The organism is Nucisporomicrobium flavum (assembly GCF_016464385.1).
Classification (GTDB): domain Bacteria; phylum Actinomycetota; class Actinomycetes; order Mycobacteriales; family Micromonosporaceae; genus Actinoplanes; species Actinoplanes flavus_A.
The window spans coordinates 1-50,966 of record NZ_JADMLH010000033.1 but is presented as its reverse complement, the minus strand read 5'-3'; the positions used below and the strand labels follow the sequence as shown (position 1 = coordinate 50,966).

44 protein-coding genes and 1 rRNA gene are annotated in these 50,966 nt (G+C 71.1%); 20 read left to right on the top strand and 25 right to left on the bottom strand.

All coding sequences use genetic code 11. The features are described 5' to 3' along the window. Positions 1–1,055: non-reducing end alpha-L-arabinofuranosidase family hydrolase (locus tag IT780_RS40490; protein WP_199517196.1), on the bottom strand; the 1,055-nt coding region annotated here is incomplete at its 3' end. A gap of 210 nt (positions 1,056–1,265) precedes the next feature. Between IT780_RS40490 and IT780_RS40485 the strand changes: the two genes are divergently transcribed. From IT780_RS40485 to IT780_RS40475, 3 genes are all read left to right on the top strand, one after another. After that, positions 1,266–3,254, top strand: coding sequence for a family 43 glycosylhydrolase (locus IT780_RS40485; RefSeq protein WP_199517195.1), 1,989 nt, complete (start codon positions 1,266–1,268; stop codon positions 3,252–3,254). Positions 3,255–3,310: 56 nt separating this feature from the next. Further along, a complete protein-coding gene (locus tag IT780_RS40480) occupies positions 3,311–4,987 on the top strand; it encodes a family 43 glycosylhydrolase (protein WP_199517205.1) in 1,677 nt (558 codons plus the stop codon). A 120-nt stretch (positions 4,988–5,107) separates the two neighbouring features. Further along, the gene (locus tag IT780_RS40475; protein ID WP_199517203.1) at positions 5,108–6,349 is read left to right on the top strand and encodes a CE1 family esterase; all 1,242 of its coding nucleotides are present in this window, start codon (positions 5,108–5,110) and stop codon (positions 6,347–6,349) included. Positions 6,350–6,395: 46 nt separating this feature from the next. Here the strand turns inward: IT780_RS40475 and IT780_RS40470 are convergent, their stop codons facing one another. The 10 genes from IT780_RS40470 to IT780_RS40425 form a co-directional block, all read right to left on the bottom strand. After that, positions 6,396–6,827, bottom strand: coding sequence for an HIT family protein (locus IT780_RS40470; protein WP_199517194.1), 432 nt, complete (start codon positions 6,825–6,827; stop codon positions 6,396–6,398). Next, positions 6,824–7,669, bottom strand: a complete 846-nt coding sequence (locus tag IT780_RS40465; RefSeq protein ID WP_199517193.1) for an SGNH/GDSL hydrolase family protein — start codon at positions 7,667–7,669, stop codon at positions 6,824–6,826. Before IT780_RS40465 ends, IT780_RS40470 begins: the two co-directional genes overlap by 4 nt. Next, the gene (gtfA, locus tag IT780_RS40460; protein ID WP_199517192.1) at positions 7,666–9,159 is read right to left on the bottom strand and encodes a sucrose phosphorylase; all 1,494 of its coding nucleotides are present in this window, start codon (positions 9,157–9,159) and stop codon (positions 7,666–7,668) included. Before gtfA ends, IT780_RS40465 begins: the two co-directional genes overlap by 4 nt. Positions 9,160–9,162: 3 nt before the next feature. After that, positions 9,163–9,987, bottom strand: coding sequence for a carbohydrate ABC transporter permease (locus IT780_RS40455; RefSeq protein ID WP_199517191.1), 825 nt, complete (start codon positions 9,985–9,987; stop codon positions 9,163–9,165). Continuing rightward, a complete protein-coding gene (locus tag IT780_RS40450; protein ID WP_199517190.1) occupies positions 9,984–10,886 on the bottom strand; it encodes a carbohydrate ABC transporter permease in 903 nt (300 codons plus the stop codon). The genes IT780_RS40455 and IT780_RS40450 overlap by 4 nt, the downstream gene beginning before the upstream one ends. Beyond that, on the bottom strand, positions 10,886–12,241 hold the full coding sequence (locus tag IT780_RS40445; RefSeq protein WP_199517189.1) for an ABC transporter substrate-binding protein: 1,356 nt from the start codon (positions 12,239–12,241) through the stop codon (positions 10,886–10,888). The genes IT780_RS40450 and IT780_RS40445 overlap by 1 nt, the downstream gene beginning before the upstream one ends. Before the next feature lie 27 nt (positions 12,242–12,268). Continuing rightward, on the bottom strand, positions 12,269–13,222 hold the full coding sequence (locus tag IT780_RS40440; RefSeq protein WP_199517188.1) for an alpha/beta hydrolase: 954 nt from the start codon (positions 13,220–13,222) through the stop codon (positions 12,269–12,271). Between the two features lie 123 nt (positions 13,223–13,345). Continuing rightward, on the bottom strand, positions 13,346–14,392 hold the full coding sequence (locus tag IT780_RS40435) for a LacI family DNA-binding transcriptional regulator (protein WP_307831656.1): 1,047 nt from the start codon (positions 14,390–14,392) through the stop codon (positions 13,346–13,348). A 49-nt stretch (positions 14,393–14,441) separates the two neighbouring features. Beyond that, complete coding sequence (locus tag IT780_RS40430; protein ID WP_199517187.1) at positions 14,442–16,076, bottom strand: glycoside hydrolase family 27 protein; 1,635 nt, start codon at positions 16,074–16,076, stop codon at positions 14,442–14,444. A 2-nt stretch (positions 16,077–16,078) separates the two neighbouring features. Continuing rightward, the gene (locus IT780_RS40425; RefSeq protein ID WP_199517186.1) at positions 16,079–17,179 is read right to left on the bottom strand and encodes a ricin-type beta-trefoil lectin domain protein; all 1,101 of its coding nucleotides are present in this window, start codon (positions 17,177–17,179) and stop codon (positions 16,079–16,081) included. A 283-nt stretch (positions 17,180–17,462) separates the two neighbouring features. On the opposite strand from IT780_RS40425, the gene IT780_RS40420 reads away from it, so the two are divergent. Continuing rightward, positions 17,463–19,034, top strand: coding sequence for a sigma-70 family RNA polymerase sigma factor (locus tag IT780_RS40420; protein ID WP_199517185.1), 1,572 nt, complete (start codon positions 17,463–17,465; stop codon positions 19,032–19,034). A 16-nt stretch (positions 19,035–19,050) separates the two neighbouring features. Here the strand turns inward: IT780_RS40420 and IT780_RS40415 are convergent, their stop codons facing one another. Together IT780_RS40415 and IT780_RS40410 are read right to left on the bottom strand one after the other, a co-directional pair. After that, positions 19,051–20,466, bottom strand: coding sequence for an ATP-binding protein (locus IT780_RS40415; protein ID WP_199517184.1), 1,416 nt, complete (start codon positions 20,464–20,466; stop codon positions 19,051–19,053). A gap of 72 nt (positions 20,467–20,538) precedes the next feature. Continuing rightward, the gene (locus IT780_RS40410) at positions 20,539–21,465 is read right to left on the bottom strand and encodes a sulfite exporter TauE/SafE family protein (RefSeq protein WP_199517183.1); all 927 of its coding nucleotides are present in this window, start codon (positions 21,463–21,465) and stop codon (positions 20,539–20,541) included. 543 nt (positions 21,466–22,008) lie between these two features. Between IT780_RS40410 and IT780_RS40405 the strand changes: the two genes are divergently transcribed. Then, complete coding sequence (locus IT780_RS40405; protein WP_199517182.1) at positions 22,009–22,986, top strand: LysR family transcriptional regulator; 978 nt, start codon at positions 22,009–22,011, stop codon at positions 22,984–22,986. Here IT780_RS40405 and arfA read toward each other — a convergent pair. The 5 genes from arfA to IT780_RS40380 all read right to left on the bottom strand — a co-directional run bounded on the left by arfA (position 22,983) and on the right by IT780_RS40380 (position 29,933). Continuing rightward, positions 22,983–24,464: an arabinosylfuranosidase ArfA gene (arfA, locus tag IT780_RS40400; protein ID WP_199517181.1), complete on the bottom strand. Its 1,482-nt coding sequence runs from the start codon at positions 24,462–24,464 to the stop codon at positions 22,983–22,985. The genes IT780_RS40405 and arfA overlap by 4 nt on opposite strands. Before the next feature lie 2 nt (positions 24,465–24,466). Continuing rightward, positions 24,467–25,294: a carbohydrate ABC transporter permease gene (locus IT780_RS40395; RefSeq protein WP_199517180.1), complete on the bottom strand. Its 828-nt coding sequence runs from the start codon at positions 25,292–25,294 to the stop codon at positions 24,467–24,469. A 3-nt stretch (positions 25,295–25,297) separates the two neighbouring features. Then, the gene (locus IT780_RS40390; RefSeq protein WP_199517179.1) at positions 25,298–26,233 is read right to left on the bottom strand and encodes a carbohydrate ABC transporter permease; all 936 of its coding nucleotides are present in this window, start codon (positions 26,231–26,233) and stop codon (positions 25,298–25,300) included. A 15-nt stretch (positions 26,234–26,248) separates the two neighbouring features. Further along, on the bottom strand, positions 26,249–27,553 hold the full coding sequence (locus IT780_RS40385; protein WP_199517178.1) for an extracellular solute-binding protein: 1,305 nt from the start codon (positions 27,551–27,553) through the stop codon (positions 26,249–26,251). A gap of 85 nt (positions 27,554–27,638) precedes the next feature. Then, the gene (locus IT780_RS40380; RefSeq protein WP_199517177.1) at positions 27,639–29,933 is read right to left on the bottom strand and encodes a putative bifunctional diguanylate cyclase/phosphodiesterase; all 2,295 of its coding nucleotides are present in this window, start codon (positions 29,931–29,933) and stop codon (positions 27,639–27,641) included. Positions 29,934–30,040: 107 nt separating this feature from the next. Here IT780_RS40380 and IT780_RS40375 point away from each other — a divergent pair, with 107 nt between their 5' ends. The 4 genes from IT780_RS40375 to IT780_RS40360 all read left to right on the top strand — a co-directional run bounded on the left by IT780_RS40375 (position 30,041) and on the right by IT780_RS40360 (position 33,805). Further along, a complete protein-coding gene (locus tag IT780_RS40375) occupies positions 30,041–30,769 on the top strand; it encodes a histidine phosphatase family protein (RefSeq protein WP_199517176.1) in 729 nt (242 codons plus the stop codon). Continuing rightward, entirely contained in the window at positions 30,753–31,622 is an 870-nt protein-coding gene (locus IT780_RS40370; protein ID WP_199517175.1) for an NAD(P)H-hydrate dehydratase, read from the top strand. Before IT780_RS40375 ends, IT780_RS40370 begins: the two co-directional genes overlap by 17 nt. A 48-nt stretch (positions 31,623–31,670) precedes the next feature. Next, positions 31,671–32,084 carry a CBS domain-containing protein gene (locus IT780_RS40365; RefSeq protein WP_199517174.1) on the top strand — a complete coding sequence of 138 codons (414 nt, stop codon included), beginning with the start codon at positions 31,671–31,673 and terminating at the stop codon, positions 32,082–32,084. A gap of 74 nt (positions 32,085–32,158) precedes the next feature. Then, on the top strand, positions 32,159–33,805 hold the full coding sequence (locus IT780_RS40360; protein ID WP_199517173.1) for an alkaline phosphatase D family protein: 1,647 nt from the start codon (positions 32,159–32,161) through the stop codon (positions 33,803–33,805). Positions 33,806–33,879: 74 nt separating this feature from the next. Here the strand turns inward: IT780_RS40360 and IT780_RS40355 are convergent, their stop codons facing one another. The 5 genes from IT780_RS40355 to IT780_RS40335 form a co-directional block, all read right to left on the bottom strand. Then, positions 33,880–36,978 carry a GH92 family glycosyl hydrolase gene (locus tag IT780_RS40355; RefSeq protein ID WP_199517172.1) on the bottom strand — a complete coding sequence of 1,033 codons (3,099 nt, stop codon included), beginning with the start codon at positions 36,976–36,978 and terminating at the stop codon, positions 33,880–33,882. Positions 36,979–37,061: 83 nt separating this feature from the next. Further along, on the bottom strand, positions 37,062–37,544 hold the full coding sequence (locus IT780_RS40350) for a hypothetical protein (RefSeq protein ID WP_199517171.1): 483 nt from the start codon (positions 37,542–37,544) through the stop codon (positions 37,062–37,064). Between the two features lie 12 nt (positions 37,545–37,556). Beyond that, complete coding sequence (locus tag IT780_RS40345; protein ID WP_199517170.1) at positions 37,557–38,186, bottom strand: DNA-3-methyladenine glycosylase; 630 nt, start codon at positions 38,184–38,186, stop codon at positions 37,557–37,559. 269 nt (positions 38,187–38,455) lie between these two features. Continuing rightward, entirely contained in the window at positions 38,456–39,268 is an 813-nt protein-coding gene (locus tag IT780_RS40340; protein WP_307831654.1) for a CAP domain-containing protein, read from the bottom strand. Between the two features lie 153 nt (positions 39,269–39,421). Further along, positions 39,422–40,132: a hypothetical protein gene (locus IT780_RS40335; RefSeq protein WP_199517169.1), complete on the bottom strand. Its 711-nt coding sequence runs from the start codon at positions 40,130–40,132 to the stop codon at positions 39,422–39,424. A 117-nt stretch (positions 40,133–40,249) separates the two neighbouring features. On the opposite strand from IT780_RS40335, the gene IT780_RS42430 reads away from it, so the two are divergent. From IT780_RS42430 to IT780_RS40320, 3 genes are read left to right on the top strand one after another with little or no spacing between them, the layout of a single operon-like run. Further along, the gene (locus IT780_RS42430; protein WP_199517168.1) at positions 40,250–41,374 is read left to right on the top strand and encodes a sensor histidine kinase; all 1,125 of its coding nucleotides are present in this window, start codon (positions 40,250–40,252) and stop codon (positions 41,372–41,374) included. After that, entirely contained in the window at positions 41,371–42,036 is a 666-nt protein-coding gene (locus tag IT780_RS40325; RefSeq protein WP_199517167.1) for a response regulator, read from the top strand. Before IT780_RS42430 ends, IT780_RS40325 begins: the two co-directional genes overlap by 4 nt. Before the next feature lies 1 nt (position 42,037). Beyond that, the gene (locus IT780_RS40320) at positions 42,038–42,466 is read left to right on the top strand and encodes a GNAT family N-acetyltransferase (protein ID WP_307831653.1); all 429 of its coding nucleotides are present in this window, start codon (positions 42,038–42,040) and stop codon (positions 42,464–42,466) included. A 4-nt stretch (positions 42,467–42,470) separates the two neighbouring features. Here the strand turns inward: IT780_RS40320 and IT780_RS40315 are convergent, their stop codons facing one another. Then, entirely contained in the window at positions 42,471–42,710 is a 240-nt protein-coding gene (locus IT780_RS40315; protein WP_199517166.1) for a hypothetical protein, read from the bottom strand. 490 nt (positions 42,711–43,200) lie between these two features. Between IT780_RS40315 and IT780_RS40310 the strand changes: the two genes are divergently transcribed. The 6 genes from IT780_RS40310 to IT780_RS40285 all read left to right on the top strand — a co-directional run bounded on the left by IT780_RS40310 (position 43,201) and on the right by IT780_RS40285 (position 48,064). After that, positions 43,201–44,055 carry a helix-turn-helix domain-containing protein gene (locus tag IT780_RS40310; RefSeq protein WP_372443924.1) on the top strand — a complete coding sequence of 285 codons (855 nt, stop codon included), beginning with the start codon at positions 43,201–43,203 and terminating at the stop codon, positions 44,053–44,055. Beyond that, positions 44,048–44,239, top strand: coding sequence for a DUF397 domain-containing protein (locus IT780_RS40305; RefSeq protein WP_199517164.1), 192 nt, complete (start codon positions 44,048–44,050; stop codon positions 44,237–44,239). Before IT780_RS40310 ends, IT780_RS40305 begins: the two co-directional genes overlap by 8 nt. Positions 44,240–44,248: 9 nt before the next feature. After that, positions 44,249–45,442, top strand: coding sequence for a hypothetical protein (locus tag IT780_RS40300; RefSeq protein ID WP_307831650.1), 1,194 nt, complete (start codon positions 44,249–44,251; stop codon positions 45,440–45,442). 230 nt (positions 45,443–45,672) lie between these two features. After that, a complete protein-coding gene (locus IT780_RS40295) occupies positions 45,673–46,215 on the top strand; it encodes a type II toxin-antitoxin system PemK/MazF family toxin (protein ID WP_372443923.1) in 543 nt (180 codons plus the stop codon). A gap of 467 nt (positions 46,216–46,682) precedes the next feature. Further along, positions 46,683–47,381, top strand: a complete 699-nt coding sequence (locus IT780_RS40290; protein ID WP_233414333.1) for a hypothetical protein — start codon at positions 46,683–46,685, stop codon at positions 47,379–47,381. A gap of 14 nt (positions 47,382–47,395) precedes the next feature. Then, positions 47,396–48,064 carry an adenylate kinase family protein gene (locus IT780_RS40285; protein ID WP_199517163.1) on the top strand — a complete coding sequence of 223 codons (669 nt, stop codon included), beginning with the start codon at positions 47,396–47,398 and terminating at the stop codon, positions 48,062–48,064. A gap of 23 nt (positions 48,065–48,087) precedes the next feature. Here IT780_RS40285 and IT780_RS40280 read toward each other — a convergent pair whose 3' ends face one another. Then, entirely contained in the window at positions 48,088–48,882 is a 795-nt protein-coding gene (locus tag IT780_RS40280; RefSeq protein ID WP_199517162.1) for a polyphosphate kinase 2 family protein, read from the bottom strand. Between the two features lie 103 nt (positions 48,883–48,985). Between IT780_RS40280 and tyrS the strand changes: the two genes are divergently transcribed. Next, positions 48,986–50,260: a tyrosine--tRNA ligase gene (tyrS, locus tag IT780_RS40275; protein WP_199517161.1), complete on the top strand. Its 1,275-nt coding sequence runs from the start codon at positions 48,986–48,988 to the stop codon at positions 50,258–50,260. Positions 50,261–50,851: 591 nt separating this feature from the next. Beyond that, a 16S ribosomal RNA gene (locus IT780_RS40270) occupies positions 50,852–50,966 on the top strand; the annotation flags it as partial.

The window sequence follows — 50,966 nt, the reverse complement described above, 5'->3', positions numbered from 1 at the left end:
ACCTTGTACACCTGCGGCGCCTCGAACAGGTTGTTCGTGCTGTCACTCATGATCGTGGTGTACGACGACCCGAAGCTGCCCGGGAAGTTCCCGATCGGCATGCTGGCCCGGTAGATCTTGCCGTTGTCCCCGGCGAAGAACAGATACATGTTCTGTCCGTCGCCGATCAGCGTCTGGTCGATCGGGCCGGTCCCCGAACCCGAGATGCTGCCGGTGAACAACGTCTGCGCCGACGACCACCCGTTCGGGTTCGTCGGATCCGTCGACGTCTTGTACGAGAACGCCGTCGGACCCCACTGGTACGCCAGCACCCAGATGCTCTTCGGGGCGAAGTAGAACAACGTCGGCGCGACCGTGCCCTGGCTCATCGCGTTCTGACTGGCCGAGGCCATGTCCGACCAGTTCGTGAACAGGCCGAAGTTCATCGACCCCCAACTCGAACCCGTGTCATGCGTGGTCGCGTACACCAGATGCCGGCCGTTGTACGGCACCGTCGTGAAGTCCTTCAACGACACCCACCCCGACCGCGGCGTCGCCAACGCACCCGTGGAACTCCACCGGTACGACGACGGCAACGTGCACGAACCACTCGGCGGCGGGCTCGTCGGCGGCGAGGTCGGCGGGGTGGTGGGTGTCGTGCCGCCCGTGCAGGTCACCCCGTTCAGGGCGAACGTGGTGGGTACGGGGTTGCTGCCCGTCCAGGAGCCGGTGAAGCCGAACGGCACCGTCCCGTTGGTCGCGATCGAGCCGTTGTAGGCCACGTTCTGCGCCGTCACCGCCGAGCCGCTCTGCGCCACCGAGGCGTTCCACGCCTGGCCCACCGTCTGCCCGGCACCGAACGACCACCGCAGCGCCCAGCTCGTCACGGGGTCGCCGAGGTTCTTGACCGACACGTCGGCGTTGAACCCGCCCTGCCATTGCGACGACACGGCGTAGGTCACCGAGCAGCCCGCCGCGGCGGCCTCCGCCGGCATCGCGACGGCGACGGCCGTGGCCGCCAGCATCGTCACGCCGGTCGATACCAGAACGGGGACAGTCGCTTTCCGTTTGCTCATAGAAATCTCCTGACAGGATGACGGCGTGCGCATTCGGGATGCTACGGGAGCGCTCCCACAGACTCAATGAATGCAATTTCCGGTAAGAGCCGGTGAAAAACCGTTATGCCGGTCGCCCGCAATAGGTCGCGGTATCTATGAGCTTGAATGCCACGAAATCTGCTGGCAACGTGGAAGCGCTCCCACCGTGCCGACCCGAAGGAGATCAGGATGCACCGCGCGCATCCGCGGCTGTGGATCGCCGCGAGCCTCGCCCTGGCGCTCAGCGTCGCCGGGATCTCGGTCGGGTCCAGTGCCCGCGCCGCGGCCGCCTGCCGGGTCACGTACACGGTGACCAACCAGTGGCAGGGCGGCTTCGGCGCCTCCGTGACCATCGACAACCTCGGTGACCCGATCACCGGCTGGCGGCTCGGCTGGGCGTTCACCGCCGGGCAGAGCGTCACCCAGCTGTGGAACGGCTCGGTCACCCAGTCCGGCTCGCAGGTGACCGTGACCAACGCCGAGTACAACGCCTCCCTGCCCACCGGGGGGAACGTGTCCTTCGGGTTCAACGGCGCGTCCCCGTCCGGCAACCCGGCGCCGACCGGCTTCACCCTGAACGGCGTGGCCTGCACCGGCGAGCCCGCCCCGTCGACCCCGCCGTCGAGCCCGCCTCCGTCCAACCCGCCCCCGTCGGACCCGCCGCCGACGGACCCGTCCGCGCCGAGCACGTTCACCAACCCCGTGGTCTGGCAGGACTTCGCGGACGGCGACATCATCCGGGTCGGGGACGTGTACTACTACTCCGCCTCGACCATGCACTACTCGCCGGGCGCGCCGATCCTGCGCTCGTACGACCTGGTCAACTGGGAGTACGCCGGCCACTCGGTGCCGCGGCTGGACTTCGACTCGTCCGCGTACGACCTGAGCGGCGGGCGGGCGTACGTGAAGGGCATCTGGGCCTCGGCCTTCAACTATCGGCCCAGCAACAGCACGTACTACTGGCTCGGGTGCACGGAGTTCAACCGCACGTACGTCTACACCTCGTCGTCGGTCAGCGGTGGCTGGAGCAAGAAGGCCCGCATCAACAACTGCTACTACGACGCCGGCCTGCTGTTCGACAACGACACCCCGTACGTCGCGTACGGCAACGGCACGATCAGCGTGGCCCAGCTCTCGTCCGACCTCACGTCCCAGGTCCGCGCCCAGACGGTGTACCAGACCCCGTCGAGCATCGGCACCCTCGAGGGCTCCCGCATGTACAAGCGGGGCAACTACTACTACATCTGGCTCACCCGGCCGGCCAACGGCCAGTACGTGCTGCGCTCGACCAGCCCGTGGGGACCGTACGAGCAGCGCCAGGTCCTGCTGAACCTGCCCGGCCCGATCAGCGGCGGCGGGGTGCCGCACCAGGGCGGGCTCGTGCAGACCCAGAACGGTGACTGGTGGTACATGGCCTTCACCGACGCGTACCCCGGCGGCCGGATGCCGACGCTCGCGCCCATCACGTGGAGCGGCGACGGCTGGCCCGTCCTGCAGACCGTCAACGGCCGGTGGGGCGCCAGCTACCCGCGCCCGAACCTGCCCTGGCACCCGCTGACGCCGATGACCGGCTCGGACTCGTTCGCCGGCACCACGCTCGGCCAGCAGTACGAGTGGAACCACAACCCGGACACCAGCAAGGTCACGGTCAACAACGGGCTGCGGCTGTCGACCGCCACCGTCACCAACGACCTCTACAACGCCCGGAACACGCTGACCCGCCGCATCCAGGGCCCGTCGTCCACGGCGACCGTGCAGCTGGACTACTCGGCGATGGCCGACGGGGACCGTACCGGCCTGGCCATGCTGCGCGACTCCTCAGCCTGGATCGGCATCCGCAAGGACGGCTCCACCACCCGGGTCTCGATGACCAACGGCCTCACCATGTCGACCAGCGGCTGGACCACCACCGGTACGGGCACCGAACAGGCCGGAGCCACGGTGAGCGGCGGCCGGATCTGGCTGCGGATCAACGCCGACATCCGGCCCGGATCCGGACGCACCGCGCGCTTCTCGTACAGCACCGACGGCACCACGTTCACCACCCTCGGACCGGCGTTCACGCTGAACAACGATTGGCAGTTCTTCATGGGCTACCGCTTCGGCATCTTCAACTACGCGACGCGCAGCCTCGGCGGCGCGGTCACCGTCAACCAGTTCTCGGTGGCCACGCCGTGACGCCGCCCCGGGGACGTCTCGTGACATCGCTGCTCTCCGTGCTCGGCGCGGTCCTCATGATCCTGGCGGCGCCGCTGCCGGTCCGGGCCGACAACCCCATCGTCCAGACCATCTACACCGCGGATCCGGCCCCGCTGGTGCACAACGGCCGGGTCTACCTCTACACCGGACACGACGAGGACAACTCGACGTACTTCACGATGAAGGAGTGGCGGGTCTGGTCGTCCGCCGACATGGTCAACTGGACCGACCACGGTTCACCGCTCGACCTGTCCGACTTCAGCTGGGCCGCCAGCAACGCCTGGGCGGGGCAGGCCGTCGAACGCAACGGCAAGTTCTACTGGTACGTGCCCATGACCACGAAGGCCACCGGCCGGATGGCCATCGGGGTCGCGGTCGCCGACAGCCCCACCGGACCCTTCCGCGACGCGCTCGGGCATCCACTCGTCGAGACCAACGAGATCGACCCGACCGTGTTCATCGACGACGACGGGCAGGCGTACCTCTACTGGGGCAACCCCAACCTCTGGTACGTCCGGCTCAACGCCGACATGATCTCGTACTCCGGCAGCCCGGCGAAGATCGCGCTGACAACCGCCGGCTTCGGCACGCGTACGGGGGACGCCAACCGGCCCACCCTGTTCGAGGAAGGCCCCTGGGTCTACAAACGCAACAACCTCTACTACCTGGTGTACGCCGCGAAGTGCTGCTCGGAGTTCATCGCCTACTCGACGGCGCCGGGGCCGCTCGGACCGTGGACCTACCGGGGCACCGTCATGCCCACCCAGGGCAGCAGCTTCACCAACCATCCGGGCGTCATCGACTTCGCCGGGAACTCGTACTTCTTCTACCACAACGGGGCGCTGCCGGGCGGTGGCGGCTACACCCGCTCGGTCGCCGTGGAGAAGTTCAGCTACCGCTCGGACGGGACGATCCCGACCATCACCATGACGACGGCCGGCGCACCCCAGGTCGGCACGCTCGATCCTTACGTCCGGCAGGAGGCGGAGACGATCGCCTTCGAGTCCGGTGTGGAGACCGAGGCCCTCGGCACGAGCGGACGTGCGGTCAGCTACATCGACAACGGCGACTGGATCAAGGTCAAGGGCGTCGCGTTCGGTACTGGCGCGTCGACGTTCACCGCCCAGGCCGCCTCCGCCACGTCCGGCGGCCGCATCGAGGTACGGCTCGACGGCACGACCGGCACCCTCGCGGGGACCTGCACCGTGCCCGGCACCGGAGGCTGGCAGACGTACACCGGCGTGAGCTGCCCGGTGACCGCCACCGGCACGCACGACCTGTACCTGCGGTTCACCGGTGGCAGCGGCAGCCTGTTCAACCTCGACCGCTGGCAGTTCACCCGCACCGGTACGCCCCCGACCGACCCGCCGCCGACCGACCCGCCGCCGACTGATCCGCCCCCGACCGACCCGCCGCCGACCGCCGGGTGCAGCGCGGCCTTCCGCACCACCAACACCTGGTCCGGCGGCTTCCAGGCGGAGGTCACCGTGACGGCCGGATCCGCGCCGGTGAACGGATGGCGGGTCAGCTGGACGGCCGCCGGGCAGAGCATCTCCCAGGTCTGGAACGGCACGCTCAGCACCAGCGGCTCGACCGTGACCGTCGGCAACGCGTCGTACAACGGCGCCCTGGCGGCGAGTGCGTCCACCACGTTCGGGCTGCTCGCCAACGGCAGCCCGGGCACCCCCTCCCTCACCTGCACCACCACCTGACCGCGATCCCCAGGAGTCACCGTGCTCAGACAACGGACGTCATCCCCATCCTCCGATCGAGTCCGCCGCCTCGCCTCCTCGGTGGGCGCAGCCGTCGCCGCGCTGGCGCTGGGCGCGGCGATGGTGACCGGTGTGCTCGGTGGCACCGCCGCCGCGGCGCCGTCCGCCGCGGCTGCCACGGCCGGCTGTGGCAAGGCACCGACGCTGACCAGCGGCACCCGGACGATCTCGAGCGGCGGGCAGAACCGGACGTACATCCTGCGCGTCCCGGACGGCTACGACCGTAATCGGCCGTACAAGCTGATCTTCGCCTTCCACTGGCTGAACGGGACCGCCCAGGACGTGGCGACCGGCGGGTCGTCCGGCGCGGTGTGGGCGTACTACGGGCAGCAGCAACTGTCGAACAACAGCGCGATCCTCGTCGCGCCGCAGGGCATCGACAACGGGTGGGCGAACACCGGCGGACGGGACCTGGCTCTCGTCGACGCGCTCACCTCGCTGATCGAGAACGACCTCTGTGTCGACACGTCGCAGCTGTTCGCCACCGGCTGGAGCTACGGCGGGGCGATGAGCTACGCCGTCGCCTGCGCCCGCCCGACGGTGTTCCGCGCGGTCGCCGTCATGTCCGGCGCGAACCTGAGCGGATGCTCCGGAGGCACCCAGCCGGTCGCCTACCTCGGCATCCACGGCACGCATGACAGCGTTCTCGACATCTCGCTCGGCCGCCAGCTGCGGGACACCTTCGTCCGCAACAACGGCTGCACGTCGCAGAACCCGCCGGAGCCGGCCCGGGGCAGCCTGAGCCACATCGTGACCGCGTACTCGGGGTGCCGCGCCGGCTACCCGGTGACCTGGGCGGCGTTCGACGGCGATCACACCCCCGAGCCGGTGGACGGGACCACGAGCACCAGCGGTGCCCGTACGTGGACCGGCGGTGAGATCTGGCGGTTCTTCTCGGCGCTGCCCAGCACCAGCACGCCGCCCACCTCGCCGTCGACGCCCCCGTCCTCGCCGTCCACGCCGCCTTCCACGCCGCCGAGCTCGCCGCCGTCCGGCCAGCCCCGCGCCTGCACCGCCACCTTCAAGGTCGTCAACACCTGGCAGGGCGGCTTCCAGGCCGACGCCACGGTGACCAATACGGGTACGGCGGCCACGACCGGCTGGCGGGTCAGCTGGACGCTGCCGTCCGGGCAGACGATCAGCCAGGTGTGGAACGGCACGCTGAGCACCTCGGGCGGTACGGCCACCGTGACCAACGCGTCGTACAACGGCGCGCTGGCACCCGGTGCCGGAACCACCTTCGGCATGCTCGTCAACGGGAACGCGGGGACCACGCCGGCCCTGGCCTGCGCCGCGCAGTAACCCGGCAGCACCCGACCGGCCGGCTACCGCATCGGTGGCCGGCCGGTCAATGCGTGGACGCGATGGCGTCCCTGATCGCCCGCGCGTCGCTGTCGAGCAGCGACCTCTCGCGTTGCGGCGACTCCGCCCTGAAGTCCCAGCCGTCGTCCGCGTAGCGCGGGATGACGTGCAGGTGGAAGTGGAAAACCGTCTGGAAGGCGGCTTCGCCGTCGCAGAGAAACACGTTGATCCCCTCGCACCCCAGGCTCGAGCGTCGCAGTGCCCGGGCCAGATCGTGACCGACGGACCAGACGTGGGAGCTCGTGGCCTTGTCGAGGTCCTCGAGGCCCACCGCGTGCACCCGTGGCACGACGAGAAGATGGCCGCGCGTGACCGGGTTCAGATCCATGAAGGCGACGACCGTCTCGTCCTCGTACGCGATGCTGGCCTCGGCCTGACGCGCCACGACGGCGCAGAAGACGCATCCCCTACGGTTCATCGGTCAGCTCCGAGGTGATGGAGGACGCGCCGCAGGATGAGCTGCTGGCCGGCCGGTGACGGGTGCACGCCATCCTCCTCCAGGACATCGGCTCCGGCCGTCTGCGTGGCCCCGTACAGGTCGACGGCGTCCGGCACGACCTTGCGGACGATGCCCGCCACCTCCGCCACCGCGGTGGCGTCCCATCGCACCGGGCCGTCCCGGAAGTATCCGTCGATGCGGTCCTGGTCCACAACGGACGGCGTCAGCACGGTGATCGGCGTCCTCAGGTCCCGCGTGACGAGCTGGACGAGCGCACGCAGGTTGCGTTCCGTCTCGTGGATCGTCGCCATGCGGTGGCCGCCGCCGGGGCCGTGGGCGCGGGCGTCGTTGGTGCCCAGCATCAGCAGGACCCGGCTCGGCCGGGACGCCTGCACCAGGTCGAAGCGTTCCAGCACGTCCGCGGTGGTGTCGCCGCTGACGCCCAGGTTGACCAGGGTGGGCGCGGGCGCGCCCGCGAGGGCGAACGACGCGGCGAGTACGTCGAACCAGCCGAGGCGGTCCGCGGTGATCGAGTCGCCGACCGCGACGATGCGGTCGTCCGGCCGGAACGGCAGGGCGGCGAGGGCGTCCCGGTAGTCGCTGCCGGTCAGCAACCGCGCCGCTGCCGCCTCCGCCTCGTCACGCAGCGAACGGATCAGGGTGCTGATGCTCTCGGGGCTGGTCGACAGCATGCGGGCCAGCAACTCGGCGTGCAGGTCGTCGCCCACGGGGTAGCGCTGCAGCATCGGCCACGACCGGGTACGGGTGTAGCGCAGGAAATGGCGGCGTTCCGCGTCGGTGAATGGGCGCTCCACGGTCACGCGCGCCACCGGTCGCCGCGGTCCGCGAGCGTCAGCACGTCATCGGTGCCGTCCACTGCGCCCTCCGCCTCCCACGTGAGCCGGTGGGACAGATCCCCGACGTCGACGTGCAGGGCCGCCGACGTGCTGCCGTGCCGCCACCGGAGGGCGATGGTGGTGCCGGAGCACTCGTGCTCGAAGGACCCCTGGAAGGCCGGGTGGTGGGCGCGCAGGCGGATCGCGGCGAGCTGGGCCCGGACGACCGGGCGGCCCAGCTCCTGCTCGGCCTCGCCCGGAGCGTAGTGGTGCCGGTTGACGTCGCGTCCCACTCCCGTACGCCGCAGCAGCTCCACGTCGTTGCGGCCGGCGAGCAGACCGACGTAGTAGATCTGTGGGATGCCGGGCAGGAACAGCTGTATCAGGCGCGCCAGGAGATACCGGCGGTCGTCCCCGCCGAGCGCGTCGTAGAACGTGCAGTTCACCTGGTAAAGGTCCAGGTTGCCGGCGGCCGTCCCGGTGGCGAGCCGGCTGGCGCCGCCGCTCGCGTCGTGCACCGCCTCGACCAGCGCGTGGATCTGGTCCGGGGCCAGCAGCCCGGGCTCGCCCGGCAGGAGCGCACTGGCGCCCACGTCCACGATGCCGATGCCGTCGTGCGTGTCCAGCACGGTGACCAGGTTCGGCGGACGGACGGCCAGCCAGCGCGCCAGCGGCCGGGCGTCACGCGCGTGCAGGGCGTGCAGGACGAGCGGCGGCAGGGCGAAGTCGTAGACCAGGTCGACGGTGGGTGCGAGGTCGAGCTGCTGGCGGTAGTGGCCGTGCATCTCGAGCAGGACCCGGGCGCCGTGCTCGTTCGCGTACGCGCGCAGCCGCCGGATGAAGGCGTGCGTCCTGTCGGTCATGAAACACGTCGTGCCGGCCTGCTTGCCGACGTACCCGACGGCGTCCAGCCGCAGCATCGTGACGCCGGCGCCGGTGAGCCGGTCGATGATGCCCGTCAGGTACTCCCAGGTGCCGGGGTCGCGGACGTCCAGATCCACCTGCTCCGGGGTGAAGGTCGTCCACACCAGCCGGGGCCGTCCACCGAGGATCATCGTCGTGAACGGCAGGCCGGGCCGGGGCCGGTAGATCGCGGCGAGTTCCGCCTCGGTGGCGCCGTCCGGGAAGACCGAGCCCAAGGTCAGGAACATGCCACGGTACGGCGAGTCGTCGCCTCGGGCGATCACGTCCTGGAAGGCCCCGGCGCGGACCGACATGTGGTTGACGATGACGTCGGTCATCACGGTGTGCGTCCGCGCGAGCTCGCCGACGTCCGCCCAGCTGCCGAGCCGCGGGTCGGGTTCGGTGTGGTCCTCCGGGTCGAAGCCGGCGTCCGCGCCGTCGTACGGGCGGAAGAACGGCAGCACGTGGACGCCGCCGAAGACGCCGTCCAGCGGGCCGCGCAGCAGGCCGGTGAGCGCTTGCAGCGATCCGCCGAGCCGGTCGGCGTACGCGATCAGGTGTGGAGCGTCCATGTCTCAGCCCTTGATCGAACCCTGGAGCAGAGCCGCGACGAAGCGGCGCTGGAAGATGAGGAAGACGGCCAGCGTGGGCACCAGGATCAGCAACGCACCGGCGCACAGGAGCGGGATGTCCGTACCCCACTGTCCCTGGAAGGCGCCCAGCGCGCCGGCCATCGTCCGCTTCGCCGGGTCGTCGACCAGCACGATCGCGAGCAGGAAATGGTTCCACGTCCAGAGGAACAGCAGGATCCCCAGCGACGACAGGGCCGGCATGGCCAGCGGTACGTGCACCCGCCAGAACAGCTGCCACGTGCCGGCTCCGTCGATGCGGGCCGCCTCCGAGAGGTCATCCGGCATCGTGACGAAGTGCGCGCGCATCCACACCACGGAGAACGGCATGAACAGGCCGATCAGCGGCAGGATGATCGCCCACCGGCTGTTCAGCAACCCCATGTCGCGGACCTGGTAGTACAGCGGGGTGATGATCCCCTCGAAGGGCAGGGTGAGGCCGAGCAGGAAGACCAGGAAGCCGATCCGGTGGCCCGGGACGCGCAGGTGCCCGAAGGCGAAGCCGGCCATGGTGCCGAACACGAGCGCGGCCGGGACCACGCCCAGCACGATGAGGCTGCTGGAGAGCAGCAACTCGCCCATGCTCGCGGCGCGGAACGCATCGGCGAAGTTGCCCCACTGCGGGTCGTCCGGCCACGACAACCCGGAGGGATAGGTCCCCTTGGGGTGCAGCGCGGTGACGAACAGGCTGACGAACGGTACGACGGTGACCGCCATCAGCAGCCCCAGCAGGAGCCGGCCGGTCCACGCCTCGCGACGGTTGGTGATCATCGCGAGCCGTCCCGGGTGAGGCGCTGCAGGGGCAGGACGCACGCGAGGACGAGCACGACCAGGGCGACCGCGAGGGCCGAGGCCATGCCGATCTCCCGCTCCGAGAAGGCGAGGTAGTAGATCTCCAGGCCGGGCACCATGGTCGCGTTGCCGGGACCGCCCTGGGTGGCGATGTAGACGATGTCGAAGCTGGCCAGCGCGGCGATCACCGTCACGGTGACACACACGCCGATCTCCTGGCGCAGGCTCGGTAGCGTGATCGAGAAGAACTCCCGGACCGGGCCGGCGCCGTCGAGCCGGGCGGCCTCGTACAGCCCCGGGTCGATCTTGCTCATGCCGGCGAGCAGCAGCAGCGTGCACAGCCCGACGAGAACCCAGGCGCCGATGACGCCGACCGCGGGCAGCGCGGTGCCCAGGTCGCCGAGCCACGCGCGGGTCAGGCCACCGAGCCCGACGGCCGACAGCACCTCGTTGACCACGCCGGTCGAGGAGAGCAGCCAGCTCCACATGATGCCGGCGGCGACGAGCGGGATGACCTGGGGCAGGAACAGCACCGTACGGGCCACCGTCGCGAGCCGGCTCTGCGCGATGCCGCGGATGGTGGCCGCGACGAACAGGCCGAGCAGCACCGGGATCAGGCTGAAGAACAGGATCAGCTCGAACGCGTGCAGGATCGACGAGAACAGCTCGGAGTCGGTCAGCAGGCGGCGGTAGTTGTCCAGGCCCACCCACCTCGAGGGTCCGATGCCGTTCCAGTCGTACAGCGAGTACTGGACGGTCAGCGACAGGGGGCGCAGCACGAACGTCGCGTACATGATCACGGCCGGCGCCGCGAACAGCCAGCCCAGCCAGCCGGCTCGGGGGCGGCGCGTACGCCGCCCCGCGATCGGTGCCGGCATCAGTCCTTGACCTGGCTCTCGTAGTCCTTCTGCACGGACTTCAGCAGGCCGTCCGGGGTCTGCTGGCCCGCCACCAGCTTCTGCAGCTGGGGCGTCCAGCTCTTCGCGTAGATCGCGCCGGTGGCATTGGCGATGAAGTCCATCGCGCCGTTGTCCTTGCCGATGGTCGCGCCGGCGGCCAGGGTCGCGGCCGTGACGGTGTTCTCCGCGACGGGCGGCATGTACGCGTCCGACGGGCCCATCGGGTGCGAGCCGCCGACCTTGACGGCGATGTCACGCGCCTGCTGGTTCGTCGCCACCCAGTTGAGGAAGAACGCCGCGCAGTCGGCGTTCTTCGCCTTGCTGCTGATGCCGTACGTCAGCGGCGCCGACATCGCGGCCTGCTTGCCGCCCGCCTGCGCCGACGGCATGAGGAAGAAGCCGACGTTGCCGGCCATCTGCTTGTCGAGGTTCCCCGACTCCCAGTCGCCGTCGAAGATGAACAGGTTCTTGCCGCCGATGAACCGGCTCATCATCGTCGCGTAGTCCTGCGAGTTGATGTCCGACGCGAAGTAGCCCGCCTTGATCCACCTCTCGAGGTGCTGGGCGGCCTGCAGGTTCGCCGGGGTGTCGATGGACGCTCCGGGCTTCTGGAAGATCCAGTCGTTGATCGCGCCGGGCTCGCCGTACGCCGACATCAGGTTCTGCAGCGGGAACGCCAGGCCGCCGGTGGCACCGCCGTTGAACTGGTTGATCGGGGTGAGCCCGGCGTCCTTCGCCTTCTGCAGCACGGCGTCGAGCTCGGCCAGCGAGGTCGGCGGCTTCGTCATGCCGATCTGCGTGGCGAGCTTCTTGTTGTAGAAGATCCCGGTCATGCTGAAGTTGAGGCCCATCGCCCACAGCGGGCCGTCGCCGCGGGCGCCGGTCGGGGAGACCCGCATCTGCTCGAGTTGCGAGGCCGGCCACTTGTCCCAGCCGAACGCCCGGGCGTACCCGTCCAGGTTCTTCAGCACGCCGTCCTTGACGAGTTCGGACACCTGGGGCAGGCGCATCAGGTCCGGCGGGTCGTCGGCCAGCACCCGCGGCGCGTTCTGCGTGATGACCGCGAACTGGTCCTCCCGGATGTCCCACTTGACGTTCGGGAACTGACGGGAGAACTCGTCCGCGAGGTTCTTCGGCAGCGGGAAGCCGGTCTCGAAATACCCTCGGAGCGTGACCGGCTGCGTCCCGCAGGTGGCGGCCGTGACCGGTGCGGCGCTGGCGTTCGCGCCCTCGGAGGGGGTGTCGCTGCCCGGCGCGCTGCAGGCGGCGAGGCCGGCGAACAGGGAGACGGTGAGGGCGGCGCGTAGCGGGCGGCGAATGGATCCGTGAGCCATGTCGGGCCTCCAACGGGGATGGATGGATCAGGCGGGCGTCAGGAAGTGCGCTTGGCGCAGGCCCCGCAGGACGTCGTCCTGCCAGGTGCGGGCCGGCGGCCAGGTGCCGGTCAGGGCGAGCGAACCGTGTACGGCACCGGGATAGCAGTCGTGGACGACCGGTACGCCGGCCGCGCGCAGCCGGTCCGCGTAGCGTTCGCCGTCGCGGCGCAGGGGGTCGAACTGGGCGGTCATGATGCGGGCTGGCGGCAGCCCGGCCAGATCCTCGGCGTACAGCGGTGACGCGAGAGGGTTGCGCGCTTCGTCGGCGGACGGCAGGTAGAGGTCCCGGCAGAGCGCCATCTCGGCGAGCGTGATGCCGAAGCCGTCCCCCAAGCCGGACTCGCGCATCCCGTCGAGGGTCAAATCGAGCGGTGGCACCTCGAGCAGTTGCAGCCGCAGCCGTGGCCCGCCGCGTTTCCGCGCCAGGAGCGCGACGGCTGCGGCGAGGGTGGCGCCCGCCGAGATCCCGCCTACGGAGATGTTCGCGGGATCGCCGCCGAGCTCGGTGGCATGGTCGACGGCCCACCGCAAACCTGCGTAGCAGTCCTCGAGGGGCGTCGGGAAGGCGTGCTCGGGGGACAGCCGGTAGTCCACCGCCACCACCACACAGCCGGCTCCGGCGCACCGGCTGCGGCACGCCGCCTCGTTGACGTGTTCGTCGATGGAACCGAGCCAGAAGCCGCCGCCGTGCAGGAAAACGTGCATCGGCAGGCCGGGCTCGTCGCCCGGGCGGTAGACGCGGATCCTGATCCGGCCGCCGGGTACGGGAATCTCGACGTCGTGCTCCCGGTGGGCCGGGGGCACCGGCCGGCCGAACATCGCGAACAGGCTGTCGGTTCCGGCCCGGATGACCGTCCGCCGCTGCTCGAGCGGAGCGTCCGGATCGCCGGAGTCCGGCTTCGTGGCCAGGAACGTCCGCACTGCCTCGTCCAGTCCCATGGCCACCTCCCGGGCTCGTGTTACAAGCACGAAACCTCATGGCGGGAGGAGTGTCAAGTGTTTCCATTAAAGCACTTTTATTGTGCGTACAGCGGTGCTGAGCAGGGCTTGCTTGGCCGAGGGTCAGGTCGTGGACCGCTCCACGAGGCGCACGTCCAGCACCGTCGTGGACCGCAGATCCGAGCCGTCGATGTGGCCGAGCAGCACGGTGAGGGCCGCGCTGCCGGACTCCTCGAACGGCTGCCGCACCGTGGTCAGATCCGCCGCCGTCGCGGCTTCGCCGTCGTCGAACCCCATGACGGCCACGTCGGCGGGGACCCGCAGGCCCCGGTCGCGGGCGGCGAGGAGCACACCGACGGCGAGCACGTCGTGGTGCGCCATGATCGCGCTCGGCCGGTCGGCGGCGTCGAGGAGCGCCGCAGCCGCCCGCCGTGCCGCGTCCACGGAGTTGTCGCTGGTCGCGACGGCGACCTCGGCACCGGCCTCCGCCATCACCCCCCGAAACCCGGACAACCGCTTGATCGCCTGGGACTCGTAGTCCGAGACCTGTCGCTCGAGCAGATACCCGACGCGGCGGTGCCCGCGGTCGCGCAGGTGCTGGGCGGCCAGGCGGCCGCCCTCGGTGTCGTCGATGACGACGCGGCTGAACAGGGTGCTGTCGGCGTCGACCGCGACGGTCGGCAGGCTCCGCTCGCGCAGCCGCCCGGCGATGGCGTCCTCGATCGGCAGCCCCATCACGATCAGCCCGTCCAGCCGGCCGTGGATGGGCATGCTGGCCAGCACCGGGGACGAAGCCAGCGCCGCCGACTCGTGGTCGAACACCACGACGTCGAGCTCCAGTTCCGTGGCGGCCGACAGGATCCCGGCCAACCGGCGCAGGTACGACCCGTAGGCGGTGAACGGGGCCATGACGCCGATCCGGCCGGTGCCGCGGCGGGCCAGGCTGACCGCCTGCACCTTGGGCACGAACCCGAGATCGTCGGCCGCGGCGAGGACCCGCGCGCGGGTCGCGGGGCTGACCCGGTCGGGCTTGTTCAGGACGTTGGACACCGTCGAGATGCTGACCCCCGCACGGTCCGCGACCTCGTAGATCGTGACTCGGTGCCCCGCCGTCGACATCGCCTCGCTCGGTTCCGGCCGCCGGCCGTTGAAGAGTTTTACGTGAAGCACTCTATCCAGTCGGCGGCCGGACCGTACGGTCCTCCAGCTTGTCAGGTGATCAGACGCGGGACCATCGCTGGTTCGCGGCCGCCGTGCAGGTCCACAGCAGCACGACGGTGCCGTTCGCGGTCAGGTTGTGGTCCACGTCGAGGCACAGCCCGGAGGCTACGCCGCGGATCGTGCCGTCGCTGCCGATTGTCCACTGCTGATTGGTGCCGCCGTTGCAGTCCCACAGCTGGACCTTCGTACCCGGGGCGGCGTTGGCCGGGGTGTCCAGGCACCTGCCGAGGGCCTGGAGGGTCTGGCCGCTCTGGGTCCAGCGCTGGTTGGTGCCGCCGTTGCAGTCCCAGATGACCGGCTGGGTGCCGTTGGTGGTCGCGCTGTTCGGCACGTCGAGGCAGCGCCCGGACGCGGCGCTCACGAGCGTCGTCGTGCTGCTGGTGGGCGGGGTGGTGGTGCCGCCGCCGCTGACCCGGTACACCACCGTGCCGTGTCCCGGTACGGACGCGCTGATGGTGCCGGTGCTCGTGCTGGTCGCGCCGCTCCAGGCGTCGGTCAGGGTGAACGAGCTGCCCGACTTGCCCACGGCCGCCGCGGTGGTCGAGACGGTGGTGGTGCCGCTGCCCTGGTTGAACAGGGCGACCGCGACGTCGCCGTTCGCGAGCCGCTTCGCCAGCACGCGGCGGGTGCCGTCGTTGCTGACCTGGGTCGCCTGCAACCCGAGCGAGTCCTGGTTGATCGCGATGAGGTTCTCGTTCTCGAGGATCGTCCGGGTGGCGGTCGTCATCGACCGGATGTCGTTGCCGGCGATCAGCGGCGAGGCCATCACGGCCCACAGCGCGAAGTGGCTGCGCTGTTCGGTGTCGCTCATACCGCCGCGGCCGACCTCCATCATGTCGGGGTCGTTGAACCCGCCGGGCCGGGCGTACCCGGCCAGCGGCACGGTGACGTTGACGATGTTCTGGATGCCCATCGGGTACCCGTTGGTCTGCCCGGTGTCCCAGGCGTTGGTGATGTCCTCGGTCGTCCGCCACATGTTCGCGACGTCGCCCCAGTTGCGCTGCGGGCCCGTCTTGGCGTGGATGCTGTTGGGATTGATGCTGTAGACGATCGGCCGGCCCGTGGCGGCCAGCGCGTCGCGCATCTTCGCGAACGTCGTGACCTGGTCGTTGATCGACCCGTTGGGGGAGCACCAGTCGTACTTCAGGTAGTCGACGCCCCAGGCAGCGAACTGCCGCGCGTCCTGCGCCTCGTGGCCCTGGCTACCGGTCGCGCCCGGATAGCTGCCGAAGTACTGGGCGCACGTCTTGTTGACGGGCACCTGGTAGATGCCGAACTTCAGCCCCTTGCCGTGCAGGTAGTCACCCAGCGCCTTCATCCCGCTCGGGAACCGGCTCGGGTCGCCCTGCAGGTTCCCGGACCCGTCGCGGTTCGGGTTGAACCAGCAGTCGTCGACCACGACGTACTGGTAGCCGCGGTCGCGCATGCCGGAGCTGACGATCGCGTCCGCCATCTGCCGGATCAGCGTCTCGTTGATGCTGCAGCCGAAGGTGTTCCAGCTGTTCCAGCCCATCGGCGGGGTACGCGCCACGCCGTTGTCCAGCGCCTGCGCGGGGGACGGGGCGAGGACGGCGGTCACGGCGCCGGACAGCAGGAGCAGCCCCGCGGCGAGCGTCGTCTTCAGACGTTTCATGGTCATCTCCTGGTCCAGCGCTGGTTCGCGGAGGCGGTGCAGGACGACAGCACGACGGTGGTGCCGTTGGCCGTGCCGCCGCCTGTGACGTCGAGGCACAGGCCGGACTGCTGGTTGCGGATGGTGCCGTCGGAGTTGATCGTCCAGCGCTGGTTCGTGCCGCTGTGGCAGTCCCACAGCTGCGCCTTGGCGCCGGACGTCGCGCCGGTCGGCGAGTCGAGACACTTGCCGAGCGACCGCAGGGTCTGCCCGTCCACCGTCCAGCGCTGGTTCGCCGCCCCGCTGCAGTCCCAGATGATCGGCTGGACGCCGTTGGTGGTGCTGCTGCCGGGCACGTCGAGGCAGCGCCCGGAGGCCGCGCCGACCAGCGCGGATCCGGTGGTGGTGGCCGGGTCGCCGATCGTGCCCGGTACGGAGCGCAGGGCCGCGTACCAGGCGGCGGCCATCTTGTCGTAGCCGCCCGCGGTGGGGTGGATGCCGTCGATGAGGTCGGCGGTGGTGAGGGCGGCGTGCATGTCGACGAGATGGACGTGCTTGCCGGCGTTGGCCTTGTTCTGCACGATGCCCGGTACTGCGGCGTTGAACGTACGGGCGGCTGACTCCTGGCCCGCGTTGCTGAGCGGGATGATCGTCGCGACGAACACGTCCGCCGAGGGCGCGGCGGCGGTGATGTGGTCGATCAGCGTGGACAGCCGGCCCGGGGCGCCCGAGACGTTGTAGTTCTGCAGGATGTCATTGGTGCCGATGTGCAGCAGGACGGTTCGCGGGTTCGTCGAGCCCAGCCAGCCGCCGATGTTCGCGTCGATCTGGTCGATCCGCCACCCGGGATGGCCCTCGTGGTCGTGATCGCCGAGGGACGCGGGACCGTTGTACTGCGACCCGACGAAGTCGACCCGGTAACCGGCGCCGGCGAGGCGCTGCCAGAGGCCGATGCGGTAGCCGCCGGGAACCTGCGTCCCCTCGGTGATCGAGTCGCCCAGCGGCATCACCCGGACGCCTCCGTTGGACTCCGCGGCGGCGGCGCCGGGGTTCGCCGCCAGGCCGGCGGCGGTGACCATGGCGGCCAGCACGGCTCCGGCGAGCCATCGTTTCCTTCGGTGCATGTCAGCTTCTCCTTCGGGGGGCCGGAAAAGACGGAGCGGCGCCACGTCGCGCTCGAATTGAGAACGGTAACAACACGCATTGTGAGATTGCCAGAATGTTTCAACGCATTCAAGGGCGTCAACGCGTACGGAACGGATTCAGGAATCCCCCCGTTTTCTGTTATGTCGCGTGCCGCCGGACGGTCGTACCGCGAACGGCGCCCCACCGCTTGACGCCGCCCCCGGCGTCGAGCACATTGGACCGGCGCGACACCCCGGTCCGGTGCGACGACGGTGATGTGGGATGAGAGCTGGGGGCACGATCGACACGGGCACGGTGGGCGCGGCCCGCTCCGGTGACCGGCAGGCCATCGAGGAGCTGGTGGCGGTCGGCCTGCCGCTGGTGTACACGGTCGTCCGGCGGGCGCTGGACACCGATGACATCGATGACATCGACGACGTGGTCCAGGACGTCATGGTCCGGGCCCTGCGCGGGCTGCCCGACCTCCGCCGGCCGGAGAGCTTCCGGAGCTGGCTGACCGCGATCGCCGTCCACGAGATCGGCACCCACCTGCAGCGCCGCGACACCGCCGCCCGGCGAAGCGCGCCGCTGGAGGTCATGGCCGGTACGCCCGATCCGGGCGCGGAGGTCGAGAACCTCACCGCGCTGCATCTGGACCTGTCGGCGCAGCGGCAGCAGGTCCGGCACGCGGGCTACTGGCTCGACCCCGAGGACCGGGTGGTGCTGTCGCTGTGGCTGCTGGAGACCGCCGGCGAACTCACCCGCGCCGACCTGGCGGCCGCACTCGGCATCAGCGTCGCGCACGCCGGCGTCCGGGTGCAGCGGATGCGCCAGCAGCTCGACGCCGGCCGGGAGATCGTCGCCGTGCTCGAGAACGGACCGGCCTGCACCGGGCTCGACGCGGTGATCGACCACTGGGACGGCGTCCCCGGCCCGTTGTGGCGCAAGCGGCTCGCCCGGCACATCCGGTCGTGCGAGACCTGCCGGACGTCCGCGGACGCGATGATCCCGGTGGAGCGGCTGCTGCCGGGGCTGGCGCTGTTGCCCGTACCCGCGGGCCTGGCCGCCACCGTCATCGGCAAGAGCGGGGTGGCGGCCACCACGGCGGCGGCGCTGGCCACGACCTCGGCCACCTCGGGCGGTCTCGGCGTCAAGGCCGGCCTCATCGGCCAGCTCGTCCAGGCCGTGACGGCACACCCCATCGCCGCGACGATCGCGGCCGGGGTCGTCGCCGCGGGCGCCGCCGCGACGGTGACGACCCTGCCCGACCCCGCCGCACGCGCCCCCCGGGTGATCGCGGCGCCCTCCGCGGCGCCCTCCCCGACGCCCGCGCCGGCCTCCGCGACGCCGGCAGCACCCCGCCCGCGTCCGTCGTCCGGCCGGCCGGCAGCGGGCCGGCCATCGGCCACCGGTCCCAGCCTGCCGGTCGCCGGACGGTCCCTGTCCCTCGAGTCCGCGGACCGTCCCGGGCTGTTCGTCACGACCACCGGCGACCTCGGCGTCCTCGCCCCGGCCGACGGCGCCACGGCGCGGCACCAGGCCACTTTCACGACGGTCGAAGGCCTGGCGGACCGCACGTGCTTCTCGTTCCGCGCCCGGGACGGCCGCTACCTGCGGCACGCGTCGTGGCGCCTGCGGCTGGACGGCGATCAGGAGACCGACCTGTTCCGCGGCGATGCGACCTTCTGCGCCCGGAGCCGCCCGCAGCAGGGCACGATCGCCCTGGAATCGGCCAACTACCCGGGCTGGTTCCTCCACCGGCGCGGCCTCGAACTGTGGGTGGACCAGCAGAAAGGCAGCGCCGCCTTCCGGGCGGAAACATCCTTCCGCGCGCGGCCGGCGCTGGCTGACTGACCCGGCCGGGGACGCGTCAGCCCCACGCCCGGATGAGCTCGTCCGGCCCGTACGCCGCCGTCAGACCGGATGCGGTCACGCCGCTGCGGCTGAGGGCCAGCAGGGGGACCGGCTCACCGGTGACGGCAGCACGGTGCCGTTGGAGCGCAAGCAGGTCGTGATCGTCGAACGGAGAACGTTCCAGCCACTTGATCGAACCGAGGAACAGCAGTTCCCGGGCCACCGGGGCGCGATCTGCGCCGACGATGTCGATCTCCACGCTGTTGGATCTGGTCCAGTAGGCGCCCACCGCGGGGGCTGACGGCAGCGCGTCGTCGGGCAGCAGCCGCGCAAGGGACTCGCGCAGGAGCGGCTCGATCGCCCGGCCCCGCCAGGTGGCCCAGCCGGCCTTCGCCCGGCCGGCGGTGACGTCACCGCGAAGGCGTTCGATCTCGGGCAGGTAAGGCCTCACGAACGTCAACCAGAAGCGCAGGTACGGATCGGTGACCCGGTACCGGCGCTCCTTGGACGGCACGGTGGAGAGCGGCAGCTCCCCGGCGACCAGCCGCTTTTCGACGAGGACCTCGAGCGCCCGGGTCAGGGTCGTGTGCGAGATGCCGCCGGCGGCGCGTGCGATGTTGGTGAACGTCCGCTCCCCGCTGCCGATCGCGGACAGCACGGCGGCCGCCATCGCGGTTTCCGGGAATTCGGCGGCGAGGGACCGCTCGGCCGACACCAGCAGCGGCGACACCGGATCGGCGAGCTCGCGGTCCAGGAAGGTGCCGAGGTCGCTGCCCGGCTCCCAGGCCGCGCAGATCAGCGGCAGGCCGCCGGTGACCAGGGCGGCGTCGAAGGCGGCCGCCGGGTCGAGGCGCAGCATCAGCCCGACCTCGGCTGGGGAGAGCGGCCCCAGGACCATCTCGGTGCCGCGCTGATGGAACGGGCGCCCGTAGCTGCTCAGCGCCTCCATCATCGACAGATCCGATCCGATGAGGATGAGCAGCACCGGTTTGCGGCTCAGTTCGCGGTCCCACGCGCGTTGCAGTATGCCCTCGAACGCGTCCACCCGCTCGGCCAGGTACGGCACCTCGTCGATGACGACGATGCTCGGCCGGTCGCCGGGAAGGATGCCGGCGAGCTGCCGGAACGCCGCGCTCCAGTTGCCGGGCCGCGCGTCGGTGAACACCTCTCGCTCCGGCAGCGTGGACGCGGCCACCGCCTCGGTGAACGACTCCAGCTCGATGTCGGTCGAGGCGCCGGACGCGGTGAAGAACAACGCAGGATGGGCGGCGCGGTCGACGAAGGCCTCGACGAGGCTCGACTTGCCGATGCGACGTCGGCCGCGCATCAGCAGACAGCGACCGGGGCGATCGTCGGCCGTGTCCCGCTCGACCTTACGCAGGACGCTCAGGAGAGAGTCGAGCTCCCGCTGCCTCCCGACGAATGCGGCCATCGGTCCTCCGCTCGGCCGACAATGGTTACATCAGAGATACTATCGCATCGGATACTATCTCTGATGTGACTATCATCGGCTGGTCAGTGTGACCGGGGTCTCGAGATCGGTCTGGCGCTGGTCAGGAAGGGAGGGGGCCTCGCTTGCCGGGTTGCGGAAGCGGCGGACGAGCGGCAGGGCGACCGCCACCAGGATCGCCAGCCCGGTCACGATGCCGACCGTCGCCGTGGGCACGTCGAGCAGCTTGAGCGAGCTCGCCAGCAGCACGATCACCAGGGCCGTACGGATGACGCCGCCCGGGGCGCGGGACGAGATGCGGGCGCCGATCAGGACGCCGGGGATCGAGCCGACCAGCACCGCCGCGGCCAGGTCGAGTTTCAGGTCGCCGAAGAAGGCGTGGCCCAGGGCGGCCGACATCACCAGCGGGATGGCCTGGACCAGGTCGGTGCCGACGAGGTCGTTGGCGCGCAGCTTCGGGTACAGCGCGAGGAGCGCGACGATGATGAGCGAGCCGGAGCCGACGCTGGTAAGCCCCACGATCAGCCCGCCGCCCGCGCCGAGCAGGAGCGTCGGGATCGGCCGTACGGTGATCGTCGCGGGCGGCCCGTCGCCGCGGTTGCGCCGGCTCACCCAGGCCTTGAGCAGCAGGCCGCCGGCTGCGAGCAGGAGCGCCACGCCGAGCGAGACCTTGATCGTGTGCTGCACGGCCTCGTCGTCGCCGAGCAGGCGCAGCAGGAGCACGCCGAGGAAGGCGCTGGGCACGCTGCCGGCGCACAGCCAGGCGACGAGCCGCCAGTTCACCGTGCCGCGCCGGGCGTGCACGAAGCCGCCGAACGGTTTCATCACCGCGCTGGCCGCGAGGTCGCTGGAGACCGCGGCCACCGGTGGGACGCCGAAGACGAGGACGAGGATGGGGGTCATCAGCGCGCCCCCGCCCATGCCGGTCAGTCCGACCACGATGCCGACGCCGAGTCCGGCGAGCGCCAGGGTGAGATCCATCGGTCGAGTCTCGGCGAGAATCCCTTCCTTGTCTACTAACTGGGTCGAGTTTATGGAGTTTTAACGGTGCCGTCCCAGGGTGTGAAATCTGCGGTCGGCGCGTCGGGGTGAAACCGGGCAAATCGGCCAGCCGGTCGGGAGGCCGCACGGGCCTGGGCGGCCTCCCCGGCTCGGGCGCCGCGCCGGCTGGTGGACGCCGCGCCGGCAAAGGGGCTCGGGCGCCGCGCCGGCTGGTGGACGCCGCGCCGGCAAAGGGGCTCGGGCGCCGCGCCGGCAAGAGGGCTCGCGCGATGCGCCGATAAGAGGGCTCGGGCGGTGCGCCGGTAAGAGGGCTTGGCGCCCGCGTCGGCTGGTGGGCCGCGCCGGCTGGTGGGCCGCGCCGGCTCGGGAGGCTGCGCCGGCCGGCTTCCTGGCGGCTGCGACCAGGCATGTGACCAGGCATGTGACCGCTAACAGCGAACCCACAGACTCCGCGTTGCCAGGTCGTTACGCCTTGACGACGGAAATGTTAGCGATAACACTGCAGGGACGCATCGATCGACGATGATCCTGTGGGAGGGTGCCATGGTGGTCCGGCCCGTGCCCGATCCCGCCCACCGGGGCCGCATCGAGCTGCGCCAGCTCCGCTACCTCGTGACCCTCGCCGAGGAGCTGCACTTCGGCCGGGCCGCCGCGCGCGAGCACATCGCACCCTCGGCGCTCAGCGCGCAGGTGCAGCGGCTCGAGCGGGCGGTGGGGGTGTTGCTGGTGGACCGTACGAGCCGGGCCGTGGCGCTCACCGAGGCGGGCGTCCGGCTCGTTGTCGAGGCGCGGCAGATCCTCGAGCACGTCGACCGGGCGGCCGTCCTCGCCCAGGGCATGGTGCCCGCCGCGCCCACGCTGCGGGTCGGGGTGCTCGACGAGGGGTACGACGCCGTCCGGCCGGTGCTGCGTGCGGTGCAGGCGCGCCACCCCGACCTCGAGATCCACCAGGTGCAGGCGGGGGTACCGGAGCAGTGCCGGTTGCTGGCCGACGGGCGGCTGGACATCGGGGTGGGGCGGCTGCCCGGTGGCTCGCCCGGTATCGCCGCGGACATGTTCCGGCTGGAGCCGCTCGGGGTGCTGGTCGCCGCGCAGCACCCGTACGCCGGCCTGCCGCGCGTCCCGATCATCCGGCTCGGCGGCGAGACGCTGCTGATGGCCGACGAGGAGCTGGCGCCGGAGTTCAACGCGTTCGTGGCGGAGGTGTGCCGGTCGGCCGGCTTCTTCCCGTCGGTGTTCCCCGGCAGCGTGCAGACGCTGCGCGCGGCGGTGGATCTCGTCGCGCAGGGCCGGTGCGTGCTCGTCACCCCGGCGTCGACCGCGACCTGGTCACCGGAGGTGGTGTGGCGGCCGCTGGGACCGTCGGTGCCCCGCTACCCGTGGTCGATCCTGTGGCGCGCCCACGAGCCGTCGCGCGCCGCCCTCGACGTGGTCGCGACGGCCCGCCGCCTGGCCGTGGAGAACGGCTGGCGGCAGGCCGCCGCGGAGAAGGCCAGCTAGCTGAGCCGGAGCATGTTCCACGACAGCGGCGGCAGCACCGCCTGCAGGCGGCCCCCGTCGAGCTTCGGGTCGTCCAGCGTCCGCGGCTTCACCCGGTCGGGCTCGGCGGCGGTGTTCACCGCGTCCGGGTCGTCGTCGAAGAGCGCCGTGTGGGTGGCCGCCGACAGCGACGGCAGCGACCGTACGTCCACATCCACGCTCATCGGCGTCGTCTGGGACCGGTTCACCGCGAAGATCACGACCTGGTCGCCGGAGCGTACGGCCGCGGCGTCGAGCAGCGGCACCTCGCCGTGCCGGGCGGTCTCGTGCACCGGCGACTCGAGGGCGAGCTGCAGCACCGTGCCCCGCCCGTGCGCCGAGGTCAGCGCGAACGGGTGGAACGAGGCCTGCCGCCACGCCGCGCCGCCCGGCTCGGTCATGATCGGGGCGATCACGTTGACGAGCTGCGCGAGGCAGCCGATGCGGACCCGGTCGGCGTGCCGCAGCAGGCTGATCAGCAGGTTGCCGACCACGACCGCGTCGGTGACCGAGTAGACGTCCTCGATCAGCCGGGGCCGTTCGCGCACCTCCAGGTTGGTCTCGCCCTCGAAGCGGCTCAGATACCAGACGTTCCACTCGTCGAAGGAGACGTTGATCCGCTTCTTGTGCCGGCCCACGGCGCGCACGTGGTCGGCGGTCGCCACGAGCTCCTCGATGAACGCGTCCATGTCGGTGGCCGACGCGAGGAAGCTGTCCCGGTCGTCGCCGTGCTGCTCGTAGTACGCGTGCGCCGACACGTAGTCGACCGCGTCGTACGCCTCGGCGAGCACCGTCGCCTCCCAGCTGCCGAACGTGGGCATCTGCCGGCCGGAGCTGCCGCACGCCACCAGCTCGATCGAGGGGTCGACCTGGCGCATCGCCTTGGCCGTCTCCAGCGCGAGGCGGGCGTACTCGTGGGCGGTCTTGTGCCCGATCTGCCAGGGGCCGTCCATCTCGTTGCCGAGGCACCAGGTCTTGATCCCGTACGGCTCCCCGCCCCGCAGGTCCGACCAGTACGTGCCGCCCGGCAGGTTGCAGTACTCGACGAGGGACCGGGCCGCGTCGATGCCCCGCGTGCCGAGGTTGACGGCCATCAGCGGTTCGACGTCGGCCGTCCGCGCCCACGCCACGAACTCGTTCACGCCGACCTGGTTCGTCTCGAGCGAGCGCCACGCCAGGTCCAGCCGGGTGGGCCGCTCGGAGACCGGTCCGATGCCGTCCTCCCAGCGGTACCCGGAGACGAAGTTGCCGCCCGGGTAGCGCACGATCGGCACCCCGAGCTCGCGGACGAGCGCGGTGGTGTCGGTGCGGAACCCCCGCTCGTCGGCGTGGGGGTGGCCCGGCTCGTAGATGCCGGTGTAGACGCAGCGGCCCATGTGCTCGACGAACGAGCCGTAGAGCCGCGGGTCCACCTCGCCGATCCGGTAGGCGGGGTCCACGGTCAGAGAGGCGACGTGCATGTTCACCCTTTCAGGCCGGTGCCGGCGATGCCTTCGACGATATTGCGCTGGAACAGCAGGAACACGGCGACGAGGGGGATCGCGCCGAGGATCGCGGACGCCATCGTGTCCGCGTACCGGATGCCGAACGAACCCTGCACCGTGGCGAGGCCGACCGGAACCGTCATGATGTCAGGGTTGCTGAGCACGAGCAGCGGCCACAGCAGGTCGTTCCACGACCCCACGAACGTGAAGATGGCGACCGCGGCGACCGCCGGGCGGGCCAGCGGCATGATGATCCGCCGGTAGATCCGCAGGAAGCCGGCGCCGTCCATCCGGGCCACCTCCTCCAGTTCCCGCGGCAGGCCGTCGAAGAACTGCTTGAAGATGAACACGGCGATCGCGGTGGGAATCTGCGGCAGGCTGACCGCCCAGAACGTGTTGAGCAGCCCGAACGAGTCCATCTCCCGGAACTGCGGCACGATCAGCACCTGGCCGGGGATCATGATGCCGGCCAGCACGAACCAGAACACCAGGTTGCGGTGCCGGAACCGCAGCCGGGACAGGGCGTACGCGGCCAGGCTGCCGGTGAGCACCGCGCCGACCGCGGTCAGCGTCGCGATGAACAGGCTCGAGCCGAACCACCGCAGGATGTCGGTCTCACGGAGCGTCCGGCTGAACGCGCCCAGGGTCGGGTCGTCGATGAGCCACGTGGTCCGGGTGGTCTCGGCGTTCGGTTTGAGCGCGGTGTCCAGCGCCCACAGCAGCGGCATCAGCCAGAGCAGCGCGAACGCGATGAGCACGCCGGCGCAGATGCGGTTGAAGAGCTTGACGCGGGTCTCGATGCTCACGGCTCAGACCTCCTTCTCCTGGCGGCGGATCAACGCGAACCACACGGCGGAGACGCCGAGCACGACGAGGAAGAACAGCATCGACACGGCCGAGGCGTAGCCGATGCGGAAGTTCGTGAAGCCCTCGTCGTAGACGTACTGCAGGATCGAGCGGGTGGCGAAGTTCGGCCCGCCGGAGGTCATCAGGTACATCTGGTCGAAGACCTTGAGCGAGGCGATCACCTGGAGCACGGCCACCAGCGTCGTGGTGCGGCCCAGCATCGGGATGGTGATCGAGCGGATCTGCTGCCACGGGCTCGCGCCGTCCATCGACGCGGCCTCGTACAGGTCGCGGTTGATCTCCTGCAGGCCGGCGAGGTAGAGCACGAAGTTGAAGCCGAGGGTCCACCACAGCGTGGTGAGCGCCAGCGACGGCATCGCCCAGTCCGGGTCGCCGAGCCAGGCCGGCGCGGTGATCCCGAGCTTGCCCAGCCCGGTCTCGAGGAGGCCCAGCCCGGGCGTGTAGAGCCAGATCCAGATCAGCGCCACGACCGCCGACGGCAGGATGTACGGCGCGAAGAACGCCAGCCGGAAGAACCAGCGGCCGTGCTTGACCCGGTCGGCGAGCAGCGCCAGCCCGAACGCGACGATGATCAGTGGCGGCGTGGTGAGGATCGTGAACCAGATGGTGTGCCACAGCGACGACCAGAAGTCCGCGCTCTGCAGCGCCTCGGCGTAGTTGCCCAGCCCGGCGAAGCTCGACAGGCCGGGTTTCACCGCGCTGGTGTCGAAGAAGCTCATCAGCAGGCCGTACAGCGCGGGGCCGATGATGAACAGCACGTAGAGCAGCAGGAACGGGGTCAGGAAGCCGGCCGCGGGCAGGCCGGCACCGCGGCCGCGTTCCGGCGGGATGTCCTCCCGCGCCGAGCGGCCGGTGCGTACGGCGGTCTCTGCGGTCACTGGGCACCCCCTTTCTCAGACCGGCGGGGCGGTCGTGGCGAGGTTCGTGAGCTTGTCGCGGATCTGCGCGATCGCGGACGCCGGCGACTGCTGCCCGGCCATGACCGAGGCGATGATCGAGCCGGTGACGATCTCGAAGTTGGAGCCCGAGCCGGAGTACCAGCCCTCCGGGTCGTAGACGGCGGCGTCGGCGGCCGTCGCGTAGTTGGACTGCGGCGTCATGGCCTTGTAGTCCGCGCTGTCGCGGAACGGCAACCAGGCCGGCACGTGCCCGCCCTCGGCCCAGGTCCTGCTCTGGTCCAGCATCGACCGGATGAACAGCAGGGCCCGGTCGATGCGCTCGGGGTCCCGGTCGGGCTGGCGGGGGATGAGCAGGGTGTGCGAGTCGGCCTGCACGGCGTACCGGCCGCCGCCGAAGACGTTCGGGAACAGAGTCATGGAGAAGGGCAGCTTCGCCGTCTGGAACGTGGAGATCTCCCACTCGCCCTGGAAGTAGAAGCCGGCCTGGCCGTTAGCGAAGGTGGCGATGGCACCCTGGTAGTCGATGCTCGGCGGGGCGAGCCCGGAGCGGGTGAGGCTCTGCAGGAAGGTGAGCACCCGGCCGGCGCGGTCGTCGTCGATGACCACCTTGCGGCCCTGGTCGGCCAGCATCTCGCCGCCGAGCTGGCTGTACAGCGACTGGTAGATGCGCCACGGGGTGGCCGTCTCGTTGGTGACCGCGACGACACCGCCGTACGCCTTGGTGATGTCCTTGGCCTTGCGCAGCGCGTCGGTGAACTTCTCCGGGGTGTCCAGCGGGGCGAGCGCGCCGGAGGGGTCCAGCAGGCCGGCCTTCCCGCAGATGTCGGTGTTGTAGAACATGACGAACGGGTGGGTGTCGAGCGGGATCGCGTACGTCCGGCCGTCGACCAGCCCGGCCTGCCAGGGCCGCGGGGCGAACTTGTCGGCGGTGAGCCCGTGCCGCGCGAGATCCTCGGGGAGCAGCTCCTCGACCAGGCCGGCCTGCACCATCGTCTTCATCCGGGTCAGGTGGGCGACCGCGACGTCCGGTGGCTTCTCGCCCAGCGTGGCCAGCGACAGCTTCGTGTAGTACGGGTTGCCCCAGGCCAGCGTCACCGCGTCGAGGTCGACGCCCCGGTTCGCGGCGCGGAACGTGTCGAGCATCTGGGTCATCCGGACGCCGTCGCCGCCGCCGAAGAGGTTCCAGTAGTCCAGCGAGCCGCCGCCGCGCCGCCCCGGCGTGAGCCCGGCGCACCCGGTCAGCCCGAGAGCCGCCGTGGCGGCGGCGCCGCCGAGCAGCGCGCGTCGGGTCAGAGTCATGAACGGAGCCTGCCGTCGCGGCGCGGGCCCGGTCCAGGGATCGGCCTTCGCAAGACGAGAAGGCCCGGACGCGAACCGAGAACGATCAGGTGGGTACGGCGGGCCGCAGCAGCCGGCCGACGTCCTCGCCGGTCATCGGGCGCGCGAAGTGGAAGCCCTGCGCGTACCGGTAGCCGGCCTGGTGCAGGCGCTCGGCCTGGTCGGCGGTCTCCACGCCCTCGGCGACGGCCTGGATCCGCAGCCCCGAGGTGATGCCGATGAGGTGGTCCACGATGACCGCCTGCGGGCTCCTCGTGGTGACCCCGTCAACGAAGGACTTGTCGACTTTGAGCACGTGCACCGGGCAGTCGACGAGCAGGCTCAGCGACGACTGGCCGGTGCCGAAGTCGTCGAGCGCGACGCGGATGCCCAGCGTGCTGAGGTCGCGGACCGCCTCGAGCGCGGCGCCGGTGCCGAGCACGGCGGTCTCGGTGACCTCGGCGACGAGCACGCCGGGGTCCACGCCGGCGCTGCGGACCGCCGCGGCGATCTCCTCGACGAAGCCGGGTTCCCGCAGCTGCCGCGCGGAGACGTTGACGCTGACCCGCCCGGGTGCGGCGGCGCCGTACTGCCGCTGCCACGCGGCCGTCTGCGCGACGACCTGCTCGAACACCCAGCGGCCCAGCTCGATGATCGTGCCGTTGCGCTCGGCGAGCGGGATGAACACCGCGGGGGAGACGTCGCCGTGCCGGGCGTGCCGCCAGCGCAGCAGCGCCTCGACACCGACGATGCCGCCGTGGGGCAGTTCGACGATCGGCTGGTAGAGCACGCGCAGTTCGTCGCGGGCCAGGGCCTGGCGCAGGTCCGCGCCGAGCCGGGCGTCCTGGTCGGCGAGCCGGTCCATCGCCGGGTCGAACCAGGCCCAGCGGCCGCCGCCGGCGTTCTTGGCCGCGTACATGGCGACGTCGGCGCGGCGCAGCAGCTCCCCGGGGGTGTCGCCGGGGATGCTCGCGGTGACCCCGATGCTGATCCGCGGGACCATCTCGTGCCCCTCGATCAGCAGCGGCTCCTGGACGGCGCGGACCAGCCGCTGCAGCAGCGTGGCGGCCTCGTCGCCGGTCAGCCCTGGCAGCAGCAGCGTGAACTCGTCCCCGCCGAGGCGCGCGACCGTGTCGACGTCGCGCAACCGGTTGTGCAGCCGCCGGCTCACCGCCTTGAGCAGCGCGTCGCCGGTGCCGTGCCCGAGCCGGTCGTTGACGACCTTGAAGTCGTCCAGGTCGAGCAGGGCGACGAGGAACTCCTCGCCGGCGCCGAGCTGGCGGGTGACCTGCTCCTCGAAGCTGGCCCGGTTGGCGATCTCGGTGAGTGTGTCGTGCCGGACCTGGTGGGCTAGCTGGACCTGGTAGTCGCGCAACTGGCGCAGGTTGGCGTCGACCGTCTCGAGCAGGCGGGTGTTCTCCCGCAGCGTGGTGATCTGCCGGACGACGACCAACGCCGTGATCGCGACCGTGGCGGCGGCGATGGTCCTGCCCTCGGCGGAGTGGGTGATGTCCGTGCCGAGCAGCATCGCGTCCATCCCGGCCACGGCCAGGTACGGCACCACGCTGAAGCGCCGCGGCACCGGGCGGGCGGCCTGCGCGTCGCCCGCGCTCCGCGCCTGCCGCAGCGCGGACAGCTGGGCGCAGAACGTGGCGATCGGTACGGCGAGGAAGCCGGTGTTGAGCTGCGGCCGCGACTCCAGAAATGGCATGAGCGACGCCGAGGCGGCCGCCGCGCCGGTGCCGAACGACAGCAGGTGCATGGCGCGCCGGTCCAGCTCGCCCGCGCCGGCGAACGCGACCTTGGTGAACGCGATCATCGACACCGAGGCGACCATGGCGATGGCCAGCACGGGCAGCGCCGTACCGGTCTGCGAGGCCCACGCCTCCGTCCGGGTCAGCGAGAAGTGCCAGATCAGCACGCCGGTGGTGATCAGGATGATGCCGGTGTCGAGCCCGAAACGCACCCACTCCGACCGGGACCGTTCCCAGGCGGGCAGCCGCAGCAGCGCCCAGACCGCGAAGCCCAGGATGACCATGTACAGGCAGGCGGCGAGCGTGCTGATCCGCTGGAAGCCACCCTCGGCTCCGAGGGCATCGTGCGCGTTGATCGAGACAGTCACGGCGAGCAGGACGCAGCAGGCCGTCGCATGCCTCCAGAACCGGCGCGTCGCCGCGTCCAGGTCGGTGCGGCGCGAGGCCCGGAGGCAGGCGTACGCGGCCAGCAGCGACATCACCGGCAGCGGCAGCCACCCCGTCACGGGCAGCCGGAACTCGATGAAGAAGCCCACCGCGAACCGGACGAGGCTGTACGCGAGCAGCACGGCACCCGTGATCAGGGGCAGGCGGTCGCGTACGGGCATGGCCGGACCATCGGTGCGGCGCGTACGGACCTGAAGACAAATGCCGGGGAGATCCGGGGCACAGCCGGGCCGCGTACGGGCGCCTCCGCGGGGTAAGGAGCCACCTCATGGAGCAATTGCAGTGGCTGGGTCTGGTCCGGCACGGCCAGAGCACCGGCAACGTCATCGCCCAGGACGCGGAGACCGGCGGGCTCGAAGCCATCGACATCCCGGAGCGCGACGCCGACGTACCCCTGTCGGAGCTGGGCCGCGAGCAGGCCCGCGCGGTCGGCAAGTGGCTCGCGGGGCTCGGCGACGACGAACGGCCCGAGCTGGCCGTGGTGTCGCCGTACCTGCGGACGCGGCAGACCGCGGAGCTGGCGCTGGAGGGCAGCGGCGTGCCGACGGTCGTCGACGAGCGGCTGCGCGACCGCGAGCTCGGCGTCCTGGACCTGCTGACCGGGCGCGGCGTGCAGGCCCGGCTGCCCGGCGAGTACGCCCGCCGCGCTCGCCTCGGCAAGTTCTACTACCGTCCGCCCGGCGGCGAGTCGTGGGCCGACGTGCTGCTGCGCCTGCGCGCCCTGCTGCGCGAGGTGCGCGAGGACCACCCCGGCGGCCGGGTGCTGTGCTTCGGCCACGAGGCCACGGCGTTCCTCGTCCGCTACCTGGCCGAGGAGCTCAGCGAGGCCCGGCTGATGGAGATCGCCCACGCCACCACCATGGCGAACTGCTCGATCAGCACGTGGCGGCGCCACGGCGGCGAGCTGCGGCCGGAGCTGTTCAACGACGTCTCCCACCTGCACGACGTGGGGACGCCGCCGACCAAGCAGGAGGACGTCGATGCCGAGCCGGTCTGAGGAACGGGTCATCACCCCGCAACTGCTGCGGGAGTGGCCGCTGCCCAGCCCGCAGGGGAGCAAGGAGGCGCGCGGCACGGTCCTGGTGATCGGCGGTTCCCGGTACACGCCGGGTGCGGTGCTGCTCGCCGGGGTCGCCGCCCTTCGCGCCGGGGCGGGCCGGTTGCAGCTGGCGGTGACCGGCTCGACCGCGACGGCGCTGAGCATCGCCGTGCCCGAGGCGAAGGTCGTGGGCCTGCCCGAGAACGACGGCGGCTCGGTTCTCGGCGACGTGCCCGACCACCTGCTGGAGATGGCGGCCACGGCGGACGTGCTGGCGATCGGCTGTGGGCTCGACGACATCGAGGAGACCCAGCGGCTGCTGCACAGGGTCCTGGACGCCGCCGGCAAGGACGCCTCCGTGGTGCTGGACGCGTACGCCCTGGGCGCCCTCAGCAAGGAGCCCGGCCTGCTCGCCGACCGCCCCCAGTCCGCCGTGCTGACCCCGAACGTCACGGAGGCCGAGCACCTGCTGGGCCGCGCGACCAGGGACGACCTCGCCGCCGAGGCGATGGAGCTGGCCCGCCGCTACGGGGCCACGGTCTCGCTGTACGGCCACATCGCCGACCCGGACGGCCGGGCCTGGCGCGAGGAGAGCGGCGACGCCGGCCTGGGCACCTCCGGCAGCGGCGACGTGCGCGCCGGGATCGTCGCCGGGCTGCTGGGCCGCGGCGCCGAACCGGCACAGGCCGCCTGCTGGGGCGCGTTCGCGCACGCGGTCAGCGGCCAGCGGCTGGCACCCCGGTTCGGCCGTACGGGCTTCCTCGCCCGCGAGCTCGTGGACGAGGTGGCGTACACGATTGCCACGGTCTGAGCCGGGTACATCGACGAGGACGAACACACCGAGTGAAAGGAGCGACACATGCCCACAGCCCGCGAGATCATGACGGCCGACGTCACCTGCGTCGGCGAGAAGGAGACGCTCGCCCAGGCCGCGCACAAGATGGCCGAGCTCGGTGTCGGCTCGCTGCCCATCTGCGGCGAGGACAACCGGCTCAAGGGCATGGTCACCGACCGCGACATCGTGGTGAAGGTGCTCGCCCGGGACCGCAACCCGGCCGACTGCACGGCCGGCGAGCTCGGCGAGGGCAAGCCGGTGACGATCGGCGCGGACGACGACGCGCAGGAGATCCTGCGCACGATGTCGCAGCACAAGGTGCGCCGGCTGCCGGTCATCGACGGCCACCAGCTGGTCGGCATCGTCGCCGTGGCCGACGTGGCCCGGGCGCTGCCGGACCGCCCGGTCGGCGACCTCATCGACGCGATCTCCGAGTAAGCACGGGTGAACCGTCGTCGAACATCCGTCAGAAACGGGCCTTGACGGCGTGCGGCTCTGCTACAGAGAGCTTCATGACTGTCGATTCCCACGCCAAGGGTGCGGTCGATCGCCGCACCCTTCTGCGTCTCGCCGGCCTGTCCGCCGGCGCCGGCCTGGTAGCCGCCGCGACCCGGCCCGCCGAGGCCCACGCTGCGGCCGGCCCCTTCCAGCACGGCGTCGCCTCCGGCGATCCGCTGCCCGGCGGCATCCTGCTGTGGACCCGCGTCACCCCCACCCCGGAGTCGGTGCCCGGCTCGGGCGCCGGCCCGGAGGTCACGGTCGCGTGGCAGATCGCCGCCGACGCGGACTTCGCCACGGTCGTGCAGGCCGGGGAGGTGCGCACCGGCCCGGCCCGCGACCACACCGTCAAGGTCGACGTGTCGGGGCTGACCCCCGCCACCACGTACTGGTTCCGCTTCGGGCTGGACGGCAGCTGGTCGCCGGCCGGGCGCACGATGACCGCACCGGCAGCGGACGCCGCGATCGCCCGGCTGCGGATGGGCGTGGTGTCCTGCGCCAACTGGGAGGCGGGCTACTTCGCCGCGTACCGGCACCTGGCCGAGCGCGGCGACCTCAACCTCGTGGTGCACCTCGGCGACTACATCTACGAGTACGGCACCGGCGACTTCGCGGCCGGCGACGTGGTGGTCCGACCCACGAAGCCCGAGCACGAGACCCTGACGCTGCAGGACTACCGGATCCGCCACGCGCTGCACAAGACCGACCCCGACCTGCAGGCGCTGCACGCCTCGGTGCCGTGGATCATCACGTGGGACGACCACGAGGTCGCCAACGACATGTGGAGCGGCGGCGCGGAGAACCACACCCCGGGCACCGAGGGCGACTTCGGGGCGCGGGTGGCGGCCTCGCGGCAGGCGTACGCGGAGTGGATGCCCGTACGCCTCGGCGCCGACGGCCACATCTACCGCCGGCTGCGCTACGGCACGCTGTTTGAGCTGTCCATGCTGGACCTGCGCTCGTACCGCTCGGAGCAGGCGGACCGCACGGGTGACGACGTCGACGACCCGGACCGGACGATCGCCGGCGAGGACCAGCTGCGGTGGCTGACCGACGGGCTGATCGCCAGCACGGCCCGGTGGAAGCTGGTCGGCAACCCTGTGATGATCTCGCGGCTCGACCTGGCCACGCTGCCGGCCTGGCTGCTCGGGCCGCTCGGCGACCTGCTGGGCCTGCCGGACAACGGCGTGGTGCTCAACCCCGACCAGTGGGACGGCTACAACGCCGACCGGGAACGGCTGGTCGACGCGCTGCGCGCCGCCCGTACCCGCGACGTGGTGTTCCTGACCGGCGACATCCACACGTCCTGGGCCAACGAGCTGACCACCCGCGACACCGGCCCGCGCAACCCGGCCGCCGCCGAGTTCGTCGTGCCGTCGGTGACCAGCGACAACCTCGACGACTTCCTGCACACCCCGGCCGGCGGCCCGCTCAGCAGGCTCGCCGCGGACCTGATCCGGGCGACGAACCCGCACGTCAAGTGGGTGGAGATGGACGGGCACGGCTACGGCGTGCTGGAGGTGACCACCGACCGCTGCCGGATGGACTGGTTCCACCTCGCCGACCGGACGAAGCGCGACACCGCCGCGCGGTGGGTGGCGGGCTGGTCGGTCGGCACCGGCTCCTCGCGGATCCGCCAGGAGCCGGCGCCGGCCGGCTGAGAACGGCCCGGGGTGGGAGTCGCGGGACCCGACCCCCACCCCGGGGACCTTGGCCCCCCTGGTCCACGAGGCCCCTAGTTCACCAGCACCTCGTAGATGCGCGCCGCGGTGTTGCCGTCAGAAGCGGGCGTCACCACGGCTATACGAACATAGCGGGCATCGACGTTCACCGTGGTGGACGTCGAGTCCGCCGTGTTGCCGCGAACCTGCGCCCGGGTGGTCCACGAGGACCCGTCGTCCGAGGTCTGGACGTCGAAGTCCCGCGTGTTCCACGCCGGATATTCGCCGCCCGCTCCGGCGTGTCGGATCACCACAGTGGACACCCGCTGCTTGCTCCCCAGATCGGTCTGCAGCCACTTGGCCGAGCCCTGGGAGCACCACTTGTCGGTCCAGCCGGCGAGCCAGCTGCCGTTGAACGCCTTGTCCGCGCCCTCGTTCGCTCCGCACGACGAGTCGGCCGCGGACGGCCGGCGCAGGGCGAGGTCGGTGGGGGCGCTGCTGCTGCCGTACACCTCGAGCTCGTACACGCGGGCCGCGGTGTTGCCGTCGTTGGCCGGCTGGGTGATGTCCAGGCGGACGTAGCGGGCGGTGCGCGCCACGATCGGCGTGTACGTCCGGCTTGCCCGGGAGCTGGTCACCGTGACCGCGTTGCTCCAGCTCGTGCCGTCGGTGCTGGTCGAGATCGTGTACGCGCCGGTGTTCCAGCCGGTCTGCTCCCCGCCCAGCCCGGCGTGCTTGACGATGAACGAGCTCACCGTGCGCGCCGAGCCCAGGTCCACCTGCACCTGCTGCGGGGCCGTACCGGCGCAGAACTTGCTGTTGCCCGCGAGCACGCCGTCCACCGCCTTGGCCGTGGACTCCGAGCTGTTGCAGGTCGCGGAGCCGCTGGTCGGGCGGCCCAGGGCCAGGTTCGCCCCGAGATCCGGCTCGGCCGCCGGCTGCGAGCGCCCGTCACCGAAGCTCGGGGGTACGTCGCCCGCCCCGGTGCCCCACGACGACGGGCTCGACCCCATCGTGAACGCCACCGTACCGCCGTTCGCGATGTCGCCGTACCGGAAATAGCTGTGGCTCGTGGTGGAACCACCCACGGACAGCGACTGCACGTAACGGTTCGTCGCGCTGCCGCCGGTGATCGTGATGTTGCCCGGGGCCCGCTGGATCAGCGCGCTGGAGAACGTGCCGCCGTGCACCGCGAGGGTGTCCGCGCCCGGGGTGACCGGGTAGAAGCCGAGCGCCGACCAGACGTACCAGGCGGAGGTGGCGCCGAGGTCGTCGTTGCCGGGCAGGCCGCCGGCGCCGGTCGTGAAGGACTCGGCCATCACCCGGCGGACCGCGTCGCTCGCCCCGGCCGGCTTGCGCGCCGCGTTGTACGTCCAGGGCACGTTGTGCTCCGGCTCGTTGCCGATGTAGAAGTACGGCCGCACGAGGCCGCCGTTGAGCTCGGTGAAGTGGTGGTCGAGGCGCTGCACCGCGGTCTGCGGGCCGCCCATGAGCGTGATCAGCGCGCCGAGGTTGTGCGGGACCATCCACGTGTACTGGGCCGCGTTGCCCTCGACGTACGGGTTCTCCTGCGCGGGGTTCAGCGGCCAGGTGTACGCCCCGCCGCTGTCGCGGGTGTGGATGTACGACGACTCGCCGTTGAACAGGCTCCGCCAGTACTGCGAGCGGGCGCTGTACGTGTCGTACCCGGCGCTGTCCCCGACGGCCTTGGCGAACTGGGCGATGGCGAAGTCGGAGGACGCGTACTCGAGGGTCTCCGACGGGTTGCCGGGGATGAACTGGTTCGTGCCGTAGACGCCCTGGTTGCCGCGCAGCACCACGCCCTGGGTGCTGCCGCCGGTCGCGCTCTTCTTCATCAGCGCCAGCGCGGCGGCCGTGTCGAAGCCGCGGACGCCGAACGCGTACGCGCTGCCCACGATGATCGGCCCGGGGTCGCCGGGCATCACGAAGTCCTCCACGCTCTGGTGCGACCACTTCGGCAGCAGGCCGCCCTGCTGGCCGTCGAGCACCATGGACTTGACGATGTCGCTCATGACGTCCGGGGCGATCAGCGCCACCAGCGACGCCCAGGACCGGTAGATGTCCCAGCCGGAGTAGTTCTGGTAGACGGGGTGCGAGGCGCTGTGCACGGCATTGTCGAAGCCGCGGTACTCGCCGTTGGTGTCGCTGGCGACGTTCGGGTTCTGCAGCACGTGGTACAGCGCCGTGTAGAACTTCTGCAGGTCCGTCGCGCTGCCGCCGCTGACCTGGATGCGGTTGAGCGCGGTGTTCCAGGCGTTGCTCGCGTTGGTGCGTACGGTCGCGAAGGACGCGGCCTCGGCGGTCGCGTTGTTCTGCGCGTTGGCGACGCTGACGAACGAGATGCCGACGGTGGCGTTCACGACGGCGTTGGACGTGGTGTCGAAGGTGACGTACGCGCCGGTCTGCGTCCCGCTCGTCGAGGTCGACCCGGCGCTGACCGTGCCGCCCTTGAACGTGCCGACGCCGGTGGGGGTCCGGTCGAACAGGATCGAGTAGTACATCTTGAACGTCCGCCCGCCGCAGAAGCCGCCGGCGGTGTGCTCGCCCCAGACGCGGTTGCCGCTGATGGTGACGTTGCCGTCGCGGTCACCCGTGGCGGAGCGGCTGGCGTTGATGAGCACCCGCGCGGTGGTCGACGCGGGGTACGTCAGCCGCAGCGCGCCGGTCCGCGTGGTGGCGCTCAGCTCGGCGTCCACGCCGTACTTGTCCAGCCGGTTCTTGTAATAGCCGGGAGAGGCGGTCTCGTTGGACTTCGTGTACCCCGACGCGTAGCTGGTCCAGGCCGAGCCGGGGGAGGACCCGAGCGCGCCGGTGACCGGCAGGATCGGGATGTCCTCGTTGTTCGGGCAGCCGGCGCCGTTGAAGTGGGTGAGGCTGAACGATTCGATGGTGCGGTCGCGGTCACGGTAGCCCGACGGCGACGCGGTGGGGGTGTCGGGGCTGAACTGCACCATGCCGAACGGCACGGTGGCGCCGGGGAAGGTGCTGCCACCGGCGCCGCCGCCGACCGGGTTCGGGGAGTTGCTGTCGTCGGTGCCGATGAACGGGTTGACGTACTGGGTGAGGTTCAGGTCCGCGGCGGCCGCTGCCGCCTGCGGAACGGACAAGGCTGCGGCGGCGAGGACGACCGACGCGGCGAGGGTACGGAGCATGGGGGTGCCGTCCCTTCCAATGAGGACAACGTGACAACGTTGTCAAGATGGAAGTAATAGAAGCACGGCAATATTGCTATCTGTCAATACTGTGAACGGTTCCGGTACCGGACGAGCGTCGCCGCGGCCATCGCGGTGCCGCCCGTGCCGACGCCGCCCAGCACGCCCAGCGCGAACCGCTGCTCGTGGCGCACCTGCCGGTCGTGCGCGACCTGGTCACCCGGGCGCGGGTTCTGGCTGACACCGGTGAGCGCGCTGATCCCCGCGACCCAGAAGGCCAGGAACACCACGCCGGCCACGACCAGCCCCCACCGCGGCAGGTCGACCGGCGGCGCCCACACGTCCCGGATGAACCAGCTCTGCGGCCGGCGCCCGCGCAGCGCCCGCCGGTTCGTGACGATCCCCGCGGTGAACCCGGGCAGCACCAGCGCCGCGGCCACCAGTGCGGCCGGGCCGGTCGGCACCAGCGTCTGCCCCCGCAGCAGCCCGGCGATGAGCACGCCGCACCACAGGACGCCGGCCAGGCACAGCACGTCCAGCAGCAGCAACACCCGTCGTGAGATCACCGGTGACCGACGTTATCGGCCGGTACGCCCCCGCACGGGCTGTTCCACCTTTTTCCTCGGCACGTGCCGCCGGTACGCGCTCACGGTCGGGTCGCCGGCGATCCAGAACCGCCACGGCACGTCGTGGGCCGCGGTCACCCCGACCCGGGGACCCGCCTCGATCAGCCCGACCGGCCCGTCCGGCTCGCTCAGCGTCGCGGGGCCCGTACCGTCGATCACCGAGGTGCCGTTGGCGGCGCGGTCGATCGCCAGGACCTGCATGAGCTTGGCCGGTCCGGCAGCCAGGTCCCGGTCTTTTCCGGCGGGCCGGCGGGTGCGCGCGAGCTCGAGGCCCTCGACGACCTCCCCCGCGCGCAGCAGGACGGCAGAAGCCACGCCGGCCTCGCCGCAGACGACGTTGGCGCAGAAGTGCATGCCGTAGATCTGGTACACGTACAGCTTCCCGGCCGGCCCGAACATGACCTCGTTGCGGCCGGTCATGCCCCGGTGCGCGTGGCTCGCCGGATCCTTGCCCAGTCCGCTGTACGCCTCGACCTCGGTGAGCCGTACGGTCACGCCGTGCGCGGTGAGCCGCCACCCGAGCAGCTGTCGTGCGGCCTCGTCGACGCGGGCGGCGGGCAGATCGAGCCAGGATTCGGTCACGGCACCAAGACAAGCACAGAGCCTTTAGTCCTTCTGTGGGTGGTGGCGGGGTGGTCGGACGGGGCTAGCTGGTGGGGCGTGTGGGGCCGCTCGGCCGCCGGCGTTTCACCGGCCCGCAGCAGCCGCCGGGACGATTCGGGCCGAAGGGCCGGGTCGGGCCGAACTCCGGCCGCTTGCGCCGGCGCCGCCGCGCGGGCCCGCTCGGCCCGGTCACCGGCCCACTCTCCCGCCGGGCGTCGTCCGCCTCCGGGCGGGCGTCCCGCGGGGCCTCATCCGACGAAGTCCTGGGTCAACCAGACGATGCCCTTGCCGTCGCGCACCACGCTCAGGCCGATGCGCTTGAAGCCGCTGCTGAGCAGGTTCTTGCGGTGCCCGTCGTTCGGCGGCACCTCGGCGAGCATGCTGTCGGTCAGGCCGTTCGCCGCCTTGATGATGTCCGAGTCGCTGCTTCCCGCCGAGCCGTAGCCGATGTTCTCGCCGGCCGAGCTCCACCGCACGCCCTGGGCGCTGAACCGGTCGCCGATGCCGCCCTCGCCCGAGCACTGGTGCGACAGCCCGCAGCCGTCGATCATCAGCTGGTTGTGCAGCGCCGACGCCTTCGACAACGAGGAGTCCAGCGTGTACGCCCCCAGCCCCTTGTCCGCCCGGGCGGCGTTGATGTGGCCCAGCACCTGGTCGATGATCGAGCCGCTGGTGGCGGGCGGGTTCTTCGGCCGCGTCGGGATGGCCGGCGCGGTGGTCCGCCGCTTCGTGGGCTTCGGCTTCGGCTTCGTGGTCGTTCGGCTCGGTTTCGGGGTGGCCGACGGCGACGGGCTCGTGGCCGACGGCGTGGCCGAGGGCGGCGTGGAAGCGGTCGCGGCGTCGTCCAGCAGCAGGTCCGGCCCGGTGCCCGCGTCGCCGAGGTCGGCGGGCGGCTGGGTGACCAGCGGCGCGTCGGAGGCGGCCCGGTTCGCGGCGGCGTCGGAGGAGTGCCGGTTGAGCCCGACGACCGTGAACCCGATGCCGATCACGACGGCGGTTGCCCCCGCCGCCAGCGTGTACCGGACCTGGTGGGCAGCGGACTTGGACACGGACTCGGTCACCTCGGAACACTCGCCGGACGGCCGCGGCACAGGGCACGGCACGGCGGCCGCGGGAGCGGCGCCCACCGACTATGGCCGCCGGGCGGGCCATACGGGCGCCACCTCAGGAGCGCTTAAGGATCGACACACGAAGACCTAAGATCCATTGCCCGTTCAGCCCTCGGCGCCGAGCAGACGGAGCACGAGCAGGCCGGCCACGACGGCCCCGGCCCCGAGCAGCGCCCGGCGGCCCGGTCGCGGCCCGTCGCGCAGCATCGTCACCCCCAGCGGTACGAGCGCCACGCACAGTCCCCCGGCCGCGATCAGCGACTGCGGCACCTGGGTTCCCTTGAGCGTGCCCAGCGCCAGGGCCGCCATCAGTCCCAGCGCGATCGCCCGCGGCAGACCCAGCACACCCGCCCGGTACGCGCCCACCGCCAGCACGATCCACCCGGCGAGGATGGCCAGCGCGGGGGAGCGGAACAGGTGCCAGGCGGTGTAGCTGTCGGCCACCGCCCTCGTCGCCGGTTCCGGCCCCTGCACGCGGACCAGCTGGAACGCCAGGTGATCGATCCCGCCGTGGAAGGTCCGCGTGAACAGCCCCAGCAGCGTGAGCGTGGCCCCCCACGCCGCCCACATCGGACGGCTGCGGCCGATGAGCCCGGCGAGGGCCAGCACCGCGGGGGCCAGCACCACCGTCCCGGCCTCGAACAGGGCGTACGCGGCCGTCATCAGCCGGGGGTGGTCCGCGTACGCCGCGAGCTGCTGCGGGAAGAAGAAGTGGTGGCGCACGCGCAGCAGCACCCCGGCCAGTACGAGCAGGGGACCCGCCACCAGGGCCGTGCCACCCATCCACCGTCCGGGGAACGTGTATCCGTCAGTCATGCCGATGACCGTCGCGCAGCCGGCCCGGTGACGCGTCGGCCCGTGGTCCGCATCGCATCGCACGGCGTACGACCCTGGTCCGACGACGGCGGCCCGGTACGCCGATAGCGTGCAGGAGTGATCCTCGATTCGGTGTGGGCGGCGGCGCTGCTGCTGTTCGTGGCGTACGCGACGAGCGACCCGCCCGGCCCGCCCTTCCCCGGCCCGGCGTGGGCGGTGTGGCCGGCCGCGGTGCTGGTCGCCGTACCTCTGATCGCCCGCCGCCGGTGGCCGCTCGCCGTGCTGGCCTGGGTCGCGGCTGCCGGAGCGGGCGCGATGGCCCTCGGCGTGGCCGGTGCCGGGGTGCTGGCCGCCACCTTCGCCCCCGCAGCGCTCGCCCTCGGCACGGTCGGCTCGCGGGAGCGGCCCAGCCGGTCCGTCCCCGCCCTCGCGGTCACCCTGCTCGTCGTGGCGGGCGCTGTCTCGTTCTTCTACGCCGTACGCCTCCCGCGGCTGCCGCCGGTCGCCATGGCGGAGGCCTCGCTGTGGTTCCCCGGCGAGCTCGCCGCCGCCCTCGTCGTGCTGGTGGCCTGCTGGGCGACCGGCGTGCTGGTGCGGTGGCGGCGCGGCATCGCCGCCGAGCTCGCCCACGCGGCCGTCCTCGACGAGCGGCTGCGCATCGCGCGCGAGCTGCACGACATCATCGGCCACAGCATGAGCCTCATCTCGGTCAAGGCCACGGTCGCCAACCACCTCGCCGGCACGCGGCCGGAGGAGGCACGGGAGGCGCTCACGGTCATCGAGCGGACCAGCCGCACGGCCATGGCCGACATCCGGCGCTCCCTCGGCGCGTTGCGGACGCCCGGGGATGCCGCCGCCGAGCTCACACCGGCGCCCGGCCTGGCCGATGTGCCGCGCCTCGTCGAGGCCGCCAGGTCCGCCGGCGTCGAGGTGGGCCTGCGCGTCCACGGCGTCGGCGAGCTGCCGCCGGCCCTGGGACTGACGGTCCACCGCATCGTGCAGGAGGCGCTGACGAACGTGCTCCGGCACTCCGGCGCCACGCACGGCCAGGTCGTGGTCGAGGCCGTGGACGGCGAGCTGCGCGTGGCGGTCACCGACGACGGGCGCGGCGGCACACTCTCCGGCGGCGGGCTCGGCCTGGCGGGCATCCGCGAGCGGGTCCAGCTGTACGGCGGCAGCACGGTCGCCGGTCCCCGCCCCGGCGGCGGGTTCGCGGTCGAGGCGAGGCTCCCGTACCCGTGAGCGTCATCCGCGTCGCCCTGGCCGACGACCACGCCCTGCTGCGCGACAGCTTCCGGCTGCTGCTCGGCAACAGTCCCGGCTTCGCCGTCGCGGGCGAGGCGTCGACCGGCGCCGGCGCCGTCGACCTGTGCCGCCGCGAGCGCCCGGACGTGGTGCTCATGGACGTCCGCATGCCGCGGACCGACGGCATCGAGGCGACGCGCCGCATCTGCCGCGACCCGGCCACCACGGGCGTCCGCGTGCTCATGCTGACGACGTTCGACCTCGACGAGTACGTGTACGCCGCGCTGCGCGCCGGGGCGAGCGGCTTCCTGGTGAAGGACACCAGCGCCGCCGACCTGCTCACCGCGATCCGGGTCGTGGCGTCCGGGGAGGCGCTGCTGTCACCGGGCGTCACCCGCCGCCTCATCGCGGAGTTCGTCGCGCGCCCACCCTCCCATGCCGTGGACGCCCTGCCCGCCACGGTCACCGATCGCGAGCGTGAGGTGCTCGCCCTCATCGCCCGGGGCCGCTCCAACGCCGAGCTCGCGGCCGAGCTGCACGTCAGCCCCGGCACGGTGAAGACCCACATCGGGCGGCTGCTGAGCAAACTGGGGGCGCGCGACCGGGCGCAACTCGTCATACTCGCGTACGAGACGGGGCTGATCTCACCGAGGAGCTGACGTGGCCGACCTGCCGGAGGGTTACCGACTGCTGGAGGGCCCGCCGCCCGTCGACGAGTACCTGGCGCTGCGCCGCGAGGCCGGCCTCACGCCGCCGTCGCGCGCCCAGGCGGTCGCCGCCCTGCCCGGCAGCTGGTCCGCCTGCCACGTCCTGCACGAGCCGACCGGCCTCGCCGCCGGCATGGGCCGGGTCATCGGCGACGGCGGCTGGTACTTCCACATCGTCGACATGGCGGTGCTCCCGGCCCACCAGCGCCGCGGCCTCGGCGACGCGATCCTGACGGTGCTGCTGGACCGGATCCGGCGTCAGGCCCCGCCGGGCGCGTTCGTGAACCTGCTCGCCGACCCGCCCGGCCGCCGCCTGTACGCCCGCCACGGCTTCACGGAGACCGCGCCGTACTCGCTGGGCATGGCGATGACCCTCCGCTGACGCCTCATCCCACCCAGGCCAGGAACCGTTCGTAGAGGTCGGCCGGTGCGGACTCGCCCAGCGCGGTGAGGTCGTGCACCGCGTCGTACATGGTCGAGGCCATGTAGATGGCCAGGCCGGACGGGAAACGGCGGTACTGCGCCGCCAGGTCCTCCTTGGCGTTCGCGCACGGCCACGAGCGCTCACACACCAGGCAGTCCCAGGACGGGCGGGCCGGCAGATGGTCGGTCCGCGGAACGAGCATCAGCGGCCGCCCCGCGCGGCCGGCGTCCGCGCCGCCGTCCGGGAGGGGACGGCGTCGCCGTCGGGGATCGGCCGCTCGTCCGATCCCCGGTCGGGGCAGGGCCAGCTCAACCCGCAGGAGCATCGGGTACGCCAGAAGCCACGCCGTACCCGCAGATGCGCGGGTGCCATCGGCGTCCGATCGTCCGCATGCGGGGTCTCCGCCATCACGCGTCCTCTCCGGCCCCGCTTCTCATCACTTTCGGCGATGAAGGGGCTACACAGAGGAGCGTGCTTGACCTAATCTCAGGCATCAATGGCTGGAAGCGAGAATCTCGGATTCACGCATCTCACTGTCTCGTTCGGCACAACTGCAATGTTCCCGACAGCTGGAGGCGCTGGTCGTGACCGCTTCGTCCTCGTCGCGGGCCGCCGCGCCCGACCCCCGCACCGCTTCGTCCTCTTCGGGGGCCGCTGCGTCCGACCTCCGGCATGCTGAGACGGGCTCCACCGTGCCGCGCAGGCAGGTGGGGCGGCTCATGCGGCAGCTTCGCGAGCGGGCCGGCATCTCCCTCATGGCGGCCGCCGAGGAACTCGAGTTCTCCCGCGCGCGGATGTACCGCATCGAGAACGGCGAAGTGTCGCTGCGCAAACACGACGTCCTCGCGATGTGCTCGGTCTACGGCGCCGACGCCCAGATCACCGAGGTGCTGGTCGGGCTGGCCCGCGAATCCAAGTCCAAGGGCTGGTGGCACGCGTACGGCGACGTCGTCCCCGCCTGGTTCGAGCTGTACGTCGGCATGGAGACCGCGGCCCAGCGGCTGCGGCAGTACGCGCCCAGCGTGATCCCGGGGCTGCTGCAGAACCGCGAGTACGCCGAGTGGGTCTTCCACAAACGCACCGACCTCGACGAGGCGGGCGTCCAGAACGCGGTGACCGTACGCCTGGAACGTCAGGAGCTGCTGCGCCGGCACAGCCCGCGGCCGCCGGTCCTCGACGTGATCATCGACGAGGGCGTCCTGCGGCGGACGATCACCGACACGCTCGGCATGCAGAAGCAGCTGGCCCACCTGGTCAACATCTCCCAGCGCCCCGGCGTGAGCGTGCGCGTCCTGCCCTTCTCGGCCGGCCCGCACAGCGCGTCCAGTGCCGGTTCGTTCACCATCCTCGACTTCCCGACGGTCGGTACGGCGGCCCCCGAACCGACGACCATCTACAGCGAGAATCTGACCGGCGCCCTCTACCTCGACAAGCCCGGCGAAGTGGAGACTTACACCGCCATCTGGCAGGAGCTCGACCGGGCGGCCCTCGACCAGCGGGACTCCGACGACCTCATCGGCGCGATCATCAAGGAGAGCGATGGCTGACCTGACCGGTGCCCGGTGGCACAAGAGCACCCGCAGCGGCAGCAACGGCGGCGACTGCGTGGAGGTCGCGGACAACCTGCCCGGCATCGTGGCGGTCCGCGACAGCAAGGACCCCGAAGGCCCGGCCCTGATCTTTCCCCGCGACACGTGGCAGGCGTTCATCACGGAGCTCAAGGAGCAATAACCTGCCCGGGTGACCGTTCCCGCAGACCTGCCCGCCCCCGGCCCGATGTGGCACCGCTGGGCCACGCTGGCCGCCGCGCTCACCGCCCTCGGCTTCGACGACACCTGGACGGTGGACGAGACGGGAGCCCACCACGACGACGGCGGCGGCAACTGGTCCCACCTCACCCTCATCGAAGCCGGCCGCGCGGTCCTGTACGGCTACGACCACGAATACAGCGACACCACCTACGAGGAACCCCCGATCGACCTCCTCGCGGACGCGCCGGAGTGGGTGCCGTGGGACGACCTCCTCCGGCACGCCGGCCAGGACCAGCTCGGCTACGCCCTCTGGTACGACGACGGCCACTGGAGCCGGGCCGCGTACCCGGAAGGCGTCAACGACGGCCTGACCGCGACCGCGGGCCCGGTCCTGACCGACGAGGCGGCCCGCGCCGAACTCATCGGCATCGTCTTCGAATGGGGCAAGCACCCGGCCGACACCCCCACCGAACGCGCCCGGATCGCCACGGTGGCAGACCGCCTGCTCCACCGTTTCGACGAAGAGTCCCTCCAGGCCCTGCTCGACGACCTACCCACCTTCGACGCGTACGCCGGCCACGCAGTCGCCCGCCGAGCAGGCCTCCTCCCCGGCACAGTGGTCCCGGTCAGCGCGGAGGGAACCCGCCCGCCACGCCGCACCGTCCGCAAGCTCAGCGAGACGGAACACGACCGGCTCATCTGGTCGGCCATGCACACCGAACCCGAACGCAACCGCCCGGCACCGGTCCCGACCGGAGAACTCGGCGCGCTGGTGACCTGGCTGAGAACCCATGCCCCGGCGGGCGACGGCCGCTGCTCCCTCCTCGCGTACGCCGACAACACGACGGTGTCGGCCCGCCACGGCAACCACCCACCGGCCGACAACCCGGACGAAGGAAGCCTGGGAACCTTCCGAGACCTCAGCACCCTCATCCGCAACCTCCGCCAGGCAGAAGCGGACGACGCGTACGGAAGCTGGCTCTTCGTCCGCATCGAAACGACGGCGGCGGAGGTGACGGTGGAACGCTTCTACGACTCCTGGCCGTCCTGGTGGGAGGACAACGGCCGCTCAGGACCATGGCGAAGCCACCTGAGAGCGGAGATCGACGGTCGTTCGCAGGAGTGGAAGCCCTCGTGGGCGGGGCTGCTGCTGCCGGAGGTCGCCTACCGCCCGGTGGAGTAACAACCCGCCGCCCTGCGTCTTGTCCCCTCTCGGTCCTGTCCCCAGCTCGGTCTTGTCCCCGGCTCGGTCTTGTCCCCGGCTCGGTCTTGTCCCCGGCTCGCGCATCGCGCAGGTAGCCCCTGCGTCTTGTCCCCGGCTCGCGCATCGCGCGGGCAGGGCGCGTCTCGTCCCGGCTCGGGCATCGCGCGGGCAGCCCCACGACTGGTTCACGACTGGTTACAGTGCCGGTCGTGAGCAGACTCCTCAACGGCATCGCCGACACGCTCCGCCGCATCGCCGGCGGCCGCACCCGCACCCCGCAGGGCACAGCGTCCACCGGCACGGCGTCCCCTGGCGCAGCGTCCCCCGGCACCATCTCCCGCGGGACCCCCCACTCGTCGTCGCGCCACGTCCCCACCGCCCAACGAGGCCGCCACCTGGAGTACAGCCCCAACCTCGACGGCGACGCCGACCCGGGCGAAGTCGTCTGGACCTGGGTCACATACGAGGACGATCCGAACCAGGGCAAGGACCGCCCCGTCCTCGTCGTGGGCCGAGACGGCCGTACGCTCCTCGGCCTGATGCTCTCCAGCCAGAGCGAACGCGACGGCCAACGCAACTGGCTCGCCCTCGGCCCCGGCGCCTGGGACCGCGAATCCCGGCCCAGCTGGATCCGCCTCGACCGCATCCTGGAGGTCGACGAGGACGGCATCCGCCGCGAAGGAGCAGTCCTCGACCGCACCCGCTTCGACCAGGTAGCGGACGCCCTCCGCCGCGACTACGGCTGGGCATAACCCCTGCCGCCCAACGCCACGCTCGCGCCGCGCGGCCGCGGTCTTGCGGTCGCGCGCCCGGGCTCTTGCGCTCGCGCGCCCGGGCTCTTGCGCTCGCGCGCCCGGGGGCTTGCGCTCGCGCGCTCGCGGTCGTGCGGCCTCGCGGTCTGAGGCCTCGCGGTTTTGCGGCCTGCGGCCGGGCGCTCGCCTTACGCCCGGTGGCCGTGACCTCTACGGCTCGTCGCCGCGCGCTCTGGACCTCCCGCCTGCGGCCCCGCCGCCGCTTGCGGTCTCGCGCCTTGCGCTCGCACGGCCGCGCGCTTGCCGCCTCACGCTCGCGACTCCGCGTCCGCCCAACCACTCGGGCTCCGGAGCTCACTCCCTAGGACCCGCCCGCACCTCCACCCACGCAGATCCGTCAGTCACTCACCCCCGTCCGACCGGGCATAACCCGCACTACGGCAAGGTTGCCCACTACCGTGGTGGACATGGACAAGGACGTCATGGTCGGTTTCGGCGGCAAGCAGGCATGGCTGGCCATTCGCGACGGTGACCCGGCCGAGGTCCTGGCCACACTCGGCCTTCGCGACCTGGGCCACGTCCCCTGGCGCGACGGCATAGACCTCGCGCACCTGACGGACGACCGGGTGGCCGTGACGCCGCCCCTTCCCGGCGCCGACGGATCCACATGGGTCCTCGTGGTGGGACGTTTTCTCCTGCGCCCGGAGACGGCCCTCGACCTGACCGACCTGTCGAAGCGACTCCAGACCGAGGTCCAGCTGTTCGCGACGCACCGGGTGACCGAAACCCACCGCTGGCAACGGGCCGCCGACGGCACCCTCATCCGCGCCTTCGGGTACGTGGGGCAGACAGGCGACGTCACCTCCTGGTACGGCGATCCGGACGAGGTCGAGCTGGCCACCGGCCTGCCCGCGACGTACCGGCTCGACGATGACGACCCCGACCCGGAGCAGCCCCTCGACGAGTCGATGCTCGCGTCGCTCGATGTCGAATTGACCCAGCTCCTCGACGAGGGCGGCGAGGTCAGAGCCAGTGGCGGCGACGCCTCGACGGTGCTGGTCTCCGAGCACGACGTGCTCCGCGTCGCCGAAGGGTGGAGCATCGACCCCACAGGACTCGACGGACGCATGGCGCCGGGTCCGCTGCGCCTCGGCGCGGCGGCCTGAGAGGGGACGACACGATGCGCAAGTACGTGATCATGGGCGTGCAGGGCAGCGGCAAGGGTACGCAGAGTCAGCTGCTCGCCGCCGACCTCGACCTCGTCCACATCAGCGTCGGCGACATCTTCCGCTGGCACGTGCAGCATCACACCAAGCTGGGCGCACAGGTCCGCCGCGCCATGAGCGCCGGTGAACTGATCAGCGACGACCTGGTCGAATCCGTGGTGCGCAACCGCCTCGACGACCACGACTGGAACTTCGGCTTCATCATCGACGGCTTCCCGCGCAACGGCCGCCAGGCGGAGTTCTTCATGGAGAGCTTCGACATCGACGGCGTCATCCACCTCGAACTCCCCGACGACGAGGTACGCCGGCGCGTGCTCGCCCGCCGGCTCTGCCCGAACTGCGGGATGGATTACAACCTGATCGCGGACCGCCCGGAGGTCGAGGGCCGCTGCGAGATCTGCGGCACCGAGCTTGTCGTCCGCGACGACGACACCCCCGAGGCACTGACGGCACGCCTGCGTGACTATCACGAGAAGACCCGTCCCGTCCTCGAGCTCTTCGGCCGCAAGGAGGTCGTCCACGACATCGACGCCCGCCCCGGCGCGGACGAGGTCCAGCAGCAGATCCGCAAAGCCCTCAACCTCCCGCCGTACGTCCCGAGCACCAACTCGACCTCACGCTGACCGTCCGCCGCGACGGCTGCGACTCACTTGTTGGCGGTCTGCGTACCGGATTCCGTCTCCGTGGGCGCGTCCAGATCCCAGCCCCGCCGCCTCAGCTCCGACTCGATGGACTCGCACACCGTCTCGACCACGGCGAGCCGCGCATAGTGCTTGCTGTCTCCCGGGACGACATGCCACGGCGCCCTCTCGTGGCTCGTCCGCTTGAGCATCTCCTCGACCGCAGCCTCGTACGCCGGCCGCTTCTCGCGGTTGCGCCAGTCCTCCTCGGTCAGCTTCCACGTCCGGAGCGGGTCGTTGGCGCGGCTCTCGAAACGCCGCAGTTGCTCCTCCGGCGAGACGTGCATCCAGAACTTGACCATGACCATCCCCTCCGCCGTGAGGGTGCGTTCGAATTCCACGATCTCGTCGTACGCCCGGCGCCACTGTTCCTTGGTCGCGAACTCCTCCACCCGTTCGACCAGCACCCGGCCGTACCAGGACCGGTCGAAGACCGCCATGCCGCCCCAGCCAGGCAGCTTGGGCCAGAAGCGCCACAGGAAGTGATGCCTCTTCTCGTCATAGGTGGGCGCGGCGAACTGGGAGACCCGCACGTGGCGGGGGTCGAGCGGGCTGACGAGGCGCTTGATCGCGCCCCCCTTGCCCGAGGCGTCCCAGCCCTCGAAGACCACGCACAGCGGTGGACCGATTTTCTTCTCGCCGATCTGGCCGCCCAGGAGCAGACGTAGCCTGAGCAGCCGCTGCTGGGCCTCTTCCAGCTTGGCGGCGGCCTTCTTCTTGGACAGCTCGACGGGCGGCTCGGCGGATCCCAGGCGACTCATGGGGCAAGCCTGGCACCTGCGTACGACGAAAGCATCCCGAAGCGGGTCCCGGAGACGGACCGTAAGCAGATCGTCTGAATCCCGGTGTGAATCATGGACCGGCATGCAGGACAATCGGTCCGTGACTCTCGTTGACGACATGCAGTGGCGCGGACTGATCCAGGACTCGACCGACCCCGATGAGCTGCGAAAGCATCTCGACGGCGGCTCGATCACGTTCTACGTGGGCTTCGACCCGACCGCGCCCTCGTTGCACGTCGGCAACCTGATGCAGGTCGTCACCGCCCGTCGCCTCCAGCTCGCCGGCCACAAGCCGCTGCTGCTCGTCGGCGGCGCCACGGGCCAGATCGGCGATCCGGGCGGCAGGTCGTCCGAGCGGCAGCTCAACCCCCGCGAGGTGACGGCCGGCTGGGTCCTGCGCATCCGCGATCAGCTTGCGCCGTTCGTCGACTACGAGGGCGCCAACGCCGCGACGCTGGTGAACAACCTCGACTGGACCGGTGAGCTGTCGGTGATCGACTTCCTGCGGGACGTCGGCAAGCACTTCCCGGTCAACAAGATGCTCGCGCGCGACGTCGTGCGCAACCGTCTCGAGAGCGGCATCAGCTTCACGGAGTTCAGCTACCAGTTGCTGCAGGCCAACGACTTCTACGAGCTGCACCAGCGCCACGCGTGCACACTGCAGTTCGGCGGCTCCGACCAGTGGGGCAACATCACGGCCGGCGTGGACTTCGTGCGCCGTCGCGGTGGTGGTCCCGTGCATGCCTTCACGACCCCGCTGGTCCTGAAGGCCGACGGCACGAAGTTCGGCAAGACGGCCGGCGGTGCCACGTGGCTCGATCCGACCATGACCTCGCCGTACGCGTTCTACCAGTTCTGGGTCAACGCCGACGACCGCGACGTCTCCAAGTACCTGCGTTACTTCAGCTTCAAGCCCCGCGAGGAGATCGAGGAGCTGGAGAAGGCGACCGCGGAGCGCCCTCAGGCCCGCCTGGCCCAGCGCGAGCTGGCCTACGAGATCACGGCTCTCGTGCACGGCGAGGACGAAGCCAAGCAGGCGGTCACGGCAAGCCAAGCGTTGTTCGGCCGAGGATCCCTGGCCGAACTCTCGGCAGACACGCTGCGGGCCGCGCTGTCCGAGGCCGGCCTGATGGAGGTACGCGGTGAGCTCCCGCCCGTCACCGCGCTGCTGCAGCAGACGGGCCTGGTGAAGAGCGGGGGAGAGGCGCGCCGGACCATCGCCGAGGGCGGTGCGTACGTGAACAACGAGCGCGTCACGGACCCGGAAGCAACGGTTCCGGAGACGGCGCTGTTGCAGGGCCGCTTCCTCGTCCTCAGGAAGGGCAAGCGCACCTTCGCCGGCGTCGAACGGGTGTGACGCAGGTCAAGTCCAGCGGATTTGCGGCCGCGCGGCTCCGCGACGTAACTTTCTTCCTGCCCGCGGGGTGGTTCGCGACGATCGAGGATCGTTCGAGTGCCTTCCGCGGGTGGGAAGAACCCAGGTCCGACGGTGGATGATCACCACGGAGCTGGACCGGGCGGTGCGGACCAGACCCCTTCGAGGGGCCGATTTGGAGCCGCGAAGCCGACCGGGTAGAGTTCTTCAAGTCGGCAGGGAAACGGACGCAGAAGCGGACGGCCTGCCAAACCTCAGGAAATCGCTTCGGTTAAGGTCGTTCGCGGCCTCAATTCGGAGAGACGGATCGAGGAGCTTGCGCGAATTACGAATCGCCAAACCGGGAAAACCCCGGATTTGACGGCCGGAAAGAGCGCGAGTAAAGTTGAACGAGTGCCCCGGGGGCGGGCCGCCGAGTAAGGCGGCAAGTTTGCCGGTGTGTGGTTGTTCTTTGAGAACTCAACAGGGTGCTTGATAAGCCAGTGCCAATTGATGATTTACCCCGGCCAGGCCTTTTGGTTTGGTTGGATTCCTTTGGCAGCATTACATGTTGCCGGGACGCTTTTCAAGTTTTTGTTGGAGAGTTTGATCCTGGCTCAGGACGAACGCTGGCGGCGTGCTTAACACATGCAAGTCGAGCGGAAAGGCCCTTTCGGGGGTACTCGAGCGGCGAACGGGTGAGTAACAC

What these genes read in the sequence shown, in the direction of transcription:
- IT780_RS40485 (WP_199517195.1), top strand. Translation starts at nt 1,266, where the DNA reads ATGCACCGCGCGCATCCGCGGCTGTGGATCGCCGCGAGCCTCGCCCTG.
- IT780_RS40480 (WP_199517205.1), top strand. Translation starts at nt 3,311, where the DNA reads ATGATCCTGGCGGCGCCGCTGCCGGTCCGGGCCGACAACCCCATCGTC.
- IT780_RS40475 (WP_199517203.1), top strand. Translation starts at nt 5,108, where the DNA reads ATGGTGACCGGTGTGCTCGGTGGCACCGCCGCCGCGGCGCCGTCCGCC.
- IT780_RS40470 (WP_199517194.1), bottom strand. Translation starts at nt 6,827, where the DNA reads ATGAACCGTAGGGGATGCGTCTTCTGCGCCGTCGTGGCGCGTCAGGCC.
- gtfA (WP_199517192.1), bottom strand. Translation starts at nt 9,159, where the DNA reads ATGGACGCTCCACACCTGATCGCGTACGCCGACCGGCTCGGCGGATCG.
- IT780_RS40455 (WP_199517191.1), bottom strand. Translation starts at nt 9,987, where the DNA reads ATGATCACCAACCGTCGCGAGGCGTGGACCGGCCGGCTCCTGCTGGGG.
- IT780_RS40450 (WP_199517190.1), bottom strand. Translation starts at nt 10,886, where the DNA reads ATGCCGGCACCGATCGCGGGGCGGCGTACGCGCCGCCCCCGAGCCGGC.
- IT780_RS40445 (WP_199517189.1), bottom strand. Translation starts at nt 12,241, where the DNA reads ATGGCTCACGGATCCATTCGCCGCCCGCTACGCGCCGCCCTCACCGTC.
- IT780_RS40440 (WP_199517188.1), bottom strand. Translation starts at nt 13,222, where the DNA reads ATGGGACTGGACGAGGCAGTGCGGACGTTCCTGGCCACGAAGCCGGAC.
- IT780_RS40430 (WP_199517187.1), bottom strand. Translation starts at nt 16,076, where the DNA reads ATGAAACGTCTGAAGACGACGCTCGCCGCGGGGCTGCTCCTGCTGTCC.
- IT780_RS40425 (WP_199517186.1), bottom strand. Translation starts at nt 17,179, where the DNA reads ATGCACCGAAGGAAACGATGGCTCGCCGGAGCCGTGCTGGCCGCCATG.
- IT780_RS40420 (WP_199517185.1), top strand. Translation starts at nt 17,463, where the DNA reads ATGAGAGCTGGGGGCACGATCGACACGGGCACGGTGGGCGCGGCCCGC.
- IT780_RS40415 (WP_199517184.1), bottom strand. Translation starts at nt 20,466, where the DNA reads ATGGCCGCATTCGTCGGGAGGCAGCGGGAGCTCGACTCTCTCCTGAGC.
- IT780_RS40410 (WP_199517183.1), bottom strand. Translation starts at nt 21,465, where the DNA reads ATGGATCTCACCCTGGCGCTCGCCGGACTCGGCGTCGGCATCGTGGTC.
- IT780_RS40405 (WP_199517182.1), top strand. Translation starts at nt 22,009, where the DNA reads ATGATCCTGTGGGAGGGTGCCATGGTGGTCCGGCCCGTGCCCGATCCC.
- arfA (WP_199517181.1), bottom strand. Translation starts at nt 24,464, where the DNA reads ATGCACGTCGCCTCTCTGACCGTGGACCCCGCCTACCGGATCGGCGAG.
- IT780_RS40385 (WP_199517178.1), bottom strand. Translation starts at nt 27,553, where the DNA reads ATGACTCTGACCCGACGCGCGCTGCTCGGCGGCGCCGCCGCCACGGCG.
- IT780_RS40380 (WP_199517177.1), bottom strand. Translation starts at nt 29,933, where the DNA reads ATGCCCGTACGCGACCGCCTGCCCCTGATCACGGGTGCCGTGCTGCTC.
- IT780_RS40375 (WP_199517176.1), top strand. Translation starts at nt 30,041, where the DNA reads ATGGAGCAATTGCAGTGGCTGGGTCTGGTCCGGCACGGCCAGAGCACC.
- IT780_RS40370 (WP_199517175.1), top strand. Translation starts at nt 30,753, where the DNA reads ATGCCGAGCCGGTCTGAGGAACGGGTCATCACCCCGCAACTGCTGCGG.
- IT780_RS40365 (WP_199517174.1), top strand. Translation starts at nt 31,671, where the DNA reads ATGCCCACAGCCCGCGAGATCATGACGGCCGACGTCACCTGCGTCGGC.
- IT780_RS40360 (WP_199517173.1), top strand. Translation starts at nt 32,159, where the DNA reads ATGACTGTCGATTCCCACGCCAAGGGTGCGGTCGATCGCCGCACCCTT.
- IT780_RS40355 (WP_199517172.1), bottom strand. Translation starts at nt 36,978, where the DNA reads ATGCTCCGTACCCTCGCCGCGTCGGTCGTCCTCGCCGCCGCAGCCTTG.
- IT780_RS40335 (WP_199517169.1), bottom strand. Translation starts at nt 40,132, where the DNA reads ATGACTGACGGATACACGTTCCCCGGACGGTGGATGGGTGGCACGGCC.
- IT780_RS40315 (WP_199517166.1), bottom strand. Translation starts at nt 42,710, where the DNA reads ATGCTCGTTCCGCGGACCGACCATCTGCCGGCCCGCCCGTCCTGGGAC.
- IT780_RS40305 (WP_199517164.1), top strand. Translation starts at nt 44,048, where the DNA reads ATGGCTGACCTGACCGGTGCCCGGTGGCACAAGAGCACCCGCAGCGGC.
- IT780_RS40290 (WP_233414333.1), top strand. Translation starts at nt 46,683, where the DNA reads ATGGACAAGGACGTCATGGTCGGTTTCGGCGGCAAGCAGGCATGGCTG.
- IT780_RS40285 (WP_199517163.1), top strand. Translation starts at nt 47,396, where the DNA reads ATGCGCAAGTACGTGATCATGGGCGTGCAGGGCAGCGGCAAGGGTACG.
- IT780_RS40280 (WP_199517162.1), bottom strand. Translation starts at nt 48,882, where the DNA reads ATGAGTCGCCTGGGATCCGCCGAGCCGCCCGTCGAGCTGTCCAAGAAG.
- tyrS (WP_199517161.1), top strand. Translation starts at nt 48,986, where the DNA reads ATGCAGGACAATCGGTCCGTGACTCTCGTTGACGACATGCAGTGGCGC.